The 57671-nt window shown below is 70.8% G+C and carries 51 protein-coding genes and 1 tRNA gene (2 of these 52 cut by a window edge); 15 read left to right on the plus strand and 37 right to left on the minus strand.

Going from position 1 to position 57671, the window contains the following annotated elements; translation table 11 throughout:
* The 4 genes from ABZ471_RS16760 to ABZ471_RS16775 form a co-directional block, all read left to right on the plus strand.
* Positions 1 to 950 carry the end of a lantibiotic dehydratase gene (locus ABZ471_RS16760; RefSeq protein ID WP_359067059.1) on the plus strand. 2005 nt of this gene lie to the left of the window's left edge, so only the last 950 of its 2955 coding nucleotides appear in the window; the start codon falls outside the window, past its left edge; the stop codon is at positions 948 to 950.
* Complete coding sequence (locus tag ABZ471_RS16765) at positions 947 to 2221, plus strand: lanthionine synthetase C family protein (RefSeq protein WP_359067061.1); 1275 nt, start codon at positions 947 to 949, stop codon at positions 2219 to 2221. The genes ABZ471_RS16760 and ABZ471_RS16765 overlap by 4 nt, the downstream gene beginning before the upstream one ends.
* A 21-nt stretch (positions 2222 to 2242) precedes the next feature.
* Positions 2243 to 4324, plus strand: coding sequence for a methyltransferase, FxLD system (gene fxlM, locus ABZ471_RS16770; RefSeq protein WP_359067063.1), 2082 nt, complete (start codon positions 2243 to 2245; stop codon positions 4322 to 4324).
* An 88-nt stretch (positions 4325 to 4412) separates the two neighbouring features.
* Positions 4413 to 5546, plus strand: a complete 1134-nt coding sequence (locus ABZ471_RS16775) for a hypothetical protein (RefSeq protein ID WP_359067065.1) — start codon at positions 4413 to 4415, stop codon at positions 5544 to 5546.
* A gap of 6 nt (positions 5547 to 5552) precedes the next feature.
* Here ABZ471_RS16775 and ABZ471_RS16780 read toward each other — a convergent pair whose 3' ends face one another.
* The 5 genes from ABZ471_RS16780 to ABZ471_RS16800 form a co-directional block, all read right to left on the minus strand.
* The gene (locus ABZ471_RS16780) at positions 5553 to 7268 is read right to left on the minus strand and encodes a relaxase/mobilization nuclease domain-containing protein (RefSeq protein ID WP_359067067.1); all 1716 of its coding nucleotides are present in this window, start codon (positions 7266 to 7268) and stop codon (positions 5553 to 5555) included.
* Positions 7265 to 8050, minus strand: a complete 786-nt coding sequence (locus ABZ471_RS16785; protein ID WP_359067069.1) for a MobC family plasmid mobilization relaxosome protein — start codon at positions 8048 to 8050, stop codon at positions 7265 to 7267. Before ABZ471_RS16785 ends, ABZ471_RS16780 begins: the two co-directional genes overlap by 4 nt.
* 129 nt (positions 8051 to 8179) lie before the next feature.
* Positions 8180 to 9106, minus strand: a complete 927-nt coding sequence (locus ABZ471_RS16790; RefSeq protein WP_359067071.1) for a DUF2637 domain-containing protein — start codon at positions 9104 to 9106, stop codon at positions 8180 to 8182.
* A 427-nt stretch (positions 9107 to 9533) separates the two neighbouring features.
* The gene (locus ABZ471_RS16795) at positions 9534 to 10847 is read right to left on the minus strand and encodes a DUF3631 domain-containing protein (protein WP_359067073.1); all 1314 of its coding nucleotides are present in this window, start codon (positions 10845 to 10847) and stop codon (positions 9534 to 9536) included.
* Positions 10848 to 11079: 232 nt separating this feature from the next.
* Positions 11080 to 11310 carry a hypothetical protein gene (locus ABZ471_RS16800; RefSeq protein ID WP_351191296.1) on the minus strand — a complete coding sequence of 77 codons (231 nt, stop codon included), beginning with the start codon at positions 11308 to 11310 and terminating at the stop codon, positions 11080 to 11082.
* Between the two features lie 94 nt (positions 11311 to 11404).
* On the opposite strand from ABZ471_RS16800, the gene ABZ471_RS16805 reads away from it, so the two are divergent.
* A complete protein-coding gene (locus ABZ471_RS16805; protein ID WP_359067076.1) occupies positions 11405 to 12091 on the plus strand; it encodes a helix-turn-helix transcriptional regulator in 687 nt (228 codons plus the stop codon).
* A complete protein-coding gene (locus tag ABZ471_RS16810) occupies positions 12088 to 13620 on the plus strand; it encodes a site-specific integrase (RefSeq protein WP_359067078.1) in 1533 nt (510 codons plus the stop codon). The genes ABZ471_RS16805 and ABZ471_RS16810 overlap by 4 nt, the downstream gene beginning before the upstream one ends.
* Positions 13621 to 13717: 97 nt before the next feature.
* Here the strand turns inward: ABZ471_RS16810 and ABZ471_RS16815 are convergent, their stop codons facing one another.
* From ABZ471_RS16815 to ABZ471_RS16835, 5 genes are all read right to left on the minus strand, one after another.
* A complete protein-coding gene (locus tag ABZ471_RS16815; RefSeq protein WP_359067081.1) occupies positions 13718 to 14305 on the minus strand; it encodes a hypothetical protein in 588 nt (195 codons plus the stop codon).
* A gap of 12 nt (positions 14306 to 14317) precedes the next feature.
* Entirely contained in the window at positions 14318 to 14827 is a 510-nt protein-coding gene (locus tag ABZ471_RS16820) for a toll/interleukin-1 receptor domain-containing protein (protein WP_359067083.1), read from the minus strand.
* Positions 14828 to 15230: 403 nt separating this feature from the next.
* Complete coding sequence (locus ABZ471_RS16825; RefSeq protein WP_359067085.1) at positions 15231 to 15497, minus strand: hypothetical protein; 267 nt, start codon at positions 15495 to 15497, stop codon at positions 15231 to 15233.
* Between the two features lie 116 nt (positions 15498 to 15613).
* Positions 15614 to 15686: transfer RNA gene (locus ABZ471_RS16830), tRNA-Lys, on the minus strand.
* 87 nt (positions 15687 to 15773) lie between these two features.
* Positions 15774 to 17300, minus strand: coding sequence for an amino acid permease (locus tag ABZ471_RS16835; protein WP_359067087.1), 1527 nt, complete (start codon positions 17298 to 17300; stop codon positions 15774 to 15776).
* 252 nt (positions 17301 to 17552) lie between these two features.
* On the opposite strand from ABZ471_RS16835, the gene glgA reads away from it, so the two are divergent.
* Positions 17553 to 18731, plus strand: coding sequence for a glycogen synthase (gene glgA / locus ABZ471_RS16840; protein ID WP_359067175.1), 1179 nt, complete (start codon positions 17553 to 17555; stop codon positions 18729 to 18731).
* Positions 18728 to 20050 (plus strand): cation:proton antiporter, encoded by a 1323-nt coding sequence (locus ABZ471_RS16845; RefSeq protein ID WP_359067090.1) that lies wholly within the window; start codon positions 18728 to 18730, stop codon positions 20048 to 20050. Before glgA ends, ABZ471_RS16845 begins: the two co-directional genes overlap by 4 nt.
* Positions 20051 to 20167: 117 nt before the next feature.
* Here ABZ471_RS16845 and ABZ471_RS16850 read toward each other — a convergent pair whose 3' ends face one another.
* The 8 genes from ABZ471_RS16850 to ABZ471_RS16885 all read right to left on the minus strand — a co-directional run bounded on the left by ABZ471_RS16850 (position 20168) and on the right by ABZ471_RS16885 (position 26037).
* A complete protein-coding gene (locus ABZ471_RS16850) occupies positions 20168 to 21367 on the minus strand; it encodes a low temperature requirement protein A (RefSeq protein ID WP_359067093.1) in 1200 nt (399 codons plus the stop codon).
* A 38-nt stretch (positions 21368 to 21405) separates the two neighbouring features.
* Complete coding sequence (locus tag ABZ471_RS16855) at positions 21406 to 21792, minus strand: nuclear transport factor 2 family protein (protein WP_359067095.1); 387 nt, start codon at positions 21790 to 21792, stop codon at positions 21406 to 21408.
* A 41-nt stretch (positions 21793 to 21833) separates the two neighbouring features.
* A complete protein-coding gene (locus tag ABZ471_RS16860) occupies positions 21834 to 22439 on the minus strand; it encodes a DJ-1/PfpI family protein (protein WP_359067097.1) in 606 nt (201 codons plus the stop codon).
* A gap of 4 nt (positions 22440 to 22443) precedes the next feature.
* On the minus strand, positions 22444 to 22869 hold the full coding sequence (locus tag ABZ471_RS16865; protein WP_359067099.1) for an ester cyclase: 426 nt from the start codon (positions 22867 to 22869) through the stop codon (positions 22444 to 22446).
* Positions 22870 to 22963: 94 nt separating this feature from the next.
* On the minus strand, positions 22964 to 24472 hold the full coding sequence (locus ABZ471_RS16870) for a GMC family oxidoreductase N-terminal domain-containing protein (RefSeq protein WP_359067101.1): 1509 nt from the start codon (positions 24470 to 24472) through the stop codon (positions 22964 to 22966).
* Between the two features lie 37 nt (positions 24473 to 24509).
* A complete protein-coding gene (locus ABZ471_RS16875) occupies positions 24510 to 24983 on the minus strand; it encodes a VOC family protein (protein WP_359067103.1) in 474 nt (157 codons plus the stop codon).
* Between the two features lie 22 nt (positions 24984 to 25005).
* Positions 25006 to 25299: a putative quinol monooxygenase gene (locus tag ABZ471_RS16880; protein ID WP_359067106.1), complete on the minus strand. Its 294-nt coding sequence runs from the start codon at positions 25297 to 25299 to the stop codon at positions 25006 to 25008.
* 30 nt (positions 25300 to 25329) lie between these two features.
* Complete coding sequence (locus tag ABZ471_RS16885; protein WP_359067108.1) at positions 25330 to 26037, minus strand: DJ-1/PfpI family protein; 708 nt, start codon at positions 26035 to 26037, stop codon at positions 25330 to 25332.
* A gap of 297 nt (positions 26038 to 26334) precedes the next feature.
* Between ABZ471_RS16885 and ABZ471_RS16890 the strand changes: the two genes are divergently transcribed.
* From ABZ471_RS16890 to ABZ471_RS16910, 5 genes are all read left to right on the plus strand, one after another.
* Positions 26335 to 27726 (plus strand): MFS transporter, encoded by a 1392-nt coding sequence (locus tag ABZ471_RS16890; RefSeq protein WP_359067111.1) that lies wholly within the window; start codon positions 26335 to 26337, stop codon positions 27724 to 27726.
* Between the two features lie 61 nt (positions 27727 to 27787).
* Entirely contained in the window at positions 27788 to 28951 is a 1164-nt protein-coding gene (locus tag ABZ471_RS16895; protein WP_359067113.1) for a ferritin-like protein, read from the plus strand.
* A 22-nt stretch (positions 28952 to 28973) separates the two neighbouring features.
* Entirely contained in the window at positions 28974 to 29657 is a 684-nt protein-coding gene (locus ABZ471_RS16900; RefSeq protein WP_359067116.1) for a type 1 glutamine amidotransferase domain-containing protein, read from the plus strand.
* Positions 29654 to 31264, plus strand: coding sequence for an MFS transporter (locus ABZ471_RS16905; protein ID WP_359067118.1), 1611 nt, complete (start codon positions 29654 to 29656; stop codon positions 31262 to 31264). The genes ABZ471_RS16900 and ABZ471_RS16905 overlap by 4 nt, the downstream gene beginning before the upstream one ends.
* On the plus strand, positions 31264 to 32232 hold the full coding sequence (locus tag ABZ471_RS16910) for an aldo/keto reductase (RefSeq protein WP_359067120.1): 969 nt from the start codon (positions 31264 to 31266) through the stop codon (positions 32230 to 32232). The genes ABZ471_RS16905 and ABZ471_RS16910 overlap by 1 nt, the downstream gene beginning before the upstream one ends.
* 18 nt (positions 32233 to 32250) lie before the next feature.
* On the opposite strand, the gene ABZ471_RS16915 is transcribed toward ABZ471_RS16910, so the two are convergent.
* The 16 genes from ABZ471_RS16915 to ABZ471_RS16990 form a co-directional block, all read right to left on the minus strand.
* Complete coding sequence (locus ABZ471_RS16915) at positions 32251 to 33168, minus strand: NAD(P)/FAD-dependent oxidoreductase (RefSeq protein WP_359067122.1); 918 nt, start codon at positions 33166 to 33168, stop codon at positions 32251 to 32253.
* A 15-nt stretch (positions 33169 to 33183) separates the two neighbouring features.
* Positions 33184 to 33618, minus strand: a complete 435-nt coding sequence (locus tag ABZ471_RS16920) for a CoA-binding protein (protein ID WP_359067125.1) — start codon at positions 33616 to 33618, stop codon at positions 33184 to 33186.
* Positions 33615 to 35849 (minus strand): 1,4-alpha-glucan branching protein GlgB, encoded by a 2235-nt coding sequence (gene glgB, locus ABZ471_RS16925; RefSeq protein WP_359067127.1) that lies wholly within the window; start codon positions 35847 to 35849, stop codon positions 33615 to 33617. The genes ABZ471_RS16920 and glgB overlap by 4 nt, the downstream gene beginning before the upstream one ends.
* Complete coding sequence (locus ABZ471_RS16930; RefSeq protein WP_359067129.1) at positions 35846 to 37894, minus strand: alpha-1,4-glucan--maltose-1-phosphate maltosyltransferase; 2049 nt, start codon at positions 37892 to 37894, stop codon at positions 35846 to 35848. The genes glgB and ABZ471_RS16930 overlap by 4 nt, the downstream gene beginning before the upstream one ends.
* Positions 37895 to 37970: 76 nt before the next feature.
* Complete coding sequence (locus tag ABZ471_RS16935; RefSeq protein WP_359067131.1) at positions 37971 to 38765, minus strand: MinD/ParA family protein; 795 nt, start codon at positions 38763 to 38765, stop codon at positions 37971 to 37973.
* Positions 38766 to 38785: 20 nt separating this feature from the next.
* A complete protein-coding gene (locus ABZ471_RS16940; protein ID WP_359067133.1) occupies positions 38786 to 40021 on the minus strand; it encodes a SpoIIE family protein phosphatase in 1236 nt (411 codons plus the stop codon).
* Between the two features lie 10 nt (positions 40022 to 40031).
* On the minus strand, positions 40032 to 40541 hold the full coding sequence (locus tag ABZ471_RS16945) for an ATP-binding protein (RefSeq protein WP_359067135.1): 510 nt from the start codon (positions 40539 to 40541) through the stop codon (positions 40032 to 40034).
* A gap of 12 nt (positions 40542 to 40553) precedes the next feature.
* The gene (locus ABZ471_RS16950; protein WP_359067137.1) at positions 40554 to 40865 is read right to left on the minus strand and encodes an STAS domain-containing protein; all 312 of its coding nucleotides are present in this window, start codon (positions 40863 to 40865) and stop codon (positions 40554 to 40556) included.
* Between the two features lie 53 nt (positions 40866 to 40918).
* On the minus strand, positions 40919 to 43063 hold the full coding sequence (glgX, locus tag ABZ471_RS16955) for a glycogen debranching protein GlgX (protein WP_359067139.1): 2145 nt from the start codon (positions 43061 to 43063) through the stop codon (positions 40919 to 40921).
* Entirely contained in the window at positions 43060 to 43401 is a 342-nt protein-coding gene (locus ABZ471_RS16960; RefSeq protein WP_359067141.1) for an STAS domain-containing protein, read from the minus strand. The genes glgX and ABZ471_RS16960 overlap by 4 nt, the downstream gene beginning before the upstream one ends.
* Positions 43398 to 45236, minus strand: a complete 1839-nt coding sequence (locus ABZ471_RS16965; protein WP_359067177.1) for an AGE family epimerase/isomerase — start codon at positions 45234 to 45236, stop codon at positions 43398 to 43400. The genes ABZ471_RS16960 and ABZ471_RS16965 overlap by 4 nt, the downstream gene beginning before the upstream one ends.
* A gap of 144 nt (positions 45237 to 45380) precedes the next feature.
* Positions 45381 to 46829, minus strand: coding sequence for a maltokinase (locus ABZ471_RS16970; protein ID WP_359067143.1), 1449 nt, complete (start codon positions 46827 to 46829; stop codon positions 45381 to 45383).
* Positions 46826 to 48103 carry a transposase gene (locus tag ABZ471_RS16975; RefSeq protein WP_359067145.1) on the minus strand — a complete coding sequence of 426 codons (1278 nt, stop codon included), beginning with the start codon at positions 48101 to 48103 and terminating at the stop codon, positions 46826 to 46828. The genes ABZ471_RS16970 and ABZ471_RS16975 overlap by 4 nt, the downstream gene beginning before the upstream one ends.
* A gap of 221 nt (positions 48104 to 48324) precedes the next feature.
* Positions 48325 to 49020, minus strand: a complete 696-nt coding sequence (locus ABZ471_RS16980; protein ID WP_359067147.1) for an SDR family oxidoreductase — start codon at positions 49018 to 49020, stop codon at positions 48325 to 48327.
* A 47-nt stretch (positions 49021 to 49067) separates the two neighbouring features.
* Positions 49068 to 50411, minus strand: coding sequence for an NDP-sugar synthase (locus tag ABZ471_RS16985; protein WP_359067149.1), 1344 nt, complete (start codon positions 50409 to 50411; stop codon positions 49068 to 49070).
* A gap of 47 nt (positions 50412 to 50458) precedes the next feature.
* Positions 50459 to 50614: a hypothetical protein gene (locus ABZ471_RS16990; RefSeq protein WP_359067151.1), complete on the minus strand. Its 156-nt coding sequence runs from the start codon at positions 50612 to 50614 to the stop codon at positions 50459 to 50461.
* A 268-nt stretch (positions 50615 to 50882) separates the two neighbouring features.
* On the opposite strand from ABZ471_RS16990, the gene ABZ471_RS16995 reads away from it, so the two are divergent.
* Positions 50883 to 51728, plus strand: a complete 846-nt coding sequence (locus tag ABZ471_RS16995; RefSeq protein ID WP_359067153.1) for a helix-turn-helix transcriptional regulator — start codon at positions 50883 to 50885, stop codon at positions 51726 to 51728.
* Between the two features lie 186 nt (positions 51729 to 51914).
* Here the strand turns inward: ABZ471_RS16995 and ABZ471_RS17000 are convergent, their stop codons facing one another.
* Both ABZ471_RS17000 and ABZ471_RS17005 read right to left on the minus strand, forming a co-directional pair.
* The gene (locus ABZ471_RS17000; protein ID WP_359067155.1) at positions 51915 to 52721 is read right to left on the minus strand and encodes a hypothetical protein; all 807 of its coding nucleotides are present in this window, start codon (positions 52719 to 52721) and stop codon (positions 51915 to 51917) included.
* Positions 52722 to 52945: 224 nt separating this feature from the next.
* The gene (locus ABZ471_RS17005; RefSeq protein ID WP_359067157.1) at positions 52946 to 53560 is read right to left on the minus strand and encodes a methyltransferase; all 615 of its coding nucleotides are present in this window, start codon (positions 53558 to 53560) and stop codon (positions 52946 to 52948) included.
* A 421-nt stretch (positions 53561 to 53981) separates the two neighbouring features.
* Between ABZ471_RS17005 and ABZ471_RS17010 the strand changes: the two genes are divergently transcribed.
* Positions 53982 to 55907, plus strand: a complete 1926-nt coding sequence (locus ABZ471_RS17010) for a helix-turn-helix domain-containing protein (RefSeq protein WP_359067159.1) — start codon at positions 53982 to 53984, stop codon at positions 55905 to 55907.
* 101 nt (positions 55908 to 56008) lie between these two features.
* On the opposite strand, the gene ABZ471_RS17015 is transcribed toward ABZ471_RS17010, so the two are convergent.
* Positions 56009 to 57671: the 3' portion of a DEAD/DEAH box helicase gene (locus tag ABZ471_RS17015; protein WP_359067161.1), read on the minus strand. It continues 491 nt past the right edge of the window; the window shows 1663 of its 2154 coding nt (coding positions 492-2154); its start codon lies beyond the right edge, outside the window; it ends in the stop codon at positions 56009 to 56011.

Genomic DNA, 57671 nt, shown 5'->3' on the forward strand with positions numbered 1-57671 from the left:
CAGAGGCGTACGGCTGGTGCGGCGGGCGAGCCCACGAGGTCGTGGTGCCCCTCAAAGCAACCAGGCCGTCGGCATGGTCGCCACTGCCGGCCCCCAGCCGGGCCCGTGCCCTGTCTTCGACCCAGATGCAGACGCCTGCCGCTTCCTCAGTTCTTCTGGCCGCCCTGTACGGCGACCCCCGCCGCCAAGACGTCTTGCTCTCCCGGCACTTGCCCGGCCTCCTCGAACAGCTCGGCAACCCGCCGTGGTGGTTCATCCGCTTCCGCGACCCGGACCAACACCTCCGCGTACGCATCGCCCTCCCCGACGCGCAAGCCTTCGCCGACACGGCCCGAACGGTGAGCGCCTGGGCCGACGAGCTACGAAGCATCGGCCTGCTGGCCGACCTGCGCTATCCCACCTCCTACCGTGAGATGGGCCGCTGGGGCTCCGGCGCCGCATGGGAGGCGGCCGAGGAGGTGTTCCGGGCGGACTCGCGCGCCGTCCTGGCCCATCTCTCGCAGCCACAGCGTTCGGGCCAGCGCACGCTGGTGGCGGCCCACACGGTCGCCATCGCCTCCGCGTTCCTCGGCACCACTGAGGCCGGGATGCAGTGGCTGATCGACCATGTCTCGCCGACCGCACCAGTGCCCGTTCCGCGCCCTGAGTTCACCGACGCCGTACGGCTCGCCGACCCGAGCGACGACTGGTCGGCCTTGCGCATGGTCCCGGGAGGGGGCGCCATCGTGTCCGGATGGACTGACCGGGAAGCGGCACTCGCCGCGTACCGGCCGCACCTGCCCGGCCCGGACACCCAGGGCATCTCCGTAGACGACGTTCTGACCTCCCTGCTGCACGTCCACTTCGTACGCCACGTCGCCGTGAACTTCCCGGAGGAAGAGGTGTGCCTCTACCTGGCGCGCGCCGCCGCCCTGGCCTGGACCGCCCGCACCCGTGGGAGGGCCTCGTGACCGCCCACCCTCCGCTCGGCCTGGTCGACGCCATCGCCGCCCAGCTCGCCGACCCCGAGACCATGCCTCACGGCTCTAGGACGCTGTGCTCGGACCGGCAGCATCTTGCTTACGGGCCTCCCGGCATCGCGCTCCTGCACATCGAGCTGGCTGCGAACGGCCTCAGCCCGTGGCACCGCGCCCATGACTGGCTCGCCGCCGCCTCCCGGCAGCCGCTCACCAGCGGCGCGGACAGCCACCCCTTCTACGGAGTGCCCGCCTTCGCCCACGCCCTGTCCTGTGCCGCCGACCACCTTCCCGACTCCTACCAGCGCGCCCTCGACGCGATAGACGCCCAGATCGCGGTCGACGTCGAGCGCCGTCTCGACGCCGCACACCGCCGCATCGACGCCGGACGCCTGCCGCAACTCGCCGAGTTCGACACCATCCGGGGCCTCACCGGATACGGTGCCTACCTACTACGCCGCAACCCCGGCAGCTCCACGATGCACGCCGTTCTCGACTACTGCGTACGCCTCACCGAACCGATCACCCACCACGGCGAGACCCTTCCGGGCTGGTGGACGGAGACCGGGCCCTCGGGCAGCCCAGACGGCCGATTCCCCGGCGGGCACGCCAACACCGGTATGGCGCACGGCATCGGTGGCGTGCTCGCGCTCCTGGCCCTTGCCGCTCGCAACGGCTCCGTCACCGATGGGCACCACGCAGCACTACGCACCATCCTGGCCTGGCTGGACCGCTGGAAGGAGGAGGCTGACGGCGGACCGGTCTGGCCGTACTGGGTCACTCAGGGAGAGCTGCGAAGCGGGCGTCTCGCCCCCTCCGCGCCCCGGCGGCCATCCTGGTGCTACGGCACCGCCGGCCTCGCCCGCGCCGAGCAACTTGCCGCGCTTGCCCTCGGCGACACCCGTCGCCAGATTGCCGCGGAGAACGCACTCGTGGCGTCCCTTACCGCCCCCGAGCAGCTGAAGGCCACGACGGACAACGGCCTCTGCCACGGGTTCGCCGGCCTCGCCCACGTCGCCGCGCGTACGGCCGACGACGCCCGCCCCTCGACCGCGGAGAAACTCCGCGCCGCGATCCCGGCCCTCCTGGCTGCGGTCATCCCACCGGGCACCGACCCCGAACTCACGGCCACGGCGCTCATCCAGGACGAGGAAGGCGGCCCCGGCTTCCTCGACGGCGCCGCCGGCATAGCCCTGGCGCTCCTCGCGCCCAGCACCGCCGCACCACCTCGGTCTGCCTGGGACGCATGCCTCCTCATCGCCTGATCCACCGACCGAAGGACCTCAATGCCTCCCGACCGCTGGCAGCAGCACAACATCACCTTCGTCGACCGCGAGATTGCCCGGCGCACCATCGCCGAACGCCTCGGCCCCACCCTGATCGAGGCTGAGGCCGACGGGCAGCTCACCGGCTGGTGGTTCATGAACAAGCAGCCATGGCCGCTGCGTTACCTCGCCGACAAGCCCTCACCAGCCATTGAGTCGCTCCTGAGCGATCTCATCGGCGACGGCGTGGCCGTGTCGTGCCTGCCCTGCATCTACGAGCCCGAGACCGACACGTTCGGCGGCCCGGAGGCCATGGACACAGCCCACGAACTGTTCCACAGCGATTCCCGCCACCTGCTCACCTACCAGCCGAGCCAGATGCACCTGGGACGCCGGGAGACCGCCGTCCTGCTGGCGAGCGTCATGATGCGTGGTGCTGGACTCGACTGGTTCGAACAGGGCGACGTATGGGCGAAGGTCGTGGCCCTTCGACCGGCCACCGCTCCACAACCGCCCGAACGAACCGCCGAACTGGCTCCGGCCATGCGCAAGCTCATGACCGCCGACGCCCACAGCCTCTGCCGCCCGGATGGCCCACTCCACGCTCACGAGGAATGGGTGACCGCCTTCGAACGGGCCGGCGCCACGCTCGCAGACCTCGCAGGCCGCGGCGCCCTCACCCGCGGCCTGCGAGCCGTCATCGCCCACCACGTGATCTTCCACGCCAACCGCGCCGGTCTCCTCCGGGACGACCAGAGCGCCCTGTCCCACATCGCACGAGAGGTAGTCATGGGAACGAGTGACCACACCGAGCCACCCACCGAGGCAACGGCCGACGCCGTTAGCGTCGGCGCGGTGACCACCGACACGATCAGCACCCCCACGGCGGACGCCGAGCGCCTCCGCAACGCCCTGGTCGACCAGCTCCGCGCGGACGGACACGCCCGTACGCCCGCCGTCGAGACCGCGTTGCGGACCGTGCCCCGCCACGTGTTCGTGCCCGACGCGTCCCTCGAAGACGCCTACGACAACGCACCGGTGCACATCAAGTACGACACCGAGGGCACGTCCATCTCCTGCGCCTCCCAGCCGGGCGTCGTCGCCCTCATGCTGGACCAGCTCGAAGCCCAGCCCGGCGAGCGCATCCTCGAACTCGGCGCTGGCACCGGCTACAACGCCGGTCTGCTCGCCCACCTGGTCGGCGAGAACGGACACGTGACCACCCTCGACGTCGACGACGACCTCGTTGAGGGCGCCCGCACGCACCTCGCCGCCGCCGGGATCACCAACGTCCAGGCCGTGACCCGCGACGGGGCACTCGGCTACGCCGAAGCAGCGCCGTACGACCGGATCATCGCCACCGTCGGCGCGCACGGTGTGCCGCACGCCTGGCTGCAGCAGCTTGCCCCCGGCGGTCGGCTTCTCGTCCCCCAGCGTCTCAAGGGCACGGTGTCCCGCTCCATTGCCTACGAGCAGCGTGACGGCCGATGGGTCTCCCTCGGCAGCGAGATGAACACCTTCATGCCACTTCGGCGAGGCATCGCCGACGACGACCGCCGAGTGATCCCGCTCAGCACGGACGGCACCGTACGACTCCAGGCCCCCGCCGGACTCAACATCGACGCCGACGCCCTCGCAGGTGTACTCGACCAGCCGCGCACCGAGGAGTGGACCGGCATGACGGTCCGCGCCATGGAATCGCCGGAGTGGATGGAACTGTTCCTCACCTGCTCCCTGCCCTCCGGCCTCATCCGGATGCTGTTCCCCCAGAGCGCCAAGGGCGCGCTACTCACGGAGGACCCCTACCCCTCATCAACTGCGGTCGTCGACAAGGGCGCCGTCACCTACCTCGCCCGGCGCGTGTCCAAGAAGACGACCTCCAAGGGCGACAAGCTCTGGGAGTTCGGCGTCATCGGCCACGGCCCCGGCTGCGACGAGCTGGCCGCGAAGGTCGCCGATACCATCCGTACCTGGGACAGGAAGTACCGAAGTCGTGAGGCCACGTTCGAGATTCAGCCCCTCGACGCCCCTGCCATCGAGCAGCGCCCCGACCTCTTCGCCCTCGACACGCCGCTGAACCGCATCGTCGTCGACTGGCGTTGACACCCCACGCGTAGCGGACGGTGCCCGTCGATACATGGCTGGCGGGCACCGCCGCCTCAGCATTCCTCACTCTCGACAAGGGGGATCCATGGACCCACACGGCTCCACAGCCCAGCGCTTCCCGCTCGTCGCCCGATTCCGACCCACCTGCCTGCCCCTGCCTGAACGAGTACGCGCACTCGTCGACCTGGCCGACACCGCGGTGAAAGAGACTGACCAGGGGCTCGCATCGGCCGTCTACAACCAGGCCGCGCTCATCGCCTCCGACCTCGACCTCCCCGACCTCGCCCACGAGATGTGCCACCAGCACGCCGCCGCCTACCTTCATGCCTGCCCCCTGCCCGGCATGAGCGCGATCCGAGGACTGGAACCGGTCGTCAACCTCGCTCGCCTCCAGATCCGCGCCGGTCACGCCGATGAGGGTCGGCAGCGACTCCTCAACCTGTACAAGGCCGTCGAGGCGGGCGCAGCCGCCCGGTTCGAGCACGTCACCGTACCCGCGAACCTCACTGAGACCGGCGAAGACCGCCAGGAGGTTCGCGCGTGGCTGTGGCGCGTCCTCCTCGCAGACGGCACGCGCACCCTCACCACCGAGGGACGATGGGCCGAAGCGCTGGCGCACATCGAGGCCCACCATGGCATCGGAAAGCGGATGCTCGACGGTCGGCAGGTCGCCGTCCTCGCCGCTCTCGTTGCGGGTGACACCGCGTGGGCCGCTGCCCTCCTTGCCGACACGATGCCCGGCGACCCATGGGAACAAGCCGTCACGACATGCCTGACCGTCCTATGCCGCCGCGACGCCGGGCAGCCGATCGACGGGCACCTGGCGGACCTGGTGACGGTCTACTCCGGACGGAAGACCGAACCCGGGATGATCGTCTTCGACACCCGGCTCGGACTTACGGTCCTCGACGCGATCGGTTCCGCCGAGGCGCTCACCGCGCACGGCATCGTCGAGGACCTCCACCGCAGGACGACGGACACCGAAGACGGCTATGCGGCCCGCGAGATCTTGGCTCACCCTCTGTACACCGAGATCGCCACGGACCGGCAAGTGCAGAACTGTCGCGCGCTGGTGCGCGCCTGCGCCCTCGGCTCAGGGGCCCTCCCGGACGAGCTGCGAGGAGAACTGACGGCGGCTCTGCGCGCCAGTGATCGCGTGATCCGGGAAAGCCTCGCACGTTCCTCCGATCCTGGAGGAACACAACCCTTGCGGCTCTGACGGTGTCTAACGGCGCCGGCGGTGCTGCTGTTCGGCGGGCGTCGTAGTCGTCGATGGAGTCTGACCATTTTGGATCTGCTGGACGCGGACCGAGGGTGTGATGGTCGAGCGTCGGCGGGCAGCTTCAGCGCGGCGGTTCGGGGCCGGGTTCCGGCCGGTGTGCTGGATACGGGTGATCAGCACTCGGGCCGGTTGGCGGGCGCTGGTCAACTCGCGCTGGGCAGCAGCCTCCTTGAGGAGCTGGTGGGGTTGGTGGCCGCGGGCTTCGGCGTCGGCGAGGACGGTGGCGAGCGCGGGCCAGGCCGGGTCGGCGAGGATGCGCTCGGCGTGGTCGGGGACGGCTGCTCGTACGTCGTTCGCGAGAACGCGGCGGGTTTGCTCCCTGGGCGGTCGGGCTGTGAGTTCGGCGAGTGTCGGGGTGAGGGCGCGGTCGGCGGCTGTCTGGAGGTGCTGGACGGCCTGGCGGGCGGCGTCGGTCTGGTGGGCGTGGTTCTTCGCTTCGTGCCAGCGCCTGGCGACGATGGTGGCCCAGACGAGGGCTGCGAGCAGGGCGGCCAGTGCGCTGCCGTCGGGGCCGGTGGCGGTGTGGACGATGTCGCGTGCCGCGCTGCGCAGCGCGTGGGCGGCTCGGTCTTCGGCTCGAATTTGGGAGCGCTGGGCTCGGGCGAATGCCTTGGCGGCGGCCTGGAGTTCGGTGCGCAGGTTGGCGGGTGCCTTCTGGGCGGTGGCTTCGAGCAGTTCACCGAGGGCGGTGATGTGGGCCTGGGCGTGGGTGTCGTCGGCGAGGTCAGTGTGGAGGGTGTCGAGGGCGTCGGTCGCCTGCTGCCAGGGGGTGCTGGGGTGGTTGCGGCGGGCGGTGGGGTGTTCCTCGGGCCGGCTGGATTCGAGGCGGGTCGTGATCTTGGGCAGGGAGAGGTCAGGGGAGATCTTGCTTCCGGGGTGGTAGATCTGCTCGCCGGCCTCGTTGAGGTCGCCGGGGCGTCCGGCGGCGTAGCCGAGGAGGTCGCCTGACGGGCCGCGGCGGACCTGGACCTCGACGCCGCTCGCTTCGAGGTAGGCGATGAATTCCTCGGCGTTGGTCGCATGCGGGATGGCGGCGCGGATGCGGTCCTGGAGCCACTCGCGGCTGGGCTGTTCCCAGCCGAGGCGTTCGGCCTTGTGCATCTCGGCCTGGGTGGGGCGGCGGGCGCCGGTGCGGTCACCCTTCTTCAACTGCCTGAGCCCGTAGTCCTTTTCGATCTCGCGGCAGGCGTCGCCGACGCGGATGCCGCTGTCGTGGAGTTTGGGGCGTCGGCCGTCTTCGCGAACGGTGGTCGCCAGGATGTGGATGTGGTCGTCGGCGTGACGCACGGCGATCCAGCGGCAGGCGAGGTCGTCACCGGCGGGGGCGATGCCAGCGGCCTGGACGATGCGCTGGGCGATCTCGCCCCACTCGGTGTCGGAGAGGTAGCGGTCCTCGGGGGCGGCGCGCACCGGGCAGTGCCAGACATGATCGGTGACCTTCCTGCCGAACTCGCTGTTGCGCAGCCGTACGGGCTCGTCGAGGTAGCGGGCGAGTTCGGTGAGGGTGGCGTTCTCGTCGCGGCCGGGGTCGGGCATGCCGAGCATCGCGAATCCGGCGACGATGTGCGGGTCGAGGTGCTCGTCGTGGTCTCCGGGGCCGTAGAGGTAGGCGAGCAGGCCGCGGGTGTTGGACCCGGCCGGTTTGATGGCGGCGATCACGCGGCTGCCTCCGTGTCCGGGTCGGTGGGCTGGCGCAGGGCCTCGGCGATCAGCTCCAGGAGTTGGCGGAGTTCGGTCAGATGCTGGCGGATGTCGGTTGGGGTGTGGTCGCTGTTGAGGGCGCGGGCGATCTGGTTGACGTTGACGCCGATCCGGTTGAGCTGGCGCAGGACCTGGGCGCGGAAGTGGTGGGTGCGGCGGCGGTCCTCGGACAGGGGCAGGTTGGCGGTGAACCGGCCGGTGATGAAGGCGACGACGACGTCGGCGGCGAAGCCGCCCTCGCCCTTGTAGCCGTGCTCGGCAGTGGCCTCCTGGAGGAGGGCGAGCTGATCGGTCGTGAAGCGCAGGGGGCCGACACGCTCCTTGCGTTTGTCTCCGGTGAAGCGGCGGATCGTGGGCTGGACGCTCTTCACGACGGGCTCACCGCCGACGCTCTCGGCGGTGTCGGTGCCACGTACGGGGCGCAGGGTCTCGCGCTGGACGGTGCGGAGCGTGTCCTCGTCGGGGCTGCCCTCGGTCCCGACGTCCTGGCCTGGCGCCCCCTGGCGCTGGGCCTCCTCCGCCACCCCCGGGGCGGAGACCCCCGAAGACCGGCTGTGAGTCGGACTCGGGGTACTACTGGCTCCGCCTGGGGCAGCCCGTCCGAACGCGCGGCGCCAACGGTCCATCAGCGTAGGGGACTTCGTCAGCGTCGGCAGCTCGTCGGGCGTGTCCTCGGGGTGGAGCGGGTCGTGCGTCATGGACGGTTCTCCGGAGAAGAGGTGGGAGGGCGTGCGGGTCACCGCAGAGATCAGATGGAGTTCGGGCGGCTGCCGCCTCGTCCACAGGTGTGGACGCTCGCGCGTTGCACGGGGCGGTGGCTGGCGGGCCGGGTGACCGGAAGGGTTCCGGTCACCCGGTGGCGGTTCCGGTCAGTCGCCGGGCCGGTCGGTCTCGGCTGGGGCTTCGGGTTCGGCCCGGAGGATGTCCATCACGTCGGTCAGCCGCTTGCTGCCGATCGTCAGCCCTTTGTCCTCAACTGCCGTTCGGACGACCGTCCGGGTGAGCTTGCCCTGCTCAGCGGCTGCAGCCCGGCCGATCTCCACGAGTACCTCAAGCGGGGCGCCGGGCGGACGCCCACCGCGCGGCTTGCCTGCTGCGGCATCGGCGGGCGATTCCGGCAGCTGGACGGATGCGGCGGTCGGCGGCTCGGTGGTCCGACCGGGCTGAACCAGTAGGCCGGCAGGCCGGACGCCCTCAGCCGGAACCTCGGCAGACGGGCCGACTGCGGTGGCCGGCCTGCCGGCCGGGTGGACGGATGGGGTGGCCGGTGGTTGCGGCACCTGCGCTGAATCGGGGGCCGAACGGTCGACAGCAGGCTGTGCGACGAGTTCGTGGATCTGCCGCATCAGCACGCCGAAGGCCACCATCGCGGCGGCCGGGGGAACCGCGGCGACCACGTAGTCGAGCAGCGGCACGCTGCCGACTTCGCGCGTGCCCGTCACCCCGGCCACGTTGAGCCCGATGGAGCCGACCGATCCGATGGCGGTGACGCTGATGGCCCATTTGTCGGTGACACGGCGCAGGCCCGCACGGAGCATGAGCAGCTCGCCCGCGACGATGAACGCGTCCAGCGTCGCGGGCCACGCCCATCGGCGGGTCGGCGAGTCGCGGAGCCCGTGCTGGGCAGCGACGTCCGCCAGGTGAGCGTAGGAGAGCCAGAACGCACCGGCGGTAAGGGCCACGATGACGACGCCGGCCGTGCGGAGCACGTACTGCTCCGCAGTCAGCTTCGTCTTCACCGGCTGCTCCAGGCCGGGCTGGTCGCCCCGCAGCGGGCGGTCTCGGCGACGGGACATGCGAGGGATCCTCAAGCGGGGTACTCCTGGGGGTAGTGGTGTGGTGCGTCTTTGCCGTCTTGGCCGTTGCAAGTGCAGGTCAGAGCAGGTACGGCAACCGCCTCGGCTCTCCGTCCTGGCGGGTGCCGCCGACGTCGTGTTCCGAGTCGGAACACGACGTCGGGGCGTCTGGCGGGCCCAGGGTGGGCCGTGTCCCGAGTCGGGACAGAGGCGTTACGCCTTCCATCCCGGTGGGCAGGGCTGTGACCTACGGTGATACGGCAGGACGGCGGGGGACGGCGCAAGACGGATGCGGGCACCGTCTTGGCGGCGGGTTGCGAATGGTGGAGCGCGGTGCCGTCTTGGCCCCGGTTCCCGTCTTGGCTGCATGCCCTTTGACCTGCGAGATCACGGCAGGGACGGCAGGTACGGCAACCGGGGGCGGGCCTCAGTCCTCGCCGTGAGTAGTGTCGGCGTCGACGGGGTGGACGGCGGGGCAGTACCGGCGCCAGGCATCGAGGAACTTGTTGCGCATGTAGCCCTTGCGCTGGGTCCGGTCGGCCATGCGCACGTTGCCGGACTTGATCTCGTACGCGCTGAGCATCCTGCCCAGTTCACGGGCGTTCAGCCCACCGCGTCCCCATTCCGCCCACGGGGCCTCGGGGTCCTGGCGCAGGTGATGGAGGAGTTCCTCGGTGGACAGGCTGTCCACCTCGCGCTGGGCGACGAAGACCCGGCGGATGTCGGCGAGGATACGGGCACCGCTGGGGTGGTCCTCCTCGGCCGCCTCTTCGGCGGCGACCATCCGCGCACAGGCGACCCGCGCCAGCCGGGGCCAACGCCCACCGGCCAGGTCGGCGACGATCACCAGAGGCTCCCAGGTGTCGGCGGCACGGTCCTCGACCGGCATGTCTGGCTCCAGGTTCGCGGCCTCATCCAGGAGCGGCTGGGCCCACGCATGGATGCGGTCGCGGAGCTCGTGCAAGGCCGGGATGTCGCGCCGCGACCGGAAGGGCTTGACCTTCTCGCCCTCGGCCCGGCGCCGCATGCGGATCACGATGGCCCGGTCCATGACCGTGTCGGGCAGGTCCCCGATCCCTGCGATGGCCGCCATGGCGAACGTCGCGAAGCGGTGCGGGGTGTGGTCGTTTCCGACGACCCGGGTGACGTACCGGTTGCGCTGGTGGCCAGCGTTGAGCAGACCACGCATCTCCTCGTTCTTCTCGGCCATCTTCGGGGTGCCGAAGATGGTGTCGGCCTCGTCCACCAGGAGTGTTGGCGGGTTCTCCTCGGTGATCGACCGGAAGATGGCCGCCGGTGTGGTGTTGATGGTGAGCATCGGTTCGTGGACCGTCTCGGTCAGCACGTCGAGGAGACGCGACTTGCCGCACCGCTTCGCCGGCCCCACCACCGCCAGGCGCGGTGCGTGCTGCCACGCGGGCTGTAGGTGCGTCGCCGCCACCCACAGGGTGATGGCGTCCAGGGCCTCCGGCGAGGGCGGGATCACGAACTGGGCGATCTGTGCACGCAGTTCATCCAGCAGCTTCGAGCCGTGGGTCGGCTCCGCATCGGGTATCTCCTCCAGGCCGCTCGGCGCCTCCGCCTCGTCGGCACTCCGGGCGTCCGCACCACCGCTGGGGCGAGGATCGGCGCCGTCAGCCTGCGCGGCGCGCAGGTGGGCGCCGGGTCGGCCGGGGATGGCCGCTGCGGGCCAGACAGCCTGGGCTGGGGCGGAATAGGGCTCGGGGTTCTCGGGTTGCACTCGGCAGCTCCTCGTCTGGCGGTGGCGGGCTCGCACGCCTTTGCCGCCGGGTTGGTTCTTCCAGGGCCGTTCGGGGTTGCTCGGGCCTCCGGCGTTGCACCGCCGGGGGCCCACCCCTTTCTCGCGGGCGCCAGGCCATCGCGAGGGAACACGGACCGTACGTCGACGCCCGGCAACAGTCCAGCGTTTCTGTGTCAGCTCAGCGCAGAACGGGCTGCTATGACTCCCGCTCTCACGCGGCCAAGCCCAGCAGAGCCAGCAGGTCGGCGGTCACCACCCGGTAGGCGTTGCCCAGCCGCAGCACCTTGCACGGGTACTGGCCGCGCTTCGCCAGCTCGTACCCCTTGCTCCGCCCGAGCCCCAGCGCACGATTACCCGTCTCCAGGTCAACGGCAGCGGGAAGCTCCAGCAGCTCCTCTCGACTCATGCCCTTCACTCGGCCGACGAGTTCGTTCTCGCGCATACGCACTCCATCCATGACTGAGCCCTCGGCGAACACGGCAATCGCGCTCGTCTCCAAGCCATGGAATCAACGTTAGGGAAGCTAATGTGTCCTCATGACACAACACGGTTGGGATGCTGGAGGGGACGAGGACGACGTCCCGGAGTGGGTGGACCAGGTGATGGCCACCGTGGCCGCCGAAGTCCGCAGACGAAGGAAGGAGCTAGGGATGAGCGCCCAGGACCTGGCGGACCGCTGTGAGGAGATCGGGCACCCGATCCCGCGCAACGTGATCGCCAACATGGAATCCGGCCGCCGAGCCAACCTGCCCCTGGTCGACGTCATCGTCCTCGCCGAAGCCCTGCGGACCTACCCGATCTGCCTCCTCTACCCCGTCGGCTACGTCGACCGAGTCCAACGCCTTCCCCTTCAGCACTCCGAACCGACCTGGGATGCCATGCGCTGGTTCACCGGTGACAGCGAGGACTTCGGCTTGGAAGACGACATGCTTCGTTCCTTCCGTGCCCACGTCCGCCACCAGCGCGCCGCCCTGACCGCCCTGAAGGGCGAGAAGCACGAGCGCTGGAAGGCCGAGACAGCGCCCAACCGGGCAGAACGCGAGGAAGCCGTACTCGCCCAAACCGACTATGCAGAAAGGGCGTTGGAAGCCAAGTACCGGCTCCGCAGCGCCCGTGCCTTCATCCGCGAAGACGGCGGCACCCCACCGCACCTGCCGCCGGAACTCGCTGACGTCGACCCACCTGAGACCGACCCCAGCACCACCGAGGAGAACGATCTTTGAAGGGTTCCACCCACCGCCGCTGCTACTGCCGCGACCCCCACACCGGTAAGCCGCTCGGCAAGAAGTGCCCCAAGCTCTCCAGCCGCAAGCACGGCTCGTACTCCATACGCCAGGAACTCCCGCCCCGCGAAGACGGAACCCGCCGCTCCTTCAGCCGCGCCGGCTACGAGTCCCTCAAGGACGCGCAGGCCGACCTTGACCACGTCCGCTCCCTACTCACCCTCGCGGAGAAGGACGACCCGGACAGCCTTCAGCGCCTCGTCGACATGCTGGAGGAGGTCGCGGTCGAGAAGGCCCCACTCCCGGCCATCGAGGAGACCCGACGCCGTCTGAGGGCGGGCCTGGCCCTCCGTGGCAGCCTCACCGTTGGCGAGTGGCTCGACCAGTGGTTCGCCGCGAAGAAGCGCCGCAAGACCACGCTCAACGGCTACGCCTCCCACATCCGCGTCCACCTGAAGCCGCGCATCGGCCACGTACGTCTCGACCGCCTCAACGTCGGCCACCTGGTGGAGATGTTCGACGGGATAGCCGACGACAACGAGGTCATCGCGGCCGAGAACGAGGCCCGCCGCGAACAGATCGCCCGCTGCAAGCCGAGTAAGCCCGGCCGCCCCGTAGGAGCCGAGCGAAAGCTACTCGCGGTCGAGCGCGCCAAGCTGGCAGAGATGAAGCCGTTCCGGAAGATCACAGGTCCGGCATCCCGTCAGGCGATCCGCCGCACCTTGCGCGCGGCCCTGAACTCCGCGATCGCCCAGCAGCTCATCACCTTCAACCCGGCGTCACACGTCGAGTTGGAGTCCGGCAAGCGCCCGAAGCCCCTTCTCTGGACCGATGAACGAGTCCGGCGCTGGCGCGAGACGGGTGAGATCCCCGGCCCCGTGATGGTGTGGACCCCGCAGCAGTTCGGCGCCTTTCTCGACGCAGCCGAGGGCGACCGCCTGTACGCGATCTTCCACCTCATGGGTACCCGCGGCCTCCGTCGCGGCGAGGCGGTCGGCCAGGACTGGCACGAGATCGACCTCGACGCCGGCCTCATCACGCCCGCCAAGGAGATCGTGGTGGACGGCTGGGACCCCTACGAATCGGAGCCGAAGACGGACGGTAGCGCGAACACGATCGCGCTCGACAGCACGACCATCTCCGAACTGCGCGACCACAAAGCCCGCCAGGAGAAGGAGCGAGCGGAGTGGGCCGAAGCCTGGCAGGACACCGGCAAGGTCTTCACGAAGGAAGACGGCTCGTGGCTCCACCCCGGGACGGTCTCCGAAACCTTCCGCCGCATCCTCGCCACGACCGATCTGCCACCCATCACCCTGCGGGACCTACGCCACGTCGCCGCGACGCTCACGCACGGAGGTGGAGGCGACATCCACGCCGTGAAAGAGACCCTGCGGCACTCCACCATCACACTGACCTCGGACACGTACACGAGCCTGCTCCCCGAGCTGGACCGTGAAATCGCCGAGAAGGCAGCGAAGCTGGTCCCCCGGTCACGTCCGGCAACCACGGATTCGTCTGCCACAGAGTGACTGAAGGCGCTAGTTCTGACCACGGTTGCCTAGGCAACTACGCCAGCCACAGGCCACCCGCTCCGTCGGTGGATTTGATTGCGGTCCGGGCCAGCTATTAGTAGGGCTCGTTGGGGAGTCGCCGGGCAAGTACCCACTCCTCGTCCCCGACACGACAGGTGATGACCAGTCGAACGGGGTGACCACGGTAGTCGTCCTGCCAGGTTTCCATCGTCTTACCCTCCATCCAGTGGCCGGGCCTGGTCCGCTCCATCTGGAACGGGTGGCCCCGCCCCACGCGCAGGGCGAACGAGCCGAGGGTACGACTGTGCTCGTCGGCTTCGTTCACGCGGGGCGTGAACCTGAATGGCCCCCAGACGTGGTTCGAGATGTCCTCCGCGGTCACTCTGCCAGGTGTCAGATTGCTGCGATTCCTGTCGTCATCATCGACACGAATGCTCACGAACTCGACCACCCCCAACTCGTCGGGGCCGGCCAGGTGCACGTTGAGCATGGAGTGGTCCTGGGACCGGTTATCCATGCTCAATTCCAGCTGGGGCCGTCGCTCTTCGTGTCGCCGATCCCGTTCGATGCGAGTCAACGTCTCCGCCGTGGCCGCAGACCGGCGGGCAGCCAGCCAGGCGCCGGCTGTCGCGATCGCGCCGAGCGCAGCAGTGGAAAAGGTGGCGATGTCTTCCCAGGGCACGCCGCCGAACGCCTAGTTCACTGCGAGCTGGTCGTCCTCAACGGAGACCAGTTCGGCGATCTTGGTGGCAACTACTGCCATCGAATCCTCCGCCGTGTCCAACCCGTTTCGGGATGCGAGCAGGGGGCTGATATTCCGGAGTTCGCCGTAGGTCGTCTCGTGCACGACAGGGAGCAGCAGGTCACGTTGAAGGAGCTCCGACAGTTCCTTGTCAGAGACGCCACCGCGCTCGAGGCGTGTCAGTAGCGCAGGGGTGACCAGGACGAGACCTGTACGCGACCTCGCCAGGCCCCTGTCGATTTCCCGCATGAACGGTAGGCCGAGCGCGATGTCCTTCTCGCTGAACCAGACGGATACGCCCTCTGCTTCCAGCAGGTCGCACAACTCCCTGGCGGCACCGCGTCGGTCATCCCATGCGTGGCAGAGGAAGACATCGCGAAGGTCTGGCTGTTGACGCGCACGCAACACGGCGGCGTCGCGAACAGGAGTCAGCCCCTTCACCTCGGCAGCCGTGTAAGTCACGGAGGAGGTGCTCGGTGACCAAGGCGCTCGCGTTCTGCCGCTACTGGAGCTGCCCCCACTGGTCGCGCCGCCCCCGCCACTGCTCCGCGACGTGTAAGCCGACGGCGGGTAGTAGGACGGGGACGGTGAGTACCTGTAGCCTCCGCCGCCGCACGCGGGGCACGCCGCACGTCCGCTGGCGGTCCGATGCCCCCGGCGTGGGGCTGTACATCGACTCATAACTACACGGTAGTCCCCGCGGCCCCGGGAGCCATCTCGTTTACGCATAAGCCCGGGGCCGCCGGCACATCCCAGCAGTTTGCGATTCCCCGGGGGGTAGAGACGATCAAGGCCGCTCACATGCACCGCAACTGTCTCTTGCCTGCGGCCGACGGACCTTGGTGTGGGGCGGCGACCTGTGCAGTCAGGCTGAATGGAATGGAGCAGGCCCCAGCCCCGAGCAGCCGCTCTCACCGGCACTGCCTCCGGTGGCCATGAACTCGCTCTCGCGGCCGTCGGGCATGCGCAGGATTCCAGGCGCCGCATCGAACAGGTCGACGCCCTCTTCGTCGTGCACGAGGGTGATGCTCCCCGCCCAGGTGCTGTGGCGGTCGTAGCTGAAGTTCTCCACCGTCGAGGGGTCCAGACGCAGTACGAGCGACGCGGTGACAGAGACCTCCTTCGCGGGCACATCCGCTCACGCATCGCTCACGCACGGGCCGGAAAACGAAGCAGCGCCCGACCCGACCGAAGCCGACTCAGGCGCTGCGTAGCAGGTCAGAGGGCATATCCCCCACCCGCCACCGGTAGGCCCTGTGGGACTCGAACCCACAACCAATGGATTAAAAGTCCACTGCTCTGCCAATTGAGCTAAGGGCCCGGGCGATGTTGCCTGTCTGAGCATAGCCGGACGAGGCCGTGTCTCCGATCGGGTATCGGGGACCCGGCCGCGTCGGAAGGGTGAAGGTTACTTGGCGACCGGCTCCGGGGCGGGGGTGGGGGCCTGGTTGAGGAACCAGTGGCGGGCCGAGGCCAGCCACCAGGTGGTGGCGAAGCCCAGGACGGCGAGGACGGCGATCGGGGCGTAGTTGAAGGTCTTCCAGGTGACCGGGGAGACCTGGGGAAGCATGAAGAGGACGGTGATCACCGCCACCCAGGTGACGGACACCAGGCCGATCGGGACCGACCAGCGGCCCAGGTGCCACGGGCCCCGTTCGAAGGCGTCGCCCTTGCGGACGCGGAGGAAGGTCGGGACGACGTAGGCGATGTAGAGGCCGATCACCGCGATCGACGTCACCGCCGCGTACGCCGTCGAGTTGATGAGGTAGGGGAGGCCGAGGGCGAGAGCGCCGAGGGCGGCCAGCCAGACCGCTGCGACGGGGGTGCGGGTGCGGGGGCTGACCGTGTGCCAGAGGCGCGAGAAGGGCAGCGCGCCGTCGCGGGAGAAGGCGTAGATCATGCGGCTGTTTGCGGTGACCGAGGCCATTCCGCAGAAGAGCTGGGCGCCTATCACGACCAGGAGGAGCAGTTTGCCTGTCGTTGCGCCCAGTGCGTCCAGGAGGATCTGGGCGGGGGGTGCGCCGGTCGGGGACGCCAGCTCCTTGTCGTACGACTGGATGGCGAAGGTGAAGCCCAGGAGGAGGACGAAGCCGGCTATCCAGGACGTCCAGATCGAGCGGACTATGCCCTTCGGGCCCGCCGTCGACGCGTCGTGGGTCTCCTCCGTCATGTGGGCCGAGGCGTCGTAGCCCGTGAAGGTGTACTGGGCCATCAGGAGACCCAGGAGGACCACGTAGAGGCCGCTGCCCCAGCCCGTGCTGTTCACGAACTCCGTGAAGACGAACGTCGCCGACTGGTGGTGGTCGGGGACGAAGGCCAGCGCGCCGACGATCACCGCGACACCGAGGACGTGCCACCACACGCTCACGCCGTTCAGGAACGCGACGATCCTGACGCCGAAGGTGTTCAGCAGGCCGTGCAGGACGAGGATCGCGGCGAACAGCAGCACCGTGCGGCCGGGGGTCACCTCGAAGTCGAACTGGAGGTTCAGGTAGGCGCCGAGGAAGGACGCCGCGCCGAAGTCGATGCCGGCCGTCACCGCCACCTGGCCCAGCACGTTGAACCAGCCCGTGAACCACGCCCAGGCCGCCGCCGAGCGCGGGGGCGCGAGGCGGTGGGCCCAGAAGTACAGGCCCGCCGAGGTGGGGTAGGCCGAGCAGATCTCGGCCATCGAGAGGCCCACGAACAGGGTCATCAGGCCGACCGCCACCCAGCCCCAGGTGATCACCGCGGGGCCGCCGGTGACCATGCCGAAGAGGTAGAGGGTGAGACAGCCGGACAGGACCGAGATGATCGTGAAGGAGACGGCGTAGTTCGAGAACGCCGACATACGGCGGGCGAGGACCTGGGTGTAGCCGAGCTGGGCCAGCCGTTCCTCGTCCGACAGCGGGGCCGCTTCGCTGCTCACTCTTGCGTCATGTGTGCCATCTGTCATGCACCCAGCAATTCCCTCCCTTGGGCGGTGACATGCGTCACACCCGTCTCGGCCTAGCGTGGATTCGGGGTCCGCGGTCCCCGCTCTCCCACCCCGTCGTCGCGGGGTCGCGGATTCCCTGGTCAGACCGGGCACAGACATGCCGCTCCCCGCACCCCACCCCCCGCCTCCCCCGCCGGGGTCCGGGCTCCGGCATGCACGGAAACCGCCGCTCGCGGCCGTAGACGTCAGGAAGTACGGATGAACACACGCGTGGATCTGCTCACCAAGGAATTCCCGCCCGCCGTCTACGGCGGCGCCGGCGTGCACGTCACGGAACTGGCCCGGCAGCTGCGCACCCTGGTGGACCTGCGAGTGCGCTGCTTCGGCGAACCGCGCCCGGAGCCGGGGGTGTCCGCCTACCGGGAGCCGCGTCTGGCGGACGGCGCCAACCCCGTGCTGCGCACCCTCGCCACGAACGTCGAGATGGGCGCCGGATGCGAGGGCGCGGACCTGGTGCACAGCCACACCTGGTACGCCAACTCCGCGGGCCATCTGGCCCGGACGCTGTACGGCATCCCGCACGTGGTGACCACGCACAGCCTGGAGCCCCTGCGGCCGTGGAAGGCGGAGCAGCTGGGCGGCGGCTACCGGCTCTCCTCACTGGTGGAACGCACCGCCGTCAGGGCGGCGGACGCGGTGATCGCCGTGTCGCACGGCATGCGCGAGGACGTCCTGCGTGTCTATCCGGACGTCGACCCGGAGCGGGTGCACGTCGTGCACAACGGCATCGACACCGAGGTGCACCGGCCCGATCCCGGTACGGCCGCGCTGGAGCGGTACGGCATCGACCCGGACCGCCCGCTCGTGCTGTTCGTGGGGCGGGTGACCCGGCAGAAGGGGCTGCCCCATCTGCTGCGGGCCGCCTTCGAGATGGACCCGGCGGCGCAGCTGGTGCTGTGCTGCGGCCAACCGGACACCCCCGAGATCGCGGCGGAGACGGCCGCGCTGGTCGACGAGCTGCGCCGGGCCAGAGGAGGTGTCGTCCGCATCGACGGGATGCTGGACACCACCTCGTTGCGCCAACTGCTCACCCACGCCTCCGTGTTCGTCTGCCCTTCGCTGTACGAGCCGATGGGCATCGTCAACCTGGAGGCGATGGCCTGCGGCACTGCCGTGGTCGCCACCGCCACCGGGGGGATCCCCGAGGTGGTGGCCGACGGGGTGACCGGGCTGCTGGTGCCGGTGGAGCAGGAGCAGGACGGCACGGGCACCCCGCTGGATCCCAAGCGCTTCGCCTCCGACCTCGCCGCGGCCGTCGACCAGCTGCTCGCGCAGCCGGAGCGGGCCCGTGCGATGGGTGAGGCGGGGCGGGAGCGGGCCCGGGACCGGTTCTCCTGGCGGGCTGCGGCCGAGCGGGTGCTGGACGTCTACCGCGGCGTCCTGGCGTGACGAGCGGCGCCACGGCGGCCACGGGCCCGCTGGATCCGACGGCGGCCTTCCTGCTCGGCCTCGCCGGCCTGCTGTTCCTGACGTACGGCGCCGGGCGGGTGGCCCGTGCGCTCGGCCAGCCCCCGGTCGTCGCCGAGCTGGCCGTCGGCATCCTGGCCGGGCCCTCCCTGCTGGGCGCGCTCGCCCCGGGAGCGCACCATCTCCTCTTCGGCCCCCGGACCCTGCCCGCCCTGGACGCCCTGGCCCAACTCGGGGTCACGCTGTACGCGTTGGGCATGGGGCGGCGGCTGGCCGGGGACGGGGGCCGGTCCGGTGGGGAGGGGCCGGGGGGCGGGACCGTCGCAGCCGTCGGGGCCGTGTCGTTCGGGGTGCCCATGGTGGTCGGGGCGCTGCTCGCCCTGGGGCCCGCGCGTCGCTTCGCCGGGGCGCACAGCAGCCCCTCCGGGTACGCCCTCTTCCTCGGCTGTGCCCTGAGTGTCACGGCGTTGCCGGTGCTCGCGCGGCTCCTGGAGAGCGCGGGGCTCACCGGGGCCCGGGTGGGGCGGCTGAGCCTGGGGGCGGCGGCCGCGGGCGACGCGGCGGCGTGGTGCGTGCTGACCGCGGCGCTGGCGGCCTCCTCCGGTGCCGTACGGGCCGACCGGCTGCTGCCCGCGGGCTGCGGTCTCGCCGTCGTCGCGGTGCTGCTGTGGCTGAGCCGGGCCCGTCGCATGCGCCGGTCGCCGCAGGCCGGGCTCACCCTCCTGGCGGCCGGCGGGGTGCTGGCCGGCGGGGTCTCCGCCGCGCTCGGGCTGCACCAGCTGTGCGGTGCCCTGCTCTTCGGCTTCCTGCACGGCAGACTGCGGCCCGGCCCCGAGCCCGCGGTCGACATGCTGGAGCAGGTGGCCGGTGCCCTGCTCCTGCCCTGCTTCTTCCTCGGGTACGGGCAGCGGCTCGACCTGGGCGCGTTCGACTGGAGCGGGTCGACGCTCGCGGTCATCGGTGCCGTGGTCGTCGTGGCGTGCGGGGTGAAGGCGGTCGGCTGTGCCGCCGTGGCCGCGGCGCGGGGCCTGCCCGCCGCGGAGTGGCTGCGCCTCGCGCTGCTGATGAACTCCCGCGGGCTGACCGAGCTGGTGGTGCTCTCCGTGGGCTACCAGGCCGGCCTGATCGACCGCACCCTGCTGCTCGCCCTCACCCTGATGGCACTGGCCACCACGGCCCTGGTGGGCCCCGGCCTGGCACTCCTGGACCGGGTGCGCCCGCTGCCCGGGGAGCGGGCCACGGCCGGGGGCGGTGCCGTCGACGCGGTGGAGGCCCGGGAGCCGACCCGGTTGGCCGGCTGACGCGTTCGGCACAGCCTCAGGCACCAACCCCTTTGGCCCGTCGACGAGTTCAGCCCGAGGAGGCGGGGCCGGCCGGTGGCCGGGCCCTTCTCCTCGGGCTGTCGTCGTGTGCCGTCCTCAGACGTCGTGCAGGGTGTGGGGGACCGCTGGGGCCTGGGTCTCGATCAGGATCTGGCAGGACAGGCCGACCACCAGCACCGCCTCCAGGAGCAGGACGGGCAGGTCGCCGCCGGCCACGCCGAAGAGGGCGAACGCCGCTGCCAGGCCGAGCCGTGACCAGGCCCGCAGGTCGCCCCGCAGGCCCACGTTGAGCAGGTGGATGCCGCCCACCCCGAGCAGGAACGCGGCCATGCCGAAGCACAGCACCGGACCGCCGGCCAGCGCCGCGTGTCCGCGACCGCCGGCGTTGGCCGCCTCTGCGGCGAGCAGTCCGCCGACACCGGTCACGGTGATGCCGCCGTGCACGAAGAGGTGGCCGTAGACGTACGCCTGCCCGGTCAGCCGCCACTTGCGCAGCGGTGAGGCGTCGACGTGGTCGAAGACCAGCCACCACTGGCAGGCGGCGATCAGGAAGGATCCCGCCACCACGGCCAGCGTCTCGGTCCGCAGCCCGCTGGCGGCGATGCCGATCGCGTTGAGGGCGACGACCTCCCCCAGCACGATGATGGTGAACAGGCCGAACCGCTCCGGGATGTGGGAGGCGTTGAACGGCACCCGCGCGACCGCCGAGGCGGACAGGATCGGGGTGAGCAGCTCGGCCAGCAGGCCCGCGGTCCACAGCGCGTAGCAGGAGGGCGCCGGCAGCAGGGCCGACACTCCCCAGACGGCGGCGCCGAGCCCGTAGCCCTGCAGGAAGCGCCGGGTCAGGGCCCGGGCCCGGGGCACGTGGTAGTGGGCCCGCAGGTAGAGGCCGAGCAGGATCAGACGTACGACGAAGTAGCCCAGGGCGAACCGTTTCGCCCCGGCGGTGCCCGTGAAGGCCTGGGGTACGGCCACCGACACGAAGAGGACCGACATCATCGCGATGATCATGATGAGCCGGTAGATCCGGTCGTCGTTGTCGAAGCGGTCGGCGTAGAAGGTGTAGCCGACCCACGTCCACCAGATCGGGACGAACAGCGCCCCGAAGCGCAGCACGCCCGCCCAGGTCGGGGCATGCAGCAGGACCTCGGTCAGCTCCGCGACGGCCACCACGAAGACCAGGTCGAAGAACAGCTCCAGGGGCGAGGCGGCCCGGTGGTGCCCCTCTTCGGGCACCCTGAGCCGCACCCGCCCCCGGTGCAGGCGCACCTTGCCGGTGTACGTGCCGCGCGCCACGCCCGCCTCCGGCGCGCCCAGGACCCCCCGCACTCCGATCAGCCCTCGGCGACCTGGGTGTGGGCGTCGTCGTGGTAGCCCTTGATCTCGGTGATCAGGCCGTCGTCACCGACCCGGAAGGTGTCGATGCCGCGGTCCTCGACGATGCCGCCGTCCTTCTTGTGGGCGGTGATGTGGAAGGTGAACGCGGCCTCGTCCCCGGTGATCACCAGGTCGGTGACACGGAACTCGACGCGGTCGATCACCTCGAAGACGCCGTCGAAGAAGGCGGTCACCGCCGCCCGGCCGCGGTTGGCGGGCCCGCCGACCGGCTCGTACTGGACCACGTCCGCGGCGAGCAGGGCGGCGAACCGCTCCCGGTCCCGCTTCGCGAAACTCTCCGCGTACCCCTCGACGGCGGCGCGGATCTGCTGCTGCTCTGGCATGACACTTCTCCGTACGTAGAGATGAAGTGGTGCGACGGGGCTCAGGCTGCCGCCTCGATCTCGCGGACGAAGGCGGCCATGAACTCCCCGGTCACCTGCGGGTGCTTGGCCGTGATCAGGTCGCCGTCGATCACCAGGTCCGCGGTGCCGTTGCCCGCGTAGACGATCTCGGCGCCGGCGTTCTCCACATCGCAGACGATGTTGTGGGCGCAGGTCACCCTGCGGCCCTCCAGCAGGGCGCGGTCGGCACACAGCAGCCACAGGGAGTGGCAGATGGTGCCGACCTTGAACCCGGGAGCGGCCATCGCGGCGCGCAGGAACTCCACGGCAGGCGCCTTGTTACGGCTGCCCGGGCCCGGCACCTCGACCTGGTAGCGCAGCCGGTCCATGGCGTACGCGCCGATCAGGACCACGCCCGCGTAGTCGGCCAGGTCGAGCGAGCCCACCTCGACGGTGACGGTGACGTGCTCCTCGACGTAGCCGTGGTCGGGGTTGCTGCCGAACGTCAGCGAGGGCTGGCCCCACAGGTGGGAGACGTAGTCGACGGCGTACCCCTGGGCGGGGAAGTACGCGTTGAAGTCACGGAACTCGGACGGGTCGAAGTGCTCCTCGATCAGGACCGCGATCCGGCCCTTGGCCGCCGGCACCGGCTCACGCTCCCAGGCCGAGCGGGCCGAGCAGCTGGCGCGGGTCGAAGAAGGCGTGGACCTCCTTGATGCGCCCCTCCTCGATCCGGAAGATGTTCGCACCGCGGACCGTGATGTGCTCGCCGGTGGGCGCCGCGCCCATGAAAACACCGTCGTGGGTGCCGGTGATGGTGAAGGACGCGGCGACCTTGTCCCCCTGCTCCAGCAGCTCGTCGATGGTGAAGACACGGTCCGGGAAACCGCCGTACCAGCGCAGCGCGAACTCCTTGTACGCCGGCAGGCCGTGGATGCCGTCCGGGGAGATCGGGTTGTCGAACACCACGTCGGGGGCGAGGATCTCGTCCGCGATCTTCAGGTCGCCGGGAGCGGTCAGGAACTGCTCGTAGTACGTCCGGACGAGCTTGGAGCCCTCGTCGGAAATCTCGGCCATGGTCAACTCCTTTGGCTTCATGGGGTTACCGGGCCCGGACCGCTCGGGACTGCGCCGGCGGTCCGGACCCGTGCCGGGTGGCTCCGGCGTGCGCTCAGGCGTCCGCGAGGAACCGCTCGGCGGCGCGCTCGCCGATGACGTAGCAGGTCAGGTTGGGGTTGGCGCTGACGTGCGTGGGCATCACGGAGGCGTCGACCACGCTCAGGTTCTCGATGCCGTGCACCCGCAGCCGCTGGTCCACGACCGCGCTCTCGTCGCTGCTCGGGCCCATCTTCGTGGTGCCGACCGGGTGCCACAGGGTGGCGGAGTTCTCCCGGATGTACTGGAGCAGCTGGGTGTCGTCGTCGACCTGGCGCTGCGTCAGCTTGTCCGACAGGCCGCTGGAGAGGTCCCGGATCTGCTTGGAGTTGGCGATGTCCCAGGCCTGCCGGACCCCGTCCAGGGCGATCTTGCGGTCGGCGTCGGTGCCGTAGGAGTTGAGGAAGATGTCCGGCTGGACGGTGGGGTCGGCGCTGGAGAGCGAGACCCGGCCGCGGCACTCCGGCTTCTGCAGCACGCTCATCACGCTGATCGGCCGGTGGGTGACCGCGACGTAGCGGCTGACGAAGTACATCTGCATGTCGTTGAAGTTCTGCGAGCCGGGGTTGGTGTAGCGGACCAGGACCTGCACGTCCGGGTCGTCCGGGTCGGTGACGCCCTCCTTGGGCAGCAGGCCCACCGTGATCTGCTGGTGCTCGATCAGGTTCTCGCCCACGTTCGGCTGGTCGAGGACGACCTCTATGCCGAGGGCACGCAGCTGCTCCTTCGGGCCGACGCCCGAACGCAGCAGGATCGCGGGCGAGTTGAGTGCGCCGGCGGAGAGGGTGACCTGGTCGGCGTAGACCTTCTCCAGCCGGCCGCCGGTCTCCACCTCGACGCCGACCGCCCTGGTGCCCTCGAAGAGCACCCGGTGCACGGTCGCGCCCGAGCGGACGGTGAGGTTCTTCCGCCTGCGGGCCTCGGTGAGGTAGGCGATCGCGGTGGAGACGCGCAGGTCGCCGCGGCGGTTCATGGGGATCATGCCGACGCCGGTGGACTCCGGGTCGTTGTGGTCCTCGACGTAGCCGAAGCCCTGGTCGATGCAGGCCTCCAGGTAGGCCGCCTGGAACGGGACCAGCTGGTCCCGGGTGTGCCGGACGATCGGGGTGGGGCCGCCCTTGCCGTGGAACGGCCCGCCGAAGTCCTGGTCGTCCTCGATCCGGCGGAAGTACGGAAGGAGCTCGCTCCACGACCACGAGTCGTTGCCCAGCTGGGCCCACTCGTCGTAGTCCGCCGGGATGCCGCGCAGCGCGATGGCACCGTTGACGGCCGAGCAGCCGCCGGCCACCTTGCCCCGGGCGTACGTCAGCGAGCGGCCCGGCACGGCCTCGGCCGAGTAGCCCCAGTCGTGCTCCTCCACGGACACGGTCCGGGCGTTCGTGATGTCGCCGGGGATCTGGGCGACGTCCGCCCAGTCGGGTCCGGCTTCCAGGAGCAGGACGCTGACGTCGGCGTTCTCGGTGAGTCGGCTGGCGAGCACGGCACCCGAGGAGCCCGCGCCGACGACTATGTGGTCATACTTCATGGGTTCTCCCTCTCAGAACCGCTACCGGGGTCCGGGTTCACAGACCCGGGAACTCATCGGTCTCGATCCAGGTCTCGATGGCCTGCTTCTCCGCGAGATCGACGTACTCGTACCGGACTCCCAGGGCATCGGGCTCCGTGATGATCCAGCCCGGAGTGGCGCCCTCAGCGCTCCGGGACGCCGCTTCGACACCGATCCCCTCGGCCTGGAGCGCCTTGAGGCGGCCGTCCATGTCCGCCTCCCAGAGCCCCAGATAGAGAATCCGGCCCTCCTTGGCGGAGGAGAAGATTCCCTCGTCCCCGTCGGACTCGATCAACTCGTAGTACGGCGGGCCCTGTTTCGAGAAGGCCACATGCACGACCTGCTCGTGCGGGTGCGGATCCTCGAGCCGCGGATTTGTCACATGCGCGGGCTTGGTGAAATCGAGCCCGTGCATCCGCGAGTAGTACTCGATCGCCTTCTCCAGATCGGGTACGACAATTCCGATGTGGAAGTAGGGCTGCTCGCTCATGTCCGCTCCCTGAATTTCCCGTTCACTGATCGACCGGGTCGTACGCGTCGAGCTGCGGCGGCTGCGCGAGGTACGTCAGCATCTCCGGGACGATTTCCTTGAGGTATTCCTTGGCGCTGTGCTCGGCCAGTGCCGCGTCGTCCACGTACTGCTCGACGACCAGATACCGGCGGGGCGTGGTCCGGTGGCGTACGAACTCGAACACCGGGGTACCGGGCTCGTTCTCCCTGACCCGCTTCACCAGGAGCTTCAGCACCTTCTCGAAGGGCTCTTCACTGCCCTCTGCGACGTCCAGGACGGTGGTGCACGTGATCACTGGTCCTCCAGTCTGCTCGGCCGGCGGGGGTCAGTGCAGCGGCGGCAGCAGGATGTCCGCGGTCTCGTCCTGGATCTTGGCCTCGGCCTCGGGGTATCCGAACAGCTCGGTGCCCACCGGGCCGAACAGGGCGTGTCCCTCGGCGGCACGGGTGTCGAACCACATCGACATCTCCCGGCCGACCTCGTCGCCGAACAGGTGGTTGACCATCGCGAGGGTGCCGGCGTTGATCGACGCGGCACCGGCGGTGGTCCAGATGCGGTCCTCGGGAGCGCCGAGCCACATACGGCGCGGCTCCACGACGTTGGCGCCCTCTTCCTTGAGCCGCCGGGAGATGGGCGGGCTGCAGGTCACCGGGGTCTTGCCGAGGATGCCGGCGCGCTGCAGGATGCCGACGCCGACGCAGTTGGCGCCGATGAACCTGCCGTTGACGTGGTGGTGCCGGATCGTGTCGAGGATCCGCTCGTTCTTGGTGGCGACACCGGAGCCGCGACCGCCGGGGATGTAGAGCACGTCGTAGAGGTCGTCGTCCTGGAGCACCGCGTGCGGCTCGACCTTCGCGCCCATCTGCATGGTGACCGGGCCCTCTTCCAGGGCCACCAGCTTGACCTCGATGTCCTCGCCGGTCGTTTCCTTCAGATAGACCGCGACACCGATCAGGATCTCCCAGGGAATGATGGTGTCCGACTCGCTGCAGCGGTCGTACGCGAGCACCGCGATACTCTTGATCTCAGTCATGGAATCCTTCTCCGCTCCACTCCGGATTACCGGACCGCGGCATTCGCCCCGTGCTCGGGCACTGCGCGGAATTACCGGTCTCTGGTGGCGAAGCTAGCGCGGCCCGGAATATCCTCAGAGCCTCCCGCGACTACTTCCTGAACTCGACGGCGCTTTCCGATCTGCAGGGAACGCGCGGCATCCGTCAGTCCGGTCGGAGCTGCGGCGGCGTCCGCCCACCGCATGCGCATCAGGCCGAGTTCACGAAGTCCACCCGGGTTTCTGGCCGCCCGCACGCGGGCCGGGAAGCCTGGCGCCATGACATCCGAGAGCTCTGAACTGCTGACTCGGCCGTCCGGCGAGAGCCGGGGGGCACGACGGAGCCCCCGCACGGCGGGTCGCTTCATCGGCATCGTGGTGGGCAACTTCCTGGTCCTGCTCGACGCCTCCATCCTGAACGTTGCGGTTCCGGACCTGCGCGACGATCTGCACGCCTCGGCAAGTGCGCTGCCGTGGACGGTGGATGCGTACACCGTGGTGTTCGCCGGCCTGATGCTGGCCGCCGGTTCCATCGCGGACCGCTGGGGACCGCGCCGGATCTACCGTGCCGCCCTGATCTCGTTCGGCATCATCTCGGCGCTGTGCGCGGCGGCGGACTCCGCCGGGCTGCTCATCGCCGGTCGCGCCCTGCTGGGCGTCGCCGCGGCGGGACTGGTGCCCGCTTCGCTCGCCCTGCTCGCCGGGCTGTATCCGGACCCCGCCAAGCGCTCCCGCGCCGTCGGTGCCTGGGCGGCGATCAGCGCCCTCGGTCTCGTCTCGGGCCCCGTGCTCGGCGGCGCCCTGGTCGCCCTCGGCGGCTGGCAGCTGGTCTTCCTCGTCAACCCGCCGATCGCGCTGATCACCGTGGTGCTGGCGAGGAACCTGTCGGCCGACCGCCCGGCCGCCCACAGGCCGATCGACTATCCGGGCCTGCTGCTGTCCATCGTCGGCCTCGGCTCGCTCACCTTCGGCCTCGTCGACGGCGGCACCGACGGCTGGGCGCGTGCCGTGCCGATGACCGCCATCGCGATCGCTGTACTGGCCTTCGTCCTGCTCGCCGTCGTGGAACGCCGTGCCCAGGATCCGGCGCTGCCCCCGGCGGTGCTCTCGCTGTCGCGGGTGCGGGCCGACCTGGTGGCCGGCTCCGCCGCCTCGTTCGCGTTCTACGGACTGCTGTTCGCGATGACCCAGTGGATGGTCGAGGAGCGGGACATGTCGGCGCTCCAGACCGGGCTCGCGTTCCTGCCCATGACGCTGCCGCTCGCGGTGCTGCCGTTCTTCACCGGCCGCCTGGTCGCGAAGATCGGCACCCGGCCGCTCATCCTCTTCGGCCTCGCCGCCGGTGCCGTCTCCGGCCTGATCCTCTCCTTCTCCGGGACCGAGACTCCCCTCGCGCTTCTCGTCGCGGCCCAGCTGGCCCTCGCCCTGTGCGCCACCACGGCGATCCCGGCCTCGACCGCCGACATGGCGACGGCCGCGCCGCAGCGTTTCGCCGCCACCGCCCAAGGGGCGCTGAACGCCTCCCGCCAGGCCGGCTCGGCGCTGGGCGTCGCCGTGCTCGGCACGCTGGGCTCGATGCACCGGATCGGCCTCGGTGTCGTCGCGCTCGGTCTCGGCTCGCTGCTCCTGGTGACCCTGCTCAGCCGGGCGAGGACACCCCAGAACGCCTGAACGACAGGGCAGTACCCGTCACTTCCCCTCACCTTGTTCACACGATGAAAGGAAGCGAGCCATGACCACCGCCGAGGACGCGACCGTCAAGGCCCCGGTCCGGCGCAACGTCGCCTGGATCCGCTCCGCACTCCAGACGGCGATCGAGCTGGAGCACTCCACCCTGCCCGTCTACACATCGGCGATGCTCTCGCTGGAGGTGCAGAACTTCACCAGCTACAACACCATCCGCAGCGTGCTGATGGAGGAGATGGTGCACATGTCCATCGCCGCCAACATGCTCGCCGCGATCGGCGGCCGGCCCCGGATCAAGGACCTCGACCCGAAGTTCCCGTCGCACGGCCTGCCCGGTGGCGTGGAGCCGGACCTGCACATCGGGCTCGCCAAGCTCTCCAAGCCGCAGCTGCGCAACTTCATGCGGCTGGAGTCCCCGCTCTTCCTGCTGCCCGAGGAGTACGGCCACGAGGACTTCCCGACCATCGGCAAGCTCTACGCCCAGATCAAGGACGCCATCGTCGCCAACGCCGCCGAACTCCGCGCCGCCGTGCAGGGGGGCGGGGTCGCCAACCAGGTCGGCGACAACATCGGCTTCAAGACCATCGTGCCGACGCCGGGAGTCGACCCGGTGGACCAGCTGGTCGAGGGCATCGACGAGATCCTGGAGCAGGGGGAGGGCGCGACCAGCGGGACGATCCGGGCCGGCGCCGCCTACCAGCACGAGGAGTCCCACTACGGGAAGTTCGCGGAGCTCTGGTACGGGCGCACCTACCGTGAGCCGGAGCCGGCGGTCGAGCTGACTCCCGAGACCGAGGCCGTGCACTTCCAGGGCGCGAAGATCGACTGGCCCTCGGTGGTCAACACCCTCGCCGTGCCGGCCGACGGCTACGACAAGCTGCTGGCCGAGGACCCCGACGGCAAGGAGATCACGGAGGCGCTGCTCGTCTTCGACCAGGACTACACGGCCATGATGGCCCACCTCGACGCGATGTGGAACGGCGACCCCGACCAGCAGTGGCCGACCTTCGGCGAAGCCGTCCACAACATGATGAAGCTGCGGGTGTTCTCCTCCTTCACCTTCATGCAGCGCCAGATCCCGCCGGCACTCATCGACGACCTGCCGCGCCTGTACCCGGCCGAGTTCGGCTTCCTGCACAACTACACCGATCTCGACCGTCCGGTGTTCTACGGCCCCCGCTTCCGCAACCTCTCCGCCACCCAGGCCTGAAGCCCCCCGCAGGAGAACGACCATGTCCCGTACGAAGAAGATCCTCATCGTCGTCACCAGCCACTCGGAGCTGGGCGACACCGGTCGCAGCACCGGCTACTACATGCCCGAAGTCGCCCATCCCTGGCGGGTGTTCACCGAGGCCGGCCATCGCGTCGACCTCGCCTCCGTACGCGGCGGCCGCCCCCCGGCCTCGGGCGTGGACGAGAACGACGCGGTCCAGAAGTCGTTCCTCGACGACCCGGAGATGCGTGCGAAGCTGGCCGACACGCTCCGCCCCGAGGACGTGGACCCGGCCGGCTACGACGCGGTCTTCTTCGCGGGCGGCCACGGCACCATGTGGGACTTCCCCGGCAACGAGGCCCTGGCCGCGCTCGCCCGGGACGTCTACGAGGCCGGCGGTGTCGTCGCGGCCCTGTGCCACGGCCCGGCGGCGCTGGTCGGGGTGCGGCTCTCCGACGGCCGCCCGCTGGTCGAGGGCAAGCGGCTGACCGCCTTCACCAACGCCGAGGAGGCCGCGGTCGGCCTCACCGGCATCGTCCCGTTCGCCCTCCAGACCGCCCTGGAGGACCTGGGCGGCAAACACGAGAGCGCCGCCGAGTTCAGCGCCCACGCGGTGACCGACGGCCGCCTGGTCACCGGCCAGAACCCGGCTTCCGCCACGGACACGGCCGTGGCGACGGTCCTGGCCCTGGCGTCCGCATGACGGCACCGGCCACCGGAGCATCGGTTGGGGCACTCGACCAGGACGCACCCACCGCCGACGCACCGGTCGGCCGCGCCCGCTGGTTCGTCCTCGCCGTGGGACTCACCTGCACCTTCCTCGTCGTCGGCGGAGTCTCCATCGCCAACCTCGCGATGCCGTCACTCCAGCAGACCCTGCACGTCGGCTTCGGTGCCGTGCAGTTCGTCGTCGCCGGGTACGGACTGGTGTACGCCGTCTTCCTGATCACCGGCGGCCGGCTCGGTGACGTGCTGGGGCGGCGCCGCGTGCTGCTCGGCGGGCTCGTCCTGTTCACCGCCGCCGTGCTGGTCAGCGGCTTCGCACCCAACGCGCCCGTCCTCATCGGCGCCCGCCTGGTCCAGGGTTTCGGCGCCGCAATGATCTACCCGCAGATCCTGTCGATCATCCAGGACACCTTCGAGGGCGCCGAACGCAACTTCGCACTGGGCCTGTTCGGCGCCACCATCGGCGTGGCCATCGTCGTCGGCCAGCTCGTCGGCGGCGCCCTGATCCAGCTGAACCTGGCCGGGCTGGCCTGGCGCCCGGCCTTCCTGGTGCTGGTCCCGCTCGGCACCGCCGCACTGTTCACCGGCCGCCGTGTCATGGCACCGGACCGACCCGCCGGGCGCGCCCACATCGACCTCGTCGGCACCGGCCTGCTCGGCGGCGCCCTGCTGCTGCTCGTCCTGCCGCTGCTCATCGGCCCGGGCGCGGGCTGGGCCTGGTGGACCTGGGCGATGTTCGCCGCGACCGTCCCCGCGTTCACCCTCTTCATCCGGTACGAGCAGCGCCTGGACCGCACCGGCCGCACCCCGCTGCTGCGCCCGTCCCTGTTCCGGCAGCGGGCGTTCGCCGTGGGCATCGCCATCGGCGTCCTGTACTTCATCACCATCGTCGGCCTCGCCGTCTACACCTCGCTGACCTTCCAGGTCGGCCTCGGCCTCGACCCGCTGCAGGCGGGGCTCGCCTTCGCCCCCGTCGGCATCGCGTTCTTCGCCTCCTCGCTGCTGGTGCCCCGGCTCGTGCCGCGGCTCGGCCGGTCCGTGCTGGTCCTCGGGCACGTCCTGCTGCTCGGCGGCCTGATTGCCGCCTGGGCCACCGTGCGCGGCGCCGGATCGGGCCTGTCGGCGGGCGAGCTGGCCCTGCCCCTGCTGCTGATCGGCACGGCCCAGGGCCTGACGATGTCCCCGCTGATCGGGGTCGTCCTGACCGGCATCCGCCCCACCGACAAGGGCTCCGCCTCGGGTGCGCTGACCACCGCGTTCCAGATCGGCCAGGCCCTCGGGGTGGCCGGAATCGGTACGGTCTTCTCCGTCCTCGGCGCCCACCCGGGCACGGACGCAGCGTCAAGCCGTTACCAAGTCGCCTATCAATCCTCCCTGTTGCTCATGGCGGCGCTTACGCTGGTGTCGTTCGTCCTGGTCCATGCACTTCCGAACCCGCACGACAGCCGGCCCCACCACCACTTCCTGTGGGTGCGGCACGGCCGCCGCACCGGGCTCGCGCACGCGTTCTACCTGCTGACGGGCGGCCATGCGGTGGGCCGCCGGTTCAGCCACTGGTTCCACCACCACGAAGGGAAACACTGATGCGTCAGGTCGCTCTGGGAAGCCAGGGTCTGCGGGTCTCCGCACAGGGACTCGGCTGCATGGGCATGAGCCAGTCGTACGGAGTCGGCAACGACGAGGAGTCGATCAGGACCATCCACCGGGCCCTCGATCTGGGCGTGACTTTGATCGACACGGCCAACGTGTACGGGGCGACCGGCCTGTACGGCGTCGGCGCGAACGAGAAGCTGGTCGGCTACGCGCTGCGCGAGCACCGGGACGACGTGGTCCTCGCCACCAAGTGCGGCATCGTCGACGTGAAGCCCGGCGCGGGCATGCTGCTGCAGGCCGACCCGGACTACATCCGCCGCTGCATCGACGAATCGCTCCAGCGCCTCGGCATGGACCACGTCGACCTGTACTACCTGCACCGGGTCGACCCGAAGACGCCCATCGAGGAGTCCATCGGCACCATGGCGGAGCTGGTGCAGGCGGGCAAGGTCCGCTACATCGGGGTCTCCGAGGTGTCCGCCGACGAACTCGAGCGCGCCCACGCCGTGCACCCGATCACGGCCGTGCAGAGCGAGTACTCGCTGTGGAGCCGCGACATCGAGGCGGAGGTCCTGCCCACGGCCCGCCGGCTGGGTATCGGCCTGGTCCCCTTCTCGCCGCTCGGCCGGGGCTTCCTGACCGGTGCGGTCACCAGCCGGGACACCATGGCCGCGAACGACATGCGTCGCAACATGCCGCGGTTCGCGCAGGAGAACATCGACGCCAACCAGAAGGTCGTCGACGTGATCCGGGAGATCGCCGCCGCCCACGACGTCATGCCCGGCCAGATCGCGCTGGCCTGGGTGCACGCCCAGGGCGCCGACATCGTTCCCATCCCGGGCACCAAGCGGGTCGGCTACCTGGAGCAGAACACGGCCGCCGCGGACCTCACCCTGACCGCGGACGACCTGTCCCGCCTGGCCGAGGCGGCCGCCCAGATCCAGGGCGCCCGCCGCTGAGCCGAGCCACATACGGTCTCAGTCCGCCTTCAGCTCCGGCGGATGCAGGAAGTAGTTGGCGGCCGACGCCGCCTGCGCCCCCTCGTGGACGGCAGCCGTCACCTGGTGGGAGTGCAGCGCGGTGAGGTCGCCGGCCGCGTAGACGCCCGGCACGCTGGTCTTCTGCTCGGAATCCACCTCGACGTATCCGGTGGGAGCGAGCCGGACGCCCAGCTGCCGGGCGAGCGTGGTCTCGGGGGTGGCGCCCTGGATGGAGAAGAGCGCGTCCAGTTCGAGGCGGCGGCCCTCGCGGGTCACCACGGCGCAGAGCATCCCGTCCGCGCCCTCGGCCTCCCCGATCCGGTCGTGCACCACGGGGATGCCGGCGCGTTCCAGGCGGCGGCGGAACTTCGGGCTGATCTCGTCGCTCCGGCTGTTGGTCAGCACCTGCACCCGGTCGGTGAGACTGTGCAGCTGCATGGCCTCGCCGGCGGCCGCGTCGGTGTGGCCGACGACCAGGATGCTCCGCCCCCGGTTCTCGTACCCGTCGCAGGTGATGCACCAGAACATCGACCGGCCGACGTACGACTCCCAGCCCTCGAAGTGGGGGAAGTGGTCGAGGACGCCGGTGGCCAGCACCAGCGCCCGGGCCCGCCAGGAGTGCCCCTGGGAACGGACCGTGAAGCCCCGCTCGGCATCGCCCTCGGCGTGCGTGACCAGGTGGTGCAGGACCCGGGCGTTCGCGTACCGGGAGAGCTGTTCCCGGCCGAGCTTGCGCAGGTCGACGGTCGGGATGCCGTCCGGGAAACCGAGGTAGTTGTGGTTGGTCTGGTGGTGTGTCGAGCGCCCGTGGCCCGTGTCGAAGACCAGGACCTCACGGTTGTAGCGGGCCAGGTAGAGCGCCGCGGAGAGACCGGCCGGGCCGCCCCCCACGACGATGGTGTCGACGAGCCTCATGCGTACGTCTCCTTCTCACGTGGTGCGGCTCAGTGCCCCGGCCAGCTCCAGCTCCGCGTGGACCGCTCCGAGGCAGCGGTTCATGACCACGCGCAGTCCGCCCGCCTCGGCGATGTCCCGGGCCTCGTCGGACACGATGCCGAGCTGCAGCCACAGCGCCCGCGCCCCGATCTCCAGGGCCTGCCGGGCCACGGCAGGGGTCTCGGGCGCCGGCCGGAACACGTCGACCACGTCGACGGGTTCGCCGATGTCGAGCAGCGAGGCGAAACACGGCCGGCCCAGCACCTCGCGGTGGTGCGGGTTGACCGGGATGACGGTGAACCCCTTGCGCTGGAGGTAGGCCGGGATCTCGTGCGCGGACTTGCCCGGCTCCGCCGAGGCGCCCACCACCGCGATGGTGCGCGCCCCGCCGAGGATGCGGCGGTACTCGTCCCACAGGTACTCGGTCATGCGTACGTCCCCTCGTCGTGTCGTTCGCCGTCCGCGGCCCGGTGCCGCGGCCGCAGCCAGAGGACACCGAGGGGCGGCAGGGTGACCTCGGTGCTCCACTCCTGGCCCTGCCAGGGGACCGGAGTGGCGTGCAGCGGCTCGGCGTTGACCACGCCCGAGCCGCCGTAGCGGTCCGTGTCGGTGTTGAGGATCTCGGTCCACTCGCCGCCGGCGGGCAGGCCGATGCGGTAGCCGTGGCGCACGCTCGGCTGGAAGTGGTGCACGCACACCAGAGGGGTGCCGTCGGTGTCGTGACGGACGAAGGAGTACACGTTGTCCTCGGCCGCGTCCGCGTCCAGCCAGCGAAAGCCCTCGGGGTCGGCGTCCAGGTCCCACAGGGCGGGCAGCCGGAGGTAGTGCGCGTTGAGGTCGCGGACCAGGTCCCGGACGCCCGCGTGCGGGGCGTGTGCGAGGGCCCTCCAGTCCAGGCCCGCATCGTGCGACCACTCGCCCTCCTGGGCGAACTCCTGGCCCATGAAGAGCAGATGCTTGCCGGGGAAGCCCCACATGAGGGCCAGGTACGCCCGTACGCCGGCGAACCTCTGCCAGGGGTCGCCGGGCATCTTCCCGAGCAACGAGCCCTTGCCGTGGACCACTTCGTCGTGGCTGATCGGCAGCAGGTGGTTCTCGGCGTACGCGTACACCATGGGGAAGGTCAGCGCGTGGTGGTGGTACTGCCGGTGCACCGGGTCCTTGCCCATGTAGAGCAGCGAGTCGTGCATCCAGCCCATGTTCCACTTGAACCCGAAGCCGAGCCCGCCGTGGTCGGTGCGCCGGGTCACGCCCTCCCAGGCGGTGGACTCCTCCGCGACGGTGACCACCCCGGGGCAGCTGCGGTAGACGGCGGCGTTCATCTCCTGCAGGAACTCCACCGCCTCCAGGTGCTCCCGGCCGCCGTACGCGTTGGGCAGCCAGCCGCCCTCGGGCCGCGAGTAGTCGAGGTAGAGCATCGAGGCGACGGCGTCCACCCTCAGGCCGTCGACGTGGAACTCCGTGCACCAGTACAGGGCGTTGGCGACCAGGAAGTTGCGCACCTGCTCGCGGCCGTAGTCGAAGACGAGGGTGCCCCAGTCGGGGTGTTCGCCCCGGCGCGGGTCGGGGTGCTCGTACAGGGGGGCGCCGTCGAACCGGGCCAGCGCCCAGTCGTCCTTCGGGAAGTGCGCCGGCACCCAGTCGAGGAGCACGCCGATGCCCGCCCGGTGCAGCGCGTCGACCAGGTACCGGAAGTCGTCGGGGGTGCCGAGCGCGGCCATGGGCGCGTAGTACGAGGTGACCTGGTAGCCCCAGGAGCCGCGGAACGGATGCTCGGCGACGGGCAGGAACTCGACGTGGGTGAAGCCCAGCGCCTTGACGTAGCCGGGCAGTTCGGTGGCGAGCTGGCGGTAGGTACGGCCCGGCCGCCAGGAGCCGAGGTGCAGCTCGTACACGCTCATCGGCGCCCGTTCGGCGCGCCGCCGGCCGCGGGCCGCCATCCACTCGGCGTCCGTCCAGCGGTGGCCGGAGGTGAAGACGACGGAGGCGGTGCCGGGCGCGGCCTCGGCCGAGCGGGCGAGCGGGTCGGCCTTCTGCCGCCAGGTGCCGTCGGGCCCGAGGATCTCGAACTTGTACCGGCAGCCGTCGCCGACGCCCGGCACGAACAGCTCCCACACGCCCGTGGCGCCCAGCGACCGCATGGGGTGCCCGGCGCCGTCCCAGTGGTTGAAGTCCCCGACCACCCGCACGGCGCGGGCGTTCGGCGCCCACACCGCGAACGCGGTGCCGGTGACGGACCGGTGCTCGCGCACCTGCGCGCCCAGCACGGTCCACAGCCGCTCGTGCCGGCCCTCGGCGATCAGGTACAGGTCCAGCTCCCCCGGCACGGGCGGGAAGCGGTACGGGTCGTCCGTCTCGCACTCGCACTCGGCGTACCGCACCCGGAGCCGGTAGTCCGAGGTGCCGTCGGGCAGCAGTCCGGAGAAGACGCCGCCGCCCTCGTGGCTCAGCTCGGCCAGGACGTCCCCGGCCGCATCGGTCGCCCACACCGCTTCGGCGAGCGGTTTGAGGACGCGCAGGGTCACGCCGTCGGGTCCCGGGTGCGGGCCGAGCAGCGCGTGGGGATCGCCGGCCTCGCCGGTGGTCAGTCGCTTGAGATCGGTGGCCGGCAGCCGTGCGGGGGCCGTCCGGACGGGGTGGGGGGAAACCGGCGGGTTCACGAGAGGTGCGTCCTGTCCGTGATGAGGTGGGCGACCTGGTGCTGCGGATCGAGGCGTACGTAGTTCTCGCGGCCCCAGCGGTACGTCTCGCCGGTCAGCGCGTCGTGCGCGTCGAAGGTGTCGGCGCGGTCGAGACCGAGGGCCGGCAGGTCGAGGTGGACCGTCGTCTCCCGCACGGTGTGCGGATCGAGGTTGAGGACCACCAGCACCCAGTCGTCCCCGACGCGCTTGGAGAAGCAGACCACCGCGTCGTTGTCCGCCCGGTGGAAGCGCAGGTTGCGCAGCTGGCGCAGGGCGGGGTGGTTCCGGCGCAGCCGGTTGAGCGTGGTGATCAGCGGGGCGAGGGTGTCACCGGAGGCGTCGGCCGCCTTCCAGTCCCTGGGCCGGTACTGGTACTTCTCGGAGTCGAGGTACTCCTCGCTGCCGGGTCCGGCGGGCACGTTCTCGTACAGCTCGTAGCCCGCGTAGACACCCCAGGCGGGGGCGGCCGTCGCGGCGAGCACGGCACGGACCGCGAAGGCCGCGCGGCCGCCGTACTGCAGGAAGGCGTTGAGGATGTCCGGGGTGTTCACGAAGAGGTTCGGCCGCAGGTAGGCCGCGCTCTCCTCGCCGCCGAGCCCGGCCAGCTCGGAGAGGTAGGACTCGACCTCCTCCTTGGAGTTGCGCCAGGTGAAGTACGTGTACGACTGGTGGAAGCCGATCCGGGCCAGGCTGTGCATCATCGCGGGGCGGGTGAACGCCTCGGCGAGGAAGAGCACGTCGGGGTCGGTGGAGTGGACCTCCTCGATGAGCCGCTCCCAGAACCAGACGGGCTTGGTGTGCGGGTTGTCGACGCGGAAGATCCGCACCCCGTGCGCCATCCAGTGGCGCAGCACGCGCAGGCACTCCGCGTACAGCCCCTCGGGCTCGGTGTCGAAGTCGAGGGGGTAGATGTCCTGGTACTTCTTCGGCGGGTTCTCGGCGTACGCGATCGACCCGTCGAGCCGGTGCCGGAACCACTCCGGGTGCTCGGTGACCCAGGGGTGGTCCGGGGAGCACTGGAGCGCGAAGTCCAGCGCCACCTCCAGGCCGAGTTCACCTGCCCGGGCGACGAAGTGGTCGAAGTCGTCGAGGGTGCCGAGGTCCGGGTGGACGGCGTCGTGGCCGCCGGCCGGGGAGCCGATCGCCCACGGCGAGCCCGGGTCGTGCGGGCCCGCGGCCAGGGTGTTGCCGCGGCCCTTGCGGTGGGTGGTGCCGATGGGGTGGACCGGCGGCAGGTACACCACGTCGAAGCCCATTGCGGCGACCGCCTCCAGCCGCTCGGCCGCGGTGCGCAGGGTCCCCGAGCGGGGCGGCTCCAGGACGCCCTCGGCGTTCACCGTGGCCGGCACGGCCCCCTCGGAGCGCGGGAAGAACTCGTACCAGGACCCGGACAGCGCCCGCTCCCGGTCGACGCGCAGCGGCAGCTCGGCGGAGGAGGTCACCAGCTCGCGCAGCGGACGGGCGGCCAGGGTGCCGGTCACCTCGGGGTCGAGGGCCGCGGCGAGCCGGTCGTCGGGGGCGAGCGTGCCGTCCAGGAGCCGGTCGCGCGCCGCCTCCAGCGCCTCGCGGGCCCGCTGCGGACCGTCGGCCGGGAGCTTGTGCAGCGCGCGCTCCAGCAGCAGCGCGCCCTCCGCCAGCACCAGCTCCACATCGATCCGGGCCGGAATCTTGATCCTCGCGGTGTGCCGCCAGGTGGCCAGGGGATCGGTCCACGCCTCGACCCGGTACGTCCACTCGCCCTCCCGGTCGGCCGAGACCTGCGCGGCGTACCGGTCGGTGCCCGGGGCGATGAGCCGCATGGGCGTCCAGGGTCCGGGCACGCCGTCCGGGTCGGTCAGGACGACGTTCGCGGCGACCGCGTCGTGTCCCTCCCGGAAGACCGTGGCGGACACCTCGAACAGCTCGCCGGGCACGGCGCGAGCGGGGCGGCGGCCCGCGTCCACCTGGGGGCGGACGTCCCGCACGGGTATCCGGCCGACGGTGGGGGCCGGCCGACGGACGTCGGACTTGCCTTGCATGGTCATGCCTCCTGGCACCGAAGTAAGAGCCGGTGTGACACGGGCTCTGAGGTCGTGGACCCGGCTCTTGCGCACACCGGGGTCAGGGCAGGGAACGGGGATGCGGCGCAGGCCGGCGCAGCGCCGTGGTCCCGTTGCTCACGTCGGCGATGATGCGGCGGTAGCCCGCCACCAGCGGATGGTGCGGATAGGCCGTACTGAACAGCCGCTCCCCGGCCAGCGAGGCCATCTCGGGGGCGTAGGGCAGCGCCACGGTGATCCGGGTGCCGAAGGCGTTCTCCACCTTCGCGCGCAGTGGCTCCGGCGCCGTCCCGGCCGGCACCAGGTTCACCGCCACGCTCAGCTGCCCGCAGCCCAGGCGCTCGGCGAGCGACATCGTCTCGGCGGCGCCCGCCATGTCCAGCCGGTCCGCCCGGGTGACCACCACCAGGGCGTCCGAGCTGGCCATCGAGGTCACCGTCTCGTTGTTGAAGCCGGCGTGGGTGTCGAGGAGCAGCACGTCGAGGGCGAGCGAGTCGATCAGCCGGTCGAAGCCCTCCCGGAGCAGTCCGACGTCGTAGCCGCGCCCCATGATCTCGTTGATGCCCGCGGCCCGGCTCCGGGCCGGCACCACGAAGAAGCCGTCGTGCCCGGCGTCCGCCTCCGCCGGGTAGGCGGCGTCCTCGATCTCGCACCGCCCGATCAGGTAGTCGCTCAGGGAGCGCCGGACCGTGCCGAGCGCGTCCCCGAACATGACGTCCAGGGCGGGCGTCTGGATGTCGGTGTCCACCAGTGCGACCCGGTGTCCGGAGGAGGCCAGGAGCACCGCCAGGTTGGCGGCCGTGCTGGACTTGCCCGTACCGCCCCGGTACGAGTGCACGGTGATGATCTGCGACATGGTCTCCACCCGGGATTCCGTCAGGAGTTGCGCCGGTGCACGGCCATCATGGTGATGTCGTCCGACTGCTCGGCGGGGCCGACGAACTCGTTGAGCACGCCGTCCATGTGGTCGAGGAGCTCCTCGCCGCGCACGGCCGCCTCGGTCAGCTGCTTGAGCATCAGTTCGTTGCCGAAGAAGCGTCCCGTCCCGGAGCGCGCCTCGGTCACCCCGTCGGTGTAGATGAAGAGGGTGTCGCCGGGGCTGATCTGCGCGTAGCCGAGCGAGAAGGTGACGTCGGGGATGACGCCGACGGCCGGCCCGGTGGGCTCCAGGAGCACCGGGTCGGCGCCGTCGGCACTGACCAGGACCGGCGGGTTGTGGCCGCCGTTGATGTAGACGAGGTTGCCGGTGAGCGGGTCGAGGACGCCGAAGAAGAGCGTGGCGAAGTAGCCCTGCCTGATGTGGTTGCGGGTCAGGTAGTTGTTGGTGCCGACCACCGCGTTGAGCAGCGGGGTCGCGCCGACGACGGGGATCGCGCGGGTCTGCTCCTCCCAGACGGTGGACTCGTTCAGCACGTCGGCGGCGATCAGGTTCTGCAGTCCGCTCTGTTCTGCGGTGTGCCGCAGCAGGCTGCGGATCAGCGCCATGAACAGGGCGGCGCCCACGCCCTTGTCGCAGACGTCGGCCACGACCAGTGCCAGCCGGCGCCGGTTGACCAGCTCGAAGACGTCGTAGAAGTCCCCGGCGACCGTGCGGGCGGGCCGGAAGCGGACGTCGATCTCCCAGTCCTCGGGGCTGGGCAGGGTGTCCGGCAGGAAGCCCAGCTGGATCTCCCGGCCGATCTCCAGCTCGCGTTCGTAACTGAGGAGTTCGGCGTGGGCGGCCACGTCCTCCAGGGTCCGGCTGAACTCGGCGTGCTCGTGGCAGGTGCGCAGCCGGGCGCGGACCAGTTCCGGATGGAAGGGGGGCACGAGATAGTCGGAGCCAGCCTGGACGTGCCCGCCGAGCAGGTGCAGCTCGTGCTCGGCGAACGCCACGACGGTCGGCTGCCGTCCCTCGTCGTCCAGCCGCCGTACGACGGCCTTCACCGTGGCGGGTGCGAGCCGGGCGGAGGCGAGCAGCACGTCGGTCTCGCCGAGCTGGCCCGGGGCCAGCGCGAGCGCCTCGCCCGGGGTACGGCGGCGGACCTCGAACCGCAGCGTCTCCAGCGTGGCCAGCAACTCGGCCGGGGCCCGGCGGTGTTCGTCAAGAAGCAGCACCTTCGTGTGTGACATCTCGTCTCATCTATTCGTGGTGGTCGCGGTGGATCGTCAGCGTGCTGACGTTGCGCCCCGCCACCAGCTCGTAGTCGAAGCGGTCCACCGCCGTCAGCGCCAGGAAGACCCCGAGTCCGCCGACGGCCCGCCGGGACAGCGGCATCGCCAGGTCGGGTGACTTCATGCCGCCGCGCGGGTCGAAGGGCGGGGCGTCGTCCGCGAAGCGCACCCACACCTGGTCCGGGGTGACCGCGCCGTCCACGCAGATGTCGCCCGGCGCCCCGCGGTAGCCGTGCATGACGATGTTGGTCGCCAGTTCGTCGGCCGCCAGCCGGAGCCGGTAGGTCTCGCTGCTGCTCAGCCGGCCCGACCGCCCGAGCTCGAGGACGAACCCGGCGACCAGGTCCAGGGAGGCGAGGTCTGCCGGGATCCGCAGCCCCGCGGTGGGGGCGGCGAGCGGCGGCCCGGCACAGCCCGCCTCGCACCACTCGTGTCCGGCGGTGTGTTTGGCCGACGTGGCTCCGGAGTCGATCGCCATCTTCCGCCCCTCTCAGGCGTCGATCAGCTCGATGCTGTGGTCGAAGCCCGCCAGCCGGATGGTCCGGCTCACCGGCTCCGTGGCCCCGATCACGGCGATGCGCACCTCGTCGCCCATCTTCTGGCGGGCGAAGACCAGCGAGCGCAGTCCCGCGCTGGCCATGAAGTCGAGGTGACGGGCGTCTATCTCCAGCCGGACGGCGCCCTGCTCGGCGGCCTGGTCGACCAGGTCGTGGAAGCGGGGTGCGGTGGACGCGTCGAGTTCGCCCTTGATCTCGATGGTCGCGATGCCCTCGGACACGCTCAGGATTCCGTCGAACGACATGAACAGCTCTCCTTCTGTGAGGCCTTGCGTCTGTGCGGCTCGTCTGCGGCGGATCAGCCGGCGCGCCGGTCCCGGCCGACGAGGATCACCAGCGCGTGCGGACCGAGGTGGTAGCGGCCCGGGTGGTGCAGCTCGCTCTCGCCGCCCACCTCGGCCAGGCCGTGCGGCGCGGCCAGCGAGGTGTCGGCGAACAGATGCCACGCCTGTCCGTCGGGCAGGCCGGGCAGCTCCAGGTCGTGCGACTCCCAGTGGGCGTTGACGGCGAGGTAGACGTGGTCGTCGGCGACCGTGCCGCCCTTGGCGTGCCGGCCGCACCGCATCAGACCGAGCACCCTGCTGTGCGCGGACCAGTCCGGCTGCCAGGCCCGTACGCCGTGCCAGCTGACGTCGGGAAAGCCGCTGCCGACCCGGTCGTAGCCGACGGGGTGGTCGGTGGAGCGCAGGACCGGGTGGGCGTGCCGGAAGGCGATCAGGCGCCGGGTGAACTCCAGCAGTTCGGTGTTGGCCTCGACGAGTCCCCAGTCGAACCAGGAGAGTTCGTTGTCCTGGCAGTAGCCGTTGTTGTTGCCGAGCTGGGTGCGCCCGACCTCGTCACCGGCCAGGATCATCGGAACGCCCTGGCTGGAGAGCAGGATGCCCAGCAGGTTCTTCATCTGGCGCACCCTGAGGTCCCGGACGTGCGCGGAGGCGCTCGGCCCCTCCTCGCCGCAGTTCCAGCTGTGGTTGTCGTTCCCGCCGTCCCGGTTGTCCTCGCCGTTGGCCTCGTTGTGCTTGTCGTTGTACGACACCAGGTCGTTGAGGGTGAATCCGTCGTGTGCGGTGACGAAGTTGACCGACGCCGAGGCGGTGCGGCCCCGGTACAGGTCGGGGGAGCCGGCCAGGCGGGTGGCCAGCTCGCCGACCAGGCCCGGCTCGCCCTTGACGAACCGGCGCACGGTGTCCCGGTACTGGCCGTTCCACTCCGACCAGCGGCCGTAGTTGGGGAAGGCTCCCACCTGGTAGAGGCCGGCCGCGTCCCAGGCCTCGGCGATCAGCTTGGTGTGGCGCAGGATCGGGTCGTGGGCCAGCTGCTCCAGCAGCGGTGGGTTGGGCAGCGGGGTGCCGTCGGGCGCCCGGTCGAGGATGGCCGCGAGATCGAAGCGGAAGCCGTCGATGTGGTACTCGGACACCCAGTAGCGCAGACAGGACAGCACGAAGTCACGGACCACGGGGTGGTTGCAGTTGACGGTGTTGCCGGTGCCGCTGAAGTTGTAGTACTCGCCCCGGGGCGTGAGCATGTAGTACGTGGCGTTGTCCAGGCCGCGGAACGAGATGGTCGGGCCGTGCTCGTTGCCCTCGGCGGTGTGGTTGAACACCACGTCGAGCATGACCTCGATGCCGGCCCGGTGCAGCTCCCTGACGAGGGTCTTGAACTCGTCGGCCTGCATCCCGAATCGGCCCGTGGCCGCGTAGCCGGCCTTGGGCGCGAAGAACGAGACGGTGTTGTAGCCCCAGTAGTTGTGGAGCCGGCCGCCGGTGGCCGGGTCGGTGCGCGGGTTGTCCAGCTCGTCGAACTCGAACACCGGCAGCAGCTCGACGCAGTTGACGCCGAGGTCCCTCAGGTAGGGGATCTTCTCCCGCAGGCCCGCGTAGGTGCCCGGGGCGCTCACCTGGGACGAGGGGTGCCGGGTGAAGCCGCGGACGTGGGTCTCGTAGACGACCAGGTCCTCGGTGGGGATGCCGAGCGGGATGTCGTCGCCCCAGTCGAAGTCCTCGTCGAGAACCTTGGCGCGGTAGGGGTAGACGTCGTCCCAGTCCGGCTCCCGCCCCCACACGTCCCGGCCGGAGACCAGCCGGGCGTAGGGGTCGCTGAGCACCTTGCCGGCGTCGAACCGGTCGCCGGCCTCCGGGTCGAAGGGGCCGTCGGCGCGGAAGCCGTACTCCAGGTTCTCCGCGTCCAGGTCGAAGACCGTCATCGCGTACACGCTGCCGATGCGGAACTCCGGTGGGAACTCCAGTTCGGCGGTGGGGCGGCGGGCGCCCCCCTCGAAGAGGACAAGACGCATCGCGGTGGCCCGGTCGGAGTAGACCGAGAAGTTGATTCCCCCCGGGACCGGATGGGCGCCGTACGGGAAGGGCCGTCCGGCCCGGACCCGGTAGCCGCCGATCCGGCGGGTGGGGAACGCGTCGACGCGCTCACGTGTCTCCTGGACGGTCATCGGCCCGTGCGTTCCCGTGCGGCGTCCAGGTCTTCCTCGATCTGGAAGAAGTCCAGGAACCCGGTGGCGGACATCACGAACCGGACCTCCTCCGACAGGCCGACCAGGGTCACCCCGGTCTGCATCTGCTGGGCCCTGCGGTGCACGATCAGCAGGGTGCGCAGGCCCGCGCTGGAGACGTAGCTGACCCCGCTGAGGTCGATCAGCAGCCGGCTGCCCTGTCCGACGAACGGCAGCAGCTGGGCCTGGAGCCCGCCGGACGTGGTGGAGTTGATCTCGCCTTCGAGGACGACCACCGCGGTGTCGCCCTCGGTGCGGGAGCTGAGCTTGACGGTCATGCCGCCACCTCCGTCCGGGCCACCGGGGCCAGCCGGACCTTGACCTTGACCCGGCCGGACGTCTCGGGCAGGAACACGAGCAGGCCCTCGGCGTCGAAGCCGGTGTGCGGTTCGCCGTCGATCTCGACGGACTCGATGCGCACGGATCCGCGCGGCAGCAGGTCCGGCGCCACGCGCAGCACCCGGCCCTCGACCAGTGCGGGGTCCGGCTTGAACCAGAAGTCCATGGCGCTGCCCCCCAGCAGCAGGTTGTTGTAGACGGCCGCCAGGTAGCACAGCTCGGCCGAGTGGTACATCGACATCGAGTGGCTGCCCTTGAGCCGCTCGACCCCGAGCAGGTACGGCAGCCCGTTGGCGAGCACGTTGAAGTAGACGGCTCCCTCGTCGTGGTCGAGGAAGAAGGCGTTGTAGAAGGCCTGGGCGTCCCGGGCCTCGCCCTGGAAGTCCGCGCGGTCCGTGCTGCCGTGCAGGATGAGGTAGGCGAGGATCGCCTGCTCCTGCTGCCACCACGCCTTGCGGTCGTGCCAGGTGAACCGGTGCCGGTCCTCGCCGTCCGCCCGGACCCGCTCCACCACGTCGTACCAGCCGCCGCGCTGCCGGTCCGCGCCCCACTCCGGCATGGTCTCGCCAAGAGCGGTGGCCAGCTCCAGATAGCCCTCCTTGGGACGCAGCGCGTGCATCCGCATCAGGTTCCAGGCGATCTTGAGGTTGTGGCCGACGACCGCCCGGTTCTGCTGCCAGCCGTGCGTGGTGTCGTGGGACCAGTCCTTGTGGAACCGTTCCTGCACGAAGGGGCTGTGCTCCGGGTCGGGGAAGCGCTGGACGATGGTGTCGAAGGTGTACTCCAGCATGTCGGCGTACGTCTTCTCACCGGTGGCCAGGTACAGGTTGATCAGGTAGGCCGGTGCGTGGTCGCCGACGGAGTTCCAGTTCTTGCGGGCCCGGTTGGGGCCGAGCGACTCGTGCTCCGGGCTGAGCAGGATCGGGTCGATGTGCGAGAAGTACCCGCCATGCTCCGGGTCCAGGTAGAACCGGTCGAAGAGCCGGATGGTGGCGTCCGCGTCGGCCTTGATCCGGGGGTCGCCGGTGATCCGGTACGTCTGGATCGGGCCGGCCAGCGCGTAGATCTGCTCGTAGGCGGGCAGCGCGTCGTAGTCGTCGGAGAACTCCGAGGTGAACAGCTTGGTCTCGACGTCTCCGTCGACCTTGAGGCCGTGGTACCAGTACACGACGTTCTCGTCGGCGTCCACGAACCGCATGTGCTCGCGCAGGTACTCGGTGCCCCGCTCGGCGATCTCCAGGTACTCGTCGTCGCCGGTCAGCAGGAACGCGGAGGCCATGCCGTAGACCAGCCGGGAGATGGTGTCCGTCTCCTGGACATGGCTGGCGGTCTTCTCGCCGCTGAGCCGGATCTCGGTGCGGTACCGGGAGAAGTCGATCGGCCCGTCGCCGAACTGGGCCTTGCGGTAGAAGGCGGCGATCTCGCGGATCTGCCGGATCCACCAGCCGGCCTCCTCGAACCGGTGGTCGTCCGCCTGCCGGCCGGTGAAGACCAGCCGCTTGGCCTCGAACCGCAGCCCGTCCGCCTGCGGATAGAAGATGCCGTACGCCAGGACGTAGCGGCCCTCCTCCAGCAGTGCGTCGATGTGACCGGAGGCGTCCTGGTAGGGCTCCCCGAGGTTGTGCAGCAGCTCGGCGCTCGGCCCGCCGTCCAGGGAGACGGCGAAGTGCCGGCCGTCGGCGGTGACGAGGGTGAAGACGCGCGCCTCGCGGTCGAATCCGGCCACCCGGCCCGCGATGGTGTCGGAGAACGTGAAGTTGACGGTGTCGGACATGGTCACGCCCTTCTCATTATGATTTTGAATTCGTCCGGGACTGATGAACCATCGAATCTCCCGTTCTTGACATTCCGCGAACTGTCATATCTTCAGCGGGTCGGTATCCCCCGGACAAAGAGCGGTCGCGGACTTCCTGAACTTTCAATTCTGTTGCCGGATTTCTTCGGTGAGGCGGCGCACCGCGGCGAGCGGGATGGGCAGCCAGGCGGGCCGGTTGTGGGCCTCGTACACCGCCTCGTAGACGGCCTTGTCCGCCTCGAAGGCGCGCACCAGCAACGGGTCGCGGCGCGGGTCCTGACCGCCTCCGGCGGCATAACCGGCGCAGTACGCCTGCCGGTTGTGCACGGCCCAGGCCGTGGCCCGGCGGGCCATCCCGGCCGCGTGCGGGTCGTCCGGCCGCAGCTCGCCCGGCGGCCGCCCCAGCACCTCCGTCAGGGCGTGGTGGGCCGCGTAGTCGAAGGAGCGCAGCATCGCCGCGACATCGCGCAGGGCCGGCTGCGGCCTGCGGCGCTCCTCGGGCGAGTGCCCGGGTTCGCCCTCGAAGTCGATGAGCACCCAGCCCTGTTCGGTGCGCAGCACCTGTCCCAGGTGCAGATCGCCGTGGACCCGCTGGACCAGCAGCGGCCGGCCCCGCCGCACGCTCTCCCGCAGCTCCTCGTGCAACGCCCACAACGCATCGGCATGCGGCGCCAGTTGGGGCACGCTCCGCACCCCCTCCGCCAGGCGTTCCCCCAGCAGGTCGAGCAGGGCCGCGCTCTGCGGGCCGCCGATCGGCCGGCTGCCCAGCTGCTCGGCGAGCGCGGTGTGCACCCGGGCGGTGGCGAGGCCCAGCCCGTACGACTCCTCGGCGAAGCCACCGAGCGGCGCCTCGGTGCGGTGCTCGCCCGTCAGACAGGCGCGGGCCTGTCCGGTGGCCGCCGCCCAGCCGTCCCCGCGCGAGCGCACGAACTCCTGCACGATGCCGAGCGTGAAGGCGCCCACCGGGGACTCGGCCGTGGTGCGCACCTGGGCCAGGGGCGCCGCGCCCGGCACGGAACCGGCCCGCTGCAGCGCGCCCAGCAGCTCCAGTTCCGGGCTGGTCCCGGGCACGGGACGGCGCAGCACCTTGAACATCGCCCGGTCCGCGAAGGCCACCGAGGTGTTGGACTGCTCCGCCGTGCTCGCCACTCCGGGCACCCCGAGGGGCAGTTCGCTCCCGGGCAGGCGCTCGAAGCGCACCGGCCCCTGCCCCTCGGCACCGAAGCGCCCCAGCAGCCTGGTCATCAGCTCCGGGTCCTGTGTGGCCTCGTACAGCGTCAGGGCCGGGCCACCGGGTGCGGTCAGCCGGCCGATCACCGCCTCGGACGGCACCGGGGCAGACCCCCGGCACATCCCTATCAGCGCCTGGTACGGCCCGTCCGCACCGGTGTCGAACACCGCGACCAGGAGCGCCGGATCGCCCGGCAGCACCCGCTCGAGGAGCCGTGTGGTGACGACCGGCGCCCCACCGTCCTTGCCCGCGAACCACCGCCGACCGGGCAGCCAGGACGCCAGCAGCCCCTCGACGGCCGTACGCACCCGCTCCACTTCCGCATCCACCAGAGTCGTCACGCCGCCCGCACCCCCACCCGCTCACGCAGCACAGGCATCCGCACCGGTGGCGGCATGGTCTCGGCCTGTGGTGCTGTGGACAGGACCGTGGCCGCGTGGGCCAGCGAGACCATCGTCATGTGGTGGTGCCAGCCGCGGAAGGAGCGGCCCTCGAAGTCCCGGATGCCGAGCCCCTCGCTGACCTCCGCCAGGTCACGCGTGACCCGGTGCCCGAGCATGGCGGTGCGGTAGACCGTGCCGAGCTGCGACTGCGGCAGGTTCGACAGCCAGTACTCGCTCGGGGTGCGCCGCGCCGGATCCCGCCAGGCACCGACCAGGATCAGCTCCTGCTGGTCGGCGGGGACGGGCCGTGGGGCGCCCGGCCCCGTCCGGCGCAGCAGGACCCGGGCGGAGCCGACCGACGTCGCCCGCAGGGCGTCCGCCTCGTGGTCGTACCACTCCACCGGCAGGCACTGCCGGCTCAGCTCCGGGACCAGGGTGAGCGGGGAGCCGGGCGGGCACGGCGCGCCCGTGTCCTCGGACACCGGCTCCGGCAGTCCGGGGCGCGGCGACGGCCGCAGCGCCCGCAGCGCCAGACCGCGGGCCGCCGGATCGATCCGGACCACGAAGGGCATGCGGCGCTCCAGCAGCATCGCGCAGATGCCGTACGCGTCGCTCTCGCGCAGGTCCATCACCACCGGCCGGTGCGGCAGGCCCCAGTCCCCGGCCATCGCGGACACCGCCTCGACCGCGCACTGCTCGGGCGGGCAGGAGCCGACGTCCTCCGGGATGCAGGCCCGGCGGCGCAGCGTCGCCTCGCCCGCCCAGCTCTCGGGCAGCGCGAGCCGCCAGTCGACCGGACACGACGCCCGGTCGGCCGCGAGCCACACCCCGATCGCCTGCTGGCAGTTGACGACCCGTCCGTACTGCGAGACCCACCGCCGTTCCACGCCCACCGAGTGCTGCCCCACCTTGGAGATCACCAGCGGCTGGACCACCCAGGCGCGCGGCTCCAGCCGCAGCAGCAGGTCCGCGAGCTCCCGGCGGACCGGCTCGGCGTCCCACGGGGACTTGGTGATGAACTGGTAGAGGCTCTGTTCCACACCGCCGCCGGCACCGTCGGCGATCGCCCGCATCGTCTTCCTCCCGGAAACGGAAAGCAGGCCTCTCACATAAAGCGCGCCCCAACGCCGCTGGTCACTGCGCGGAATGGATCTGAACGTGCGGGAAATGATCTCGGAGATCACGTGCTCGGAAATCTCGGCAGACTCCACGATTTGACGTTCGCCGGGCATGGCTCGGCCCTCTCTGGAATGCGTGAGGTTTTCGCCCGGGGCCGGCGCCGCGGACGCGATGTGCGTCCGCCGGGGCGCCGGCCCCGGCAGGGACCCGCCGGCCTTGGGGGGACGGAACCGGCGGGTGTGCGGGACGGGGCGGGCGGTCGGGGGTGGACCCGCCCTCGTCGTCCGTACGGCCCCGGGCCGGGGCCGTGCTGCTCGGGCCTGTCGCAGCGGCCCTACGGCCGCAGGGCCGGCAGCGGGTCCGGGGTCAGCCTGCGGAACAGCGGTTCCCAGTCCGCGGGGGCCGCGCCCGGCTCGTTGTAGAGCTCGAAGGTGCGGTCCGCGGCCGCCGGGGAGCCCAGCGCCCGGACACAGGCCTCGGCCACCGAGGCGCGCGAGACCCAGCCGTCACCGCGGTCGTCCTGCTCCAGCCGGACACCCGTGCCCGCGCTGCCGTCGTCGGTCAGCCACCCGGGCCGTACGACCGTGTAGGCGAACCCCGAGTCCCGTACCGCGTCCTCGCCGCGCAGCCGCCAGTCGAGCAGCCGTCCGTAGGCGTTCATCGGGTGCTCGCGGCGGGTCACGAAGATCTGGCTCACCAGCACGAACCGGGGCCGCACCGGGTAGTCGGCGACCGCCGCCAGCACGTTGCGGACCCCGCTGTACACGGTGGTCTCCGGACTGTCCGGGCCTGAGTCGGCGGTACCTGGCTCCACGCTGAACACCACGGCGGCACAACCGCGCAGCGCGGGCGCCAGCGTGTCCGCGTACCGTACGTCCGCCTGCCACAGCTCGGTTCCGGGCGGCGGGGTCGCTCCCCGCTCCGGGTGCCGACTCACCACCCGGACCCGCTCGCCCGCTTCGGCCAGTCTCCTGGTCACGAGCGAGCCGAGCCGGCCGGCTCCGCCGATCACCGCTATGGGGCCGTGCATGTGCATGATTCCCCCTATGTGTCTGACACCTGTCGTCCCCGGCCGGGTCACACCCAGCGCAGGACGTCGTCGGCGCTCGTCAGCGTGGTCGCGGCGGGCACGCCGGTCAGCGTGGGCACCCTGAGCCGCGGATAGACGGTGACGCCGCGGAACCGTGATCCGGGCCGCAGTACGGCCCCGTCGCCGATCGCCGTGAGCCCTTCCAGCCGGGTGGGCCGGCCGCGCTCCGAATGGATCACCGCCATCGGTCCGACGTAGGACTCCGAGACGTCGGCGTGGGCGCCGATCACCGCGGACTCGCCGACGGCGGAGTGCACGAGCGTGCTGCCCTCACGGATCTCGGCCCCGTCGCCGACGTCCGTGTGCTCCAGCCGTACGCCCGGCCCGATCTCTACGTCGTGGCCGATGCGCACTCCGGGGCCGATCAGCACCGACCCCTCCTCGATCTTCTGGGCGAGGGTGGTACCGGTCAGGTCGTCCTTGGTCTGCAGGCTGCTCTCGTGGATCAGGCCGTGCGATCCGGCCTGCCCGGACCGCTCCATCAGCCGGTTCATCTGCTCGTACGCGCCGTCGAGCACGAGCCGCAGCGTGTGCAGGTAGTCCTGTACGTTGCCCAGGTCACCGAGCCTGCCGATGGCGTGGGCGGCGACCGGGTGGCCGTGCCCGGCCAGCCAGGGCAGCAGGTCCCCGCCCCAGTCCAGCCGCTGGTGGGACTGCCGGAACAGCTCCGGCTCCCGGGCCAGCAGCCGCAGCCGGCCGCAGTCCACCAGGTACATCCCGGCGTTGGTGGGCAGTGTCGCCCGTTCGTCGGCGGCCGCGTCCGGGAACAGCTCGCGCAGCCCGGCGACGGCCGGCTTCTCGACGAAGCCCGTCACCAGCCCTCGCGCGTCGGTGCGCAGCACGCCGTACTTTCCGGCGATCTCCCGGGCCGTCCGTTCCACCGCGGCCACCGTCACCACGGCTCCGCGCCTCTCGTGCGTGGCCCGCAGGGCCTCCAGGTCGAAGTCGAAGAGCGAGTCGACCGGCAGCACGAGGGCCTGGCCCTGAAGATCCCACTGTTCGAGGTTGTGCAGCGTGGCTCCGGCCGAGCCCACGTTGTAGCGGTCCAGGCGCGAACGGGAGTATCTGACGTCCACCCCGTGCCGCTCGCCGTGGCCCAGCAGCAGCTTGATCTGATGACGGTTCTCCAGACCGTGGGCCACCACGTAGAAACGGCGGATGCCCTGGTCCCTGCAGGCTTCTACGACCCATTCGATGAGCCGGCGTCCGACAAACGGAATGAGCGCCTTGCTGCGAATGTAGTCGGACGATTCCAGGGTGATGGGCTTGGCCCTTTCACCCCTGCCGCCCGCGAGAATAATTCCGATGGTCTCCGGATTCCGACGAGGCACTTTCGCTTCCCCCAATGAGTGCGTCGGACGTCCGCCCGGGGCCTCGGTCAGCCCCATTCCGGGTCATGGTCAGGGCTGTTGGTCGTCTGGACGGCCGACGTGGCGTGCGTGGCCTGCTCGGCAGCCTGCACGCCGAGTCCGAGGAGGAGCATGAGGGCGAATATCGCGCTGAATCGCTTGACGGTCGTTCCTTCGGAATTCATGTGGATTCCCTCCCAGGTGGCTGATAGGCGCTGTCGCCTTCGCCTCAAGAAGCATGCCGCAGTGCACAGCCGGATTTCTTCGCTTGGTAGCCTCGTGATCGCGCATTGCGCATTTCTGAAGGGGGAACGAATGTGCAGAAAGTCGGACAATCTCTCCCATACCAATGTAGTCAGGCTCTGCGACGAAGGTTTGGCCCACTACCGGGAAGCGCTCTCAAAAGGTCCGATTGATGGCGATGTCCCCGACTGCCTCGTCGAGTTGGGGCTGATGCGGCCCTTGGCCGAAAACCCGCGGATCATGGGCGTGGTGCCGCCCGACATCGCGGTGAGCGAGTTCTGCCGCCCCATCGAACGCGCCATTCTCGTCCAGCAACAGGCCGTGGCGGCCGTCCGCGAGGCGCTGAGCGCCGCGGAGGACGTCTACCGCGAGGAACAAGGGACTGCCTCCGCGGACATCCGTCTGCTGCACGGCGAGGACGTCATCAGCGCGGCACTCCAGAAGTCGGCGGACGCCTGCCGCGGGGAACTACTGACCGCCCAGCCCGGCGGCGGACGGGCGACCGCGCTCCTCAGCAAGGCCCTGCGCCGAACCCTGGAGCTGTCCGAACGGCACATCCGCCAGCGGACGCTCTACCAGCACTCGGTCCGCACCCACGGCCCCACCCTCGCCTACATCGAACAGGTCTCCGCGGTGGGCGTCGAAGTACGCACCCTCAACGAACTCTTCGACCGCCTGATCATCTTCGACCGCAAGATCGCCTTCATCCCCGACCCCCGGCACGACCTCAAGACCACGGCCCTGACGATCGAGCACCCCGCGATCGTCCACTACCTGGCCACGGTCTTCGACCACGCCTGGCAGCGCGCGGAACCGCTCAGCATCACCCAGGAACAGGCGCGCCCCCCGCTGATGACCGACGAGACGAGGCGCACGGTCCTGCGCCTCATGATCGAGGGCCACACCGACGCGGCGATAGCCAAGCGCCTGGGCATCAGCGCCCGCACGGTCTCCACCCACATAGGCCGGGCCGCAGAGGCCCTGAACAGCAAGAGCAGAGCCCAACTGGCCTACGCCCTGGCCCAGTCCCGCCTCTTGGAGGACCCAGTCGACTGACACCTTCCCGGCCCCGCCGCCCGCCCCACGAGGGCGGCCACCCGCACCCACCGCCGAAAGCCCCCCGGACCCACCGCCCGCCGACGGCGAGTCCGCCCCACGGGGGCCACCCGCACCCGACGACGAAAGCCGCACGGGTGGTGCGAGTGGGAACGAAATGCCCGCCGAAGGCGAAGCCGAGGCGTGCTACCCCGCCGCCGCGGCCAACACCTCCGCCACCTCCGCCCCAGCCCCCGCCCCAACCGCCGCCGGAACCCCCCGCACCGAATCAACCGGCAACCGCGCCCGCAACGCCCGCACCACCGGCCCCAGCAACCGCGGCGCCGCAACCACCACCGACTTCCCCGTCCACGCGCCGAGTTCCGCAGCCGCAGCGGACAGCCGGACATCGTCCAGATAGACAAGGTGCGCATGCCCCAGCCCGGGCGCAACCGCACGCGCGGCCAGAGCCAACCGCGTACCGGCCTCACCGACGGAGATCAACCGCGCCGCGGCCATCGAAGGCTCGCTCGACTCCCAGGAGAGATCGACCCCCGCCCCCTCCCCGAGCACCAGACAGTGCGGCCGCCCGGTCCGTACCGCCTGCCGCACCACCGCCCGCGTCTCCTCCTCGCCGCAGGGTACGGCCAGCGGTATCCCGTACAGCCCCCGCACCTCGTCGTACCCCTCGGGAAACTGCTCGGGCGGCATGACCACCGTCGCCCCCGCCTGCAGGCAGTCCCGCCACAAGGACCGCGGCGCCACCGCCCGGCCCTTCACCGCGCCCGGTGTGACGACCACGAACGGCCTGAATCCCGCCGCCCCCAGCCCCGTCACCATCTGCGTCAGCACGGAGCCGGCGTTCGGCACCGAGAAGAAGCGGTCCGGATGGGCCGCCTCGAACGGATGGTCCTTGCTGCGGGACAGCGTCTCCAGACAGACGACACGGCCGTCCCGCCCGGCGACCGCCGTCAGCTCACTGCGAAAGGCGTCCCGCCCGGAGAGGGTCACCACGACACCACTTTCCCCCGTCGGCGGACCCAGGCGGCCGTGTCCGGCCCCACGGTGCCCGCGTCCAACTGCTCCCAGAGCGACCGTCACCGGGACGTGCACGCCCCGCCCCCGCGGTCACCGGGCCGCCTTCCGCACGGCACCCGGACACACCACGCCGGCCGGCAGGCCCCACGCGGCGGTCGTCCGGATCGTGCTCTCGGCGGTCGTCACCGACAGCTCGCCGGTCAGCCGCGCCCGGCGCCGTCGTCCGCGCGGATCTCCAGCAGCAGGTGCTCGACGACGTCGTCGCCGTACTCCCCCTCGACCAGCTCCACGGACCGCACCACCTGGAGTTCCCGCCCGCACTCCCGGGCGATCTCGCGCAGTTCCCCGAGGTCACCGCGGCTGCTGAAGTGCAGGAGCGCCCGGCCGCCCGGAGCGAGCAGCAGCGGCGCCTCGGCCAGATACCGGCGGTGCGCGCGGTAGCCCGGATCCACGTAGGCGCGCTCGTGCAGGGAGCGGTACGTGTAGTCCTCGGGCGCACGGACGTAGTTGGAGCTCCAGAAGACCATGTCGAAACGTTCCTGCTGAAGCGCCGAGAACAGATCACTCCGTACGGCCCGCACCCGTTCCGCCACCCCGTGCCGCGCCGCGTTGAGCGCCGCGTTCTCGACCGCCCGCGGGTTCACATCGGCGGCGACCACCCGCTCGCACCCGGCGAGGGCGCTGAGCACGGCGATGACACCGGTGCCGCAGCCGATCTCCAGGAACGAACCGCTCCGGTCGCCCGGGCCCGCCTGCGCGAGACCGAGCAGATCGAGCGCGACCGCGGTCGACGGCGAGAAGACAGGAGCAAACACTTCGTCAAGAAGGTCCCACCGCAAGCCCAACAGATCGAACTCAACCGGCCGGTCCGGACGCGTCAGCGACAACCGGCTGCGCTCCAGCGACCGTACGAAACTCTGTGATCCCGACATGTCTCAGTCCCCCCGCCGGACATTCCGTGACCGCGGCGCCGCCGACTTCCCGGCCCGCTGACAGGGCTTATTGTCAGGTGACCGAACGCGACGGGGGAATGTGCAGGGGTAACCGCTGCACACCGGGCGGGCGGTGTTCCGGTCACCGTGGGGTGGACCCTGACAGGCGAATTCAGCCAGAAGTCAGCCCAAGGGTACTGGTTCCAGCCATCGTTGACGCCTGTCATGCACGCAATCTAGGTTCACGAACGCTCGGAAGAGCCGCGCGCTGCAGGCGCCGCAGATCAAACTGGGGGTGAGGTCGATGCGGCACACGGACGACTTCGTACAGGACGAACTGCTCAGACTTCTCGAACTGCTCGCCAGCGAAGCCCCGCCCGACCGCTTCGAATCTCTCTCGGAGACCGGATCCGGCGCACCGGTGCCGCCCGAGTCCCTGGCCCTCCTCGACCGCGCGCGGACCCTGGCCCTGGACGTCCACGGTCTGTTCGCCCGCCGCCAGCAGCGCGAGGCCGCCCTCGCGGCGCTCGTGGACATCGCACGGGAACTGACCCTCCCGTACGACGTGGACACGCTGCTGCAGGTGATCACCCGCCGGGCCCGGCTGCTCCTCAACTTCGACATGTCCTGGATCACCCTCAGGGACCCCGCCGACGGCCCCGCCTGCGTCCGCATATCCGACGGCCACGTCTCCACCATGACCCCGGGGTTCGTGGTCCCGGCCCACGCCGGCGTCGGCAACGCGGCGGCCGACCGGTCCGCCCCCTTCTGGACCGCCGACTACCTCACCGACGACCGCTTTCCGCACTCCGCGGCCACCGACGAGGTGGTCACCGCGGAAGGCCTGCACGGTCTGATGGCGGTGCCCCTGAAGGAAGGCAGCAGCACCTTCGGCGCGCTCTACGGCGCCGACCGCTCGGTGCGCCACCTCACGCCCGACGAGATCACCTTGATGTCCTCCCTGGGCGACCTCGCCTCCCTGGCCATCAAGAAGGCCCGGCTGCTCGCCCAGACCCGCTCCGAGATCAGCGAACTCGAACACGACGTGTCCCGGGCGCTGGACTCCTCCACCGCCGAGCGCCTGGTCGGCGGCGTCCACACCCGGCTGATCGACATGGTGCTGAGCGGCTGCGGGCTGGGCGAGGTGGCCGCCCGCGCCGCGGCCGAGATGGGCGGCGCACTGATGGTGCGCGACGCCACCGGCCGGACCCTGGCGGTGACGGACGGGTTCCCCGACTTCGACGAGGCGGAGCTGTTCCAGCGGACGCTGGACGCCCACACCGAACTCGCCCCCATCCGCTCCGCTGACGACCTGTGGCTGTGCCCCGCCACCGCCGGCCGCGAAGTGCTCGGCACGCTGATCCTGGCCACGGACGGCCCGGCGATCGAGTACCAGCTCCGGCTGCTGCGGGCCACCGCCCAGTCCACCGCGGTCCTGCTGCGCATCCAGGCCGGTACCGACACCTCCGCCGACGGGGGCCGCAGCCGGCTCCTCCAGGACCTGATCGGCGACTCACCCCGCGCGCCCGAGCAGCTCGCCGTACACGCCCGGCGCCTCGGCGTCGCCCTGGACGACCCGCACGTGGTGCTGATCGCCCGGCCGGACGGCGGGGCGAGCGGCCGGGCCCTGGTCTGGGCCTCGTCGTACGCCCACCGCATGGCCGGACTGCAGACCATCGTGGACGACTGCCTGGTACTGCTGGTCCCGGGCACGGACTCGGGGTCCGCGGGGCGGGCGGTCACCGCCGAGCTGTCCTCGGTGACCGGCCGCCGGGTCACGGTCGGCTCGGCCGGGCCGGTCGCCCGTGCAGGCTCGGTCCACGGCACGTACCAGGAGGCCAGGCGGTGCCTGGAGGCGCTCACCGCGCTCGGCACCGACGGGGGCAGCGCCTCGGCACAGGAACTGGGATTCCTCGGTCTGCTGCTCGCCGACAGCCCCGACATCACGGCCTTCGTGCAGACCACGATCGGCCCGGTGATCACCTACGACGACCAGCACTGCACCGATCTCGTCCACACCCTGGAGGCCTACTTCGCGTCCGGCGGCAGCCCCCGCCGGGCCGCCGAGGCCCTCCATGTGCACCCCAACACGGTCTCCCGGCGCCTGGAACGGATCACCGATCTCCTCGGGCCCACCTGGCAGGAGCCGGTGCGGGCGCTGGAGGTGCAGCTCGCCCTGCGGCTCCAGCGCACCCGGCACACGGTCCGCTCCCCCCTGTCCGCCTGCTGAGATGTCCGCCTGCTGAAACGAAACGGCTGCGGGCCCCGGAAACATCCGGGGCCCGCAGCCGTGTTCGGTCACCGGCGCACGGGCCGGTCCCTCATCGTGTGTCAGCCGTTGCGCTTCCAGCGCGGCTTGTCCTCGCGGCGGCCGAAGGAGCCGCCGCCGGTGCCACGGTGGTCGTCACGACGGCCGTAGGGGCGGTCGTGACCCGCGGGGCGGTCGTGACCGGCGGAGCGGAAGCCCGGGCGGTCGTCACGACGGTCGCGGTTGAACGGACGGTCGCTGCCCCGGTGCCCACCACGCTCGTCGCGGCGGAAGCCGCCCCGGTCGTCGCGACGCTCGAAGGAACGGCCACCACGGTCACCCCGGTCGTCCCGACGCTCGAAGCCACGGTCGCGGTCGAAGGGACGACGCTCGTCGCGGCGCTCGAAGGAACGGCCACCGCGGTCACCGCGGTCGTCGCGGCGCTCGAAGCCACGGCCACCACGGTCGTCGCGACGCTCGAAGGAACGCCCACCGCGGTCACCGCGGTCGTCACGGCGCTCGAAGGAACGGCCACCGCGGTCACCGCGGTCGTCGCGGCGCTCGAAGCCACGGCCACCACGGTCGTCGCGACGCTCGAAGGAACGCCCACCGCGGTCACCGCGGTCGTCACGGCGCTCGAAGCCCCGCTCGCCCCGGTCGCGGTCGAACGGACGACGCTCCCGGCGCTCGTACGACCCCGAAGCCGCCGGACGCTCCTCGCGCTCGGTCACGCGCTGCTCCGCCGGCTCCTCCGTCACGGACGTCTCGACCACGGCCTCGGCCGCGGCTGCCTGGGCCTCGGCCACCGCCGTCTCCGGGTCCTCGCCACGCTCCCGGGCGACCCGGGCGACGAGGCGGTCGGCCTCCTCGCGCAGCTCGGTCGCGCGGCGCTGCGCGCGCTCCAGCTCCTTGGTGAGCTGGGTGACCTCGCGCTCGGCCTGCTGGGCGGCGTTGCCCGCGGACTCGGCCTGGACCTCGGTCATGGAGCGGGCGCCGGTGATCTCGGCGACCTCCGGGTCGAAGGCGGCACCGCCCTGGATGATGTGACGCGCGGCGTCGACGCCGGCGTCCTCCATGAGTCGGAAGATCTGGCGGCGCTGGTGCGGCAGCGACAGGGACACGACCGTGCCGGTGCGGCCGGCGCGGGCCGTACGGCCGGAGCGGTGCAGGTAGTCCTTGTGGTCGCCCGCCGGGTCGACGTTCAGGACCAGGTCGATGCCGTCGACGTGGATGCCGCGCGCGGCGACGTCGGTGGCGACGAGCGCGTTGACGTAGCCGTCCTTGAAGTCGGCCAGCGTCCGGGTGCGCGCGCCCTGCGTCATGCCGCCGTGCAGCGCGTCGGCCTTCACACCGGCGTCGCGCAGCTGCTCGGCGATGCGGTCGGCGCCCAGCTGGGTGCGGACGAAGATGATCGTGCGGCCCTTGCGCGAGGCGATCGCGGCGGTGACCGGCGCCTTGTCCTTGGGCTTCACGATGAGGATGTGGTGCGACATGGTCGTCACCGCGCCCTGGGCGGCGTCGACCTCGTGCGAGACCGGGTCGACCAGGTAGCGCTTGACCAGCGTGGAGATCTCGTTCTCCATGGTGGCCGAGAAGAGCATGCGCTGGCCGCCGGCCGGGACCTGGTCGAGCAGCTCGGTGACCTCGGGCAGGAAGCCCAGGTCGGACATCTGGTCGGCCTCGTCGAGGACGGCGATCTGCACGTCCTCCAGGGAGCAGGCGCCGCGGTTGATGATGTCGCGGAGG

The sequence above is a fragment of the Streptomyces sp. NPDC005728 genome, from assembly GCF_040630895.1.
Lineage (GTDB): Bacteria > Actinomycetota > Actinomycetes > Streptomycetales > Streptomycetaceae > Streptomyces.

Coding starts and splice junctions, on each gene's coding strand:
- ABZ471_RS16965 (WP_359067177.1), bottom strand. CDS start 45,236: ATGTCCGACACCGTCAACTTCACGTTCTCCGACACCATCGCGGGCCGG.
- ABZ471_RS16800 (WP_351191296.1), bottom strand. CDS start 11,310: ATGCGCGAGAACGAACTCGTCGGCCGAGTGAAGGGCATGAGTCGAGAG.
- ABZ471_RS16895 (WP_359067113.1), top strand. CDS start 27,788: ATGACCACCGCCGAGGACGCGACCGTCAAGGCCCCGGTCCGGCGCAAC.
- ABZ471_RS16905 (WP_359067118.1), top strand. CDS start 29,654: ATGACGGCACCGGCCACCGGAGCATCGGTTGGGGCACTCGACCAGGAC.
- ABZ471_RS16790 (WP_359067071.1), bottom strand. CDS start 9,106: ATGTCCCGTCGCCGAGACCGCCCGCTGCGGGGCGACCAGCCCGGCCTG.
- glgX (WP_359067139.1), bottom strand. CDS start 43,063: ATGACCGTCCAGGAGACACGTGAGCGCGTCGACGCGTTCCCCACCCGC.
- ABZ471_RS16920 (WP_359067125.1), bottom strand. CDS start 33,618: ATGACCGAGTACCTGTGGGACGAGTACCGCCGCATCCTCGGCGGGGCG.
- ABZ471_RS16950 (WP_359067137.1), bottom strand. CDS start 40,865: ATGTCGTTCGACGGAATCCTGAGCGTGTCCGAGGGCATCGCGACCATC.
- ABZ471_RS17010 (WP_359067159.1), top strand. CDS start 53,982: ATGCGGCACACGGACGACTTCGTACAGGACGAACTGCTCAGACTTCTC.
- ABZ471_RS16775 (WP_359067065.1), top strand. CDS start 4,413: ATGGACCCACACGGCTCCACAGCCCAGCGCTTCCCGCTCGTCGCCCGA.
- ABZ471_RS16870 (WP_359067101.1), bottom strand. CDS start 24,472: ATGAAGTATGACCACATAGTCGTCGGCGCGGGCTCCTCGGGTGCCGTG.
- ABZ471_RS16980 (WP_359067147.1), bottom strand. CDS start 49,020: ATGCACGGCCCCATAGCGGTGATCGGCGGAGCCGGCCGGCTCGGCTCG.
- ABZ471_RS16900 (WP_359067116.1), top strand. CDS start 28,974: ATGTCCCGTACGAAGAAGATCCTCATCGTCGTCACCAGCCACTCGGAG.
- ABZ471_RS16930 (WP_359067129.1), bottom strand. CDS start 37,894: ATGACCATGCAAGGCAAGTCCGACGTCCGTCGGCCGGCCCCCACCGTC.
- ABZ471_RS16835 (WP_359067087.1), bottom strand. CDS start 17,300: ATGACAGATGGCACACATGACGCAAGAGTGAGCAGCGAAGCGGCCCCG.
- ABZ471_RS16855 (WP_359067095.1), bottom strand. CDS start 21,792: ATGCCAGAGCAGCAGCAGATCCGCGCCGCCGTCGAGGGGTACGCGGAG.
- ABZ471_RS16990 (WP_359067151.1), bottom strand. CDS start 50,614: ATGAATTCCGAAGGAACGACCGTCAAGCGATTCAGCGCGATATTCGCC.
- ABZ471_RS16885 (WP_359067108.1), bottom strand. CDS start 26,037: ATGACTGAGATCAAGAGTATCGCGGTGCTCGCGTACGACCGCTGCAGC.
- fxlM (WP_359067063.1), top strand. CDS start 2,243: ATGCCTCCCGACCGCTGGCAGCAGCACAACATCACCTTCGTCGACCGC.
- ABZ471_RS16940 (WP_359067133.1), bottom strand. CDS start 40,021: ATGTCACACACGAAGGTGCTGCTTCTTGACGAACACCGCCGGGCCCCG.
- ABZ471_RS16875 (WP_359067103.1), bottom strand. CDS start 24,983: ATGAGCGAGCAGCCCTACTTCCACATCGGAATTGTCGTACCCGATCTG.
- ABZ471_RS16935 (WP_359067131.1), bottom strand. CDS start 38,765: ATGTCGCAGATCATCACCGTGCACTCGTACCGGGGCGGTACGGGCAAG.
- ABZ471_RS16915 (WP_359067122.1), bottom strand. CDS start 33,168: ATGAGGCTCGTCGACACCATCGTCGTGGGGGGCGGCCCGGCCGGTCTC.
- ABZ471_RS16995 (WP_359067153.1), top strand. CDS start 50,883: ATGCGGCCCTTGGCCGAAAACCCGCGGATCATGGGCGTGGTGCCGCCC.
- ABZ471_RS16910 (WP_359067120.1), top strand. CDS start 31,264: ATGCGTCAGGTCGCTCTGGGAAGCCAGGGTCTGCGGGTCTCCGCACAG.
- ABZ471_RS16960 (WP_359067141.1), bottom strand. CDS start 43,401: ATGACCGTCAAGCTCAGCTCCCGCACCGAGGGCGACACCGCGGTGGTC.
- ABZ471_RS16890 (WP_359067111.1), top strand. CDS start 26,335: ATGACATCCGAGAGCTCTGAACTGCTGACTCGGCCGTCCGGCGAGAGC.
- ABZ471_RS16865 (WP_359067099.1), bottom strand. CDS start 22,869: ATGGCCGAGATTTCCGACGAGGGCTCCAAGCTCGTCCGGACGTACTAC.
- ABZ471_RS16945 (WP_359067135.1), bottom strand. CDS start 40,541: ATGGCGATCGACTCCGGAGCCACGTCGGCCAAACACACCGCCGGACAC.
- ABZ471_RS16975 (WP_359067145.1), bottom strand. CDS start 48,103: ATGCCCGGCGAACGTCAAATCGTGGAGTCTGCCGAGATTTCCGAGCAC.
- ABZ471_RS16805 (WP_359067076.1), top strand. CDS start 11,405: ATGACACAACACGGTTGGGATGCTGGAGGGGACGAGGACGACGTCCCG.